Source organism: Hydrogeniiclostridium mannosilyticum, from assembly GCF_003268275.1.
GTDB classification, from domain to species: Bacteria; Bacillota; Clostridia; order Oscillospirales; family Acutalibacteraceae; genus Hydrogeniiclostridium; species Hydrogeniiclostridium mannosilyticum.
Genome location: NZ_QLYR01000002.1, coordinates 1 through 57671, shown reverse-complemented (window position 1 = coordinate 57671; position 57671 = coordinate 1). Strand labels below are relative to the sequence as shown.

Here is a 57671-nt window from a genome sequence, read left to right as displayed (position 1 = left end):
AACCCAGGGCGTCGTCAAGGTAGGCGGCATCGATGTGCGCAGCTATGGGCTGGAGGCACTGCGCGACCAAGTCTCTATGGTGCTGCAAAAAAACGTGCTGTTCTCCGGCAGCATTTATGAAAATATCCGCTGGGGCGACGAAAACGCCAGCGACGAGGAGGTCCAACGGGTCTGCCGCCTGGCACAGGCCGACGGATTTATCCGGGAGTTCCCGAACGGGTACGACACCATGATTGTCCAGGGCGGCAACAACGTATCCGGCGGGCAGAAGCAGCGCCTTTGCATTGCCCGGGCACTGCTGAAAAAGCCGAAAATCCTGATTCTGGACGACTCCACCAGCGCGGTGGACACCAAAACCGACGCCATGATCCGCAAGGCGTTCCGAGAGGAAATTCCAGACACCACCAAGCTTATCATCGCGCAGCGCGTCTCCTCCATTGAGGACGCCGACCAAATCATCGTTATGGAAAACGGCGAGATCAACGGCATCGGCACTTCCGCCGAGCTGCTGAAAACCAACGCAATTTACCGTGAGGTCTATGAATCCCAAGTGAAAGGAGGCGGCGACGATGAATAAAAAAGGGAACAAACGCATCAATAAGCAGACCCTGCAAACCGGCAGGCGCCTGCTCCGGTATGTGACCGGTACTTATAAGGCGCAGTTTATCGCCGTGTTTATCTGCATTCTCATCAGCTCCGTTGCCTCTGTTTCGGTTTCGCTCTCCCTGAAGTTTTTGCTCGACGACTTCATTGTCCCGCTCATTGGCAACACGGATCCCAATTTCTCCGAGCTGTACGCGGCGCTGGCTGTTTTGGGGACCATCTTCCTGGCGGGCGTGCTGGCCTCGTTTATCTACACCCGTCTGATGGTCAAAATCGGCCAGGGCGTGCTCAAGCGTGTGCGCGATGAAATGTTTGAGCACATGCAGACCCTGCCCATCCGCTATTTTGACCAAAACACCAACGGCTCTATTATGAGCCTCTACACCAATGACACCGACACCCTGCGCCAGATGATCAACCAATCCATCCCGCAGGTGCTCATGTCGCTTCTCACCATTATTGTCACCTTTATTTCTATGCTGGCGCTCAGCCCGCTGCTTACCATCCTCGCGGTGGTCATGATCGGCGTGCTCCTGCTGGTCACCAAAAAAATCGGCGGCAACAGCGGCAAATACTTCGTGCGCCAGCAGCTCGATATTGCCGACGTGACGGGCTTTGTTGAAGAGCGCATGAACGGGCAGCGGGTCATTAAAATCTTTAATCACGAGCGCGTCTCCGAGCAGGAGTTCGACGCGCTCAACGACCGCCTTTATGAAAGCGCTACAAAGGCCAACACCTTCGCCAACATGATGGGCCCCATCATCGGCAACCTGGGCAACCTGCAATTTGTGCTGACGGCTGTTCTGGGCGGCTTTCTCTCTGTAGCGAATATCGGCGGCATCACCCTGGGCGTCATGGCCGCTTACCTGCAATTTACCAAGAGCTTCACCCAGCCCTTCATGCAGGTGGCCCAGCAGTTCAACTCCATTGTCATGGCCCTGGCAGGCGCTGAGCGGATTTTCCGGATGATCGACGAAAAGCCAGAGGTGGACGACGGCTATGTCACCCTGGTCAATGCGAAAAAGAAGGCGGACGGCTCCCTGGAGGAATGCGCGGAGAGAACCGGCCTTTGGGCCTGGAAGCACCCGCATCAGGACGGCAGCGTCACCTACACGGAGCTCAAGGGCGACGTGCAGTTCTACGACATGACCTTTGGTTATACGGATGAAAAGATAATCCTGCACGATATTTCACTGTATGCGAAGCCGGGCCAAAAGCTCGCCTTTGTGGGCTCAACCGGCGCGGGCAAGACCACCATCACCAATCTGATCAACCGTTTTTACGATGTCCAAGACGGCAAAATCCGCTATGACGGCATCAATATCAACAAAATTAAGAAGGCTGACCTGCGCCGTTCCCTGGGCATCGTATTGCAGGACACCCACCTGTTTACCGGAACCATTATGGAAAACATCCGCTATGGGCGCATCGATGCCACAGACGAGGAAATCCACGAGGCCGCTCGCCTCTCCCACGCCGATCAGTTCATCAACATGCTGCCCAACGGCTACCAGACCATGATCAGCGGCGACGGCGAAGAGCTCTCACAAGGCCAGCGCCAGCTGCTCTCCATTGCCCGGGCCGCGGTGGCAAACCCGCCCGTGCTGATTTTGGACGAGGCCACCTCCAGCATCGACACCCGTACTGAGCGTATTGTGCAAAAGGGTATGGATAACCTGATGAAGGGCCGTACCGTATTTGTCATTGCGCACCGCCTCTCCACCATCCGCAACAGCGATGCCATCATCGTATTGGATCATGGACGCATCATCGAACGCGGCAGCCATGAGGAACTCATCGTCAAAAAGGGCACCTATTACCAGCTTTACACCGGCAAGCTGGAGCTTTCATAAAGCGGCTTTCCAGTAAAGCAATAAATCCCGGCATTCCTGAAAAAGTTTTTCAGGAGTGCCGGTTTTGCTTTGCCTTTTCCGCTTAAAATGATATAATAGTAAAATAACAAAAAACAAAAACCAATGGCCACAATACAAAACGGCGGTATCCGCCGGCGGAGGTGAGCGCATGCCGGCCAACGAGGAACAAATCACGGCACTGTATGCCGGCGGAATCGAGGAGGGACGGGCGGACCGCTCCCGGTCGGGCGGCACAGAGTTTTATTACACGGAAAAGATCCTGCGTCCCTATATCCGTCAGGACACCCGTATTCTCGAAACCGGCTGCGGCACCGGCTATTATGGGCTGTTATTTGCCGACAGCTGCGCATCCTACACCGGGGTGGATCTCAGCCCGGATAATATCGCGGTTTTCAGCCAAAAAATCCGGGTTCAAGGCAAAAAGAACCTCACGGCGCTGGCCGGCGACGCCACGCGGTTGACGGGCCTCGCGGAAAAGAGCTTTGATTTGGTGCTATGCCTTGGGCCGATGTACCACCTGCCGCCGGAGGAACGCCGGCAGGTGTTCCGGGAATGCTGGCGGGTTGGAACAGACAAAGCCGTCTTTGCCTTCGCCTATATCAACCGGCTGGGCGTATATGCTGGCGCCTGCGTAAATGAATCCCTGCGGGCATTTTACCCCAACGCCCAGGCAAACGAAGCGGTGCTAAAAAACAGCACGGACGACCTCCGCCCCGGCGTCTTTTACTATACCTCCCCGGAGGAGATGGAAGCCGGCGCCATAGAGCATGGCTTTGCCGTCTGCCAAAACTGCGGGCTGGATTTCTTCTTTGCCGCCGATGCGATTGACCGCATGGATGACGAGCAGTTTCGCTGCTATCGTGAGCTCGCAGACCGGATGAGCGCCAGCCGTTCCTGTACCGGTCTGGCTAATCATGCCTTGATGGTCTGTACCAAGGCATAGCCGCCACCCGGGCCGCCTATCGGCCCGTTTTACCCGCGTATTCCCCCCACACAGGCAATGTGGGGTTCTTTTGCGTGCCGGCGGGCAGCCCCCGCCGTCCCCCGACTCTGTTCCGGCACTGTGCCGGAGAAAGGATTACCGCCATGAATATTCGCAGCCTTTTTCAAAAAAAAACCGCCGGACCCGCTGCGGGACCGGTAGAATACATCGTCGCCGGGCTGGGCAATCCCGGCTCCAAATATGAAAACACACGCCACAACTGCGGCTTTATGGCCATTGACCGCATCGCGGAGCAGGCGGGCGCCACCATTGACCGCCTGAAGTTCAAGGGGCTGACCGCCACCGTGCAAATTGCGGGAAAAAACGTGCTGCTGCTTAAGCCCTCCACGTTTATGAACCTCTCCGGCCAAAGCGTTCAGGAGGCCATGGCCTTCTATAAAATCCCACCGCAGCACGTCATCGTGCTCTTCGACGACATTTCCCTGGAACCCGGGCGCATCCGCATCCGCACCAAGGGCAGCGACGGCGGGCATAACGGCATGAAAAATATCATCTATTTAGCGGGAAGCCAAGACTTTCCCCGGGTAAAAATCGGCGTGGGGGCCAAGCCCGACCCCCGCTGGGACCTGGCGGACTGGGTGCTTTCGCGCTTCAGCAGCCAGGAGCAAAAAAAGCTGGACGAGGCGCTGGAGCACGCGGCGGGCGCTGTAACCCTGCTGCTTCAGGGCAATGCCGCTGAAGCCATGAACCGTTACAACGGTTAGGGCCGCCATGGAGGATTTTATTTACAGCCTTAACGCCACCATGCCAATTTTTCTGGTCATGGCCGCAGGCTATTTTCTGCGGCGAATCGGCCTGCTCAATGAAAATTTTGTCACGGTCGCCAACCGGTTTAATTTCAAGGTCACGCTGCCGATCCTGCTGTTCATGCAGATTTCAGCCATGGATTTGCAGGCCGATTTTGACCCGCTCTACTTTTTCTTCTGCATCGGTGCCACGCTCGCCAGTATTTTGGCCATCTGGCTGCTCAGCGCGCGCCTGGTTAAGGACCGTACGCAGGTGGGCAGTTTTATTCAGGGCGCCTACCGGGGAAGCGCCGCCGTGCTGGGTGTGGCCTTTATTCAGAACATCTACGGCAACGCCGGCCTGGCCCCGCTGATGATCGTCGCCGCCGTGCCGCTGTACAACATTTTCGCCGTCATCATCCTCACCATTTATGGGGAGCACCCGGCGGGCCCGCAAAATTCCCGCGGCAGCATAAAGCGCACGCTGCTCAATATTGTCAGGAACCCCATCATCATCGGCATTGCCGCGGGCGTTCCCTTTTCCCTGCTCCACCTGCGGCTTCCGGCTATGCTGGATAAGACCCTCGCCAGCTTCGCGGACATGTCCACCCCTATCGCACTGGTGGCCATCGGCGCTGGCTTTGAGGGCGGCAAGGCGCTGGCCCGCCTGAAGCCCACCCTGGCCGCCGCACTGATTAAGCTGGCCGTCCAGCCGGCGGTGTTTCTCCCCATCGCCATTGCGCTCGGGTTCCGCGGGCAGGAGCTGGTTGCCCTGCTCATTATGCTTGGCGCGCCGACCACTGTCAGCTCCTACATCATGGCAAAGAACATGGGCAATGACGGCGTGCTGGCCTCCAGCATCATTGTGGCGACAACCGTGCTCTCCAGCATCACCGTCACGGCCTGGATATTCCTGCTGCGCAGCGCCGGGGTGCTGTAACGCGCCCGGGGAAAGGCCGCCAACCCCGGCAGCGGAAGCTTAGATGCTTCCAAAAGGCGGCGCACCTGGAAACGTACCTATTTTTGAAAATGGAACGACAGACGGAGACAGATTATGAAATTTTTATGGAATGCCCTTGCCAGATTGCCGGAATATCAAACCCTGGAGGACGCCGTTTCCACCGGGGCGCTGCCTGCTGCCGCCACCGGGCTTTCCGGCATCCACAAAGCAGCGGTTTCCGGCGCCCTGTGCGCACGCCAGGGCCGTAAGGCCCTGTTCCTTGCGGCGGATGAAGCCGAGGCGCAGCGCATTGCTGGCGACCTTGCCGCGCTTGGGCTGCGCCCGCTGGTCTACCCGGCCCGGGACTTCAACCTGCAGGACGTGGAGAGCGCCTCCCGCGAATATGAACACCAGCGCCTGCAAGTATTGGCACGCATGCTCAAAGCCGCGGGCAGCGCGCCGGATAAAGAGCCGGACGCCGCGGAGGGCTGGGATGCCGTCGTTGCCTGCATCGATGCCGCCCTGCAATATACCCTGCCGCCGGAGGAGCTGGAAAAGCGCACCGTTGTACTCCGGGCAGGGCAGCAGGTCAGCCCGGAGCACATCATCAAGGCCCTGCTGGCCTGCGGCTACCAGCGCGCCGTTCAGATCGACGGCGCCGGACAGTTTTCGCTGCGCGGGGGCATTCTCGACATCTTTACCCCCGGCGCGCCCAACCCCGTCCGCCTGGAATTTTGGGGCGACGAGATCGACACGCTCTCCTTTTTCGACCTTGAGACCCAGCGACGCACCGATCCGGTTGAGAAAATTATTCTGGCGCCTGCCATGGAGGCGCTGGCCACCAACCCCGGCGCGCTGGCGGAACGGCTGCGCAGCCTGGCAAACACGCTGCGCGGCAAGCATGCCGCACCCGCAAAGGACACGCTGCGCAAGCACGCCGGCAAGCTGGAGGACGGCCTTGCCCTCAGCTGTGCCGACAAATACATCACCCTGCTTTACAGCCGTGTGGCCACGCTGTTTGATTACCTGCCCGGCAATGCGCTGATCTTTTGCAGCGAGCCGCTGAAAAACAAGGAGCGCATGCGCTCCGTTCTCTGGCAATGGGGCGAGGATGTCAAGGGCTATCTGGAGGAGGGCGTGCTCTGCCGCGGCCTGACCGAATTTAGCGAAACCTGGGCCTACGCCCTGCAACAATTCGAGCTGCGCGGAACTGTACTGATGGATTCGTTCGCACGCGGCAGCTATGATCTCCCGCTGAAAAACCTGGTTCATTTCTCCGTGCGCCAGCTCTCCCCCTGGGGCGGCAGCATCCAGCTGCTCACCGAGGACCTGCAGAATATGCTGGCCAACAAATGGGCCTGCGTTGTCCTGGCGGGCAACGAGCGCAGCGCGCGCACAACTGCCGCCGACCTGCAGGCCCAGGGTCTGCCGGCCTCCTACCTGGAAAGCGCGGAGGTCGTTCAGCGCGGCACCATTGTGGTGGCCAGCGGCGCGCTTTCCGCCGGCCTTGAGCTGCCCGGCGCCTTTTTCGGCCTGCTTTCCCACGGGCGGCTGGCGGCGGCCCCCGCCAAAAAGAAAAAGCGGCCTAAAAACAGCCAGGAAATTTACAGCCTGGCGGACCTCACCCCCGGCGATTACGTGGTGCACAGCGCGCACGGTATCGGCATCTTCGACGGCATCCACAAGCTCGATATGCACGGTGTCGTCAAGGATTATATTAAGCTGCGCTACGCAAAGAGCGACACGCTTTATGTACCCGTCACGCAGCTGGACATGGTAAGCAAGTATATCGGCCCGCGGGAGGATTCCGGCGTTAAGCTCAACCGCCTGGGCGGCAGTGAGTGGCAGAAGGCCAAAAGCCGCGTCCGCGCCGCGGTGCGCGACATGGCTAAAGAGCTGATTAAGCTCTACGCGGAGCGCATGCAGGCCAAGGGGCACGCCTTTTCAGCCGACAACGAGTGGCAGCACGACTTTGAGAGCCATTTTGAATATGACGAAACCGAGGACCAGCTCCGCTGCGTGGAGGAGATTAAATCCGATATGGAGCGAGAGGCCCCCATGGACCGCCTGCTGTGCGGCGACGTGGGCTTCGGTAAGACCGAGGTCGCCCTGCGCGCGGCCTTTAAATGCGTCTGCGACAGCAAGCAGTGCGCCCTTCTGGTTCCCACCACCATCCTGGCCTGGCAGCACTTTCAGACCATCTGCAAGCGCATGGAGGGCTTCCCCGTACGCATCGAGCTGCTCTCCCGTTTTCGCACGCCCAAGCAGCAGGAGGACATCCTCCGCCGCCTCAAGCGCGGGGAAATCGATATTGTCGCCGGCACGCACCGTCTGGTGAGCAAGGATGTTAAATTCCGCGACCTGGGCCTTGTCATCATCGACGAGGAACAGCGCTTCGGCGTCGCCCAAAAGGAGCGCCTGAAGGACCTGTGCAAAAACGTGGACGTGCTCACGCTGTCGGCCACCCCCATTCCCCGGACGCTGAACATGGCGCTCTCGGGCATTCGGGACATGAGCGTAATTGAGGAGGCCCCGCACGACCGCCACCCCGTTCAGACCTATGTGCTGGAGCACGACGACGGCATCCTGTTTGACGCCATCCGCCGGGAGCTGCGGCGTGGGGGGCAGGTTTATTACCTGCACAACGATGTCGCCAGCATTGAGCGTGTCGCCGCCCGGATCCAGTCCCATATCCCCGAAGCGCGCATCGGCATTGGCCACGGGAAAATGAACGAGCAGGAGCTCTCCGAGGTCTGGCGCAGGCTCATCGACCATGAAATCGACGTCCTGGTCTGTACCACCATCATCGAAACCGGTGTCGACGTCCCCAACGCCAACACGCTTATCATCGACAACGCCGACCGCATGGGCCTCTCGCAGCTGCACCAAATTCGCGGCCGCGTGGGGCGCTCCAACCGCCGCGCTTATGCCTACCTAACCTTTACCCGCAACAAGGTTCTTTCAGATATCGCCCAAAAGCGCCTCTCCGCCATCCGCGAATTTACCGAGTTTGGCTCCGGCTTTAAAATCGCTATGCGCGACCTGGAGATCCGCGGGGCGGGCAACATCCTCGGCGGCGAGCAGCATGGACACATGGAGGCCGTCGGCTACGACATGTACCTGAAAATCCTTGGCGAGGCCATCAAGCGGGAAAAGGGCGAGGAGGTCCCCGATTACGACGGCGAGTGCCTGGTGGATGTTCAGCTTCAGGCCCATATTCCGGAAAAATACATCGGCGACCTCAACCAGCGCCTGGAAATTTACCGCCGGATCGCGGATATCCGCACCCAGGAGGATGCGCTCGATGTCACCGACGAGCTCATTGACCGGTTCGGCGAGCCGCCGGAGAGCGTCAACGGGCTCATCAGCATCGCGCTGCTGCGCAACCAGGCTTCCCGCTTGGGCATTCATGAAGTCAAGCAGCAAAACGACACCCTGCTGTTTTATAAGCAGAAGGTGGACCCCAGGCAGGTCGCCCTGCTGGTTTCCACCTTTAAAAAGCGCGTGATGATCAATGCGGGCGCGCGCCCCTATATCAGCGTAAAGCTCAGCGGCTCCCCGCTGGACACGCTGAGCGAGGTGCTCGCGCTGCTTTCCGGAGCTGAGAACCAGCCGCCCGAAAAACAGTAAGGACTGCTTCCCGTTTCCTAATATCAAGGTTCCCCTAAAAACAAACAGATCCCCCGCAACAGCAGCCGCTGCCACGGGGGACCTGTTTGTTTTTAAACGCCGTTCAGCACGCCGCCCAAATCACTGGCGGCCCGCCCAAATCACCGGCGGCGCATCCGCCTGCCCTTATGCCAGGCAGACATTGACCGCGCGCACCTTGTTGCGGTTCTTCGGGTCAATCTCGGAATCAAACGTCACATGCTGGCCCTCCTCCAGGGACTTAAAGCCCTCAGAGATAATCGCGGAAAAATGGACGAACAGGTCCTCACCGCCGTTGTCATTCTTGATAAAACCATAGCCCTTGTCCGCATTAAACCATTTTACTGTACCTTTATTCATCAAAGATACCTCCTAAAAAATATTATCCGCCTGCAAATAAAAAACTCACAATTTGTAAATCATCAAAAAAATCAATGACTTACAAACTGTGAGTTAATTGATACATTAAGATTATGTATTTATAATAGCATATCTTTATATATTTGTCAAGGGCTTTCGACGTCCTGCATAAATCTTGGCAGAAAACCTGACCAGGCCCTTGACCTGCGAGGCGATTGGGCGTATAATAAGCATCAAGTTGTTCTATATAAAACCATTCAATTTAGAACTAATTAAAATTGGAGACACGTTATGAACCAAATAACCGGCCTGCTGCTGTGCATTCGAAAAACTGTCAAGCTCTACGAGAGTATGCTCAAACCAGTTTGTGACCATTACCGGCTGACGCTGATTGAAGCAGACATCATCAGCTTTTTACAAAACAATCCCGGTAAGGACACGGCGGGCGATATTGTCGGGCTGCGCATGCTCTCTAAGGGCAACGTCTCACAGGCTGTAGAAAGCCTGATTCAGAAATCGCTGCTACAGCGGCAGCAGGATCGCAGTGACCGGAGGAAAATCCATCTGTCGCTGACTCCGGCGGCCCAGCCTGTCACCGCAGAGATTGACGAAATCCGCGAACGCTATCTCAAAAAGATTTTTGCAGGCTTCTCCCCTGAGGAGCGCGAACTCTTTGCGGAGCTCAACAGCCGGATTATTGAAAATGCCAAAAACGCCATGGGAAAGGTGGACTAAGCATGAATGGCGATAAGGACTTTTTAGGCAAGGAGCCGGTGGGCAAGCTGCTGCTCAAGCTGGCGCTGCCCACCGTAGCGGCACAGATCATCAATATGCTTTACAATATTGTGGACCGCATTTACATCGGCCATATTCCGGACATCGGAACCCTGGCCTTGACGGGCGTAGGCGTCTGTATGCCGCTGATTATGATTGTGACGGCCTTTTCCGCCTTCACCGGCTACGGCGGCGCGCCGCGCGCCTCCATCTTCATGGGTAAGGGCGACCAGGAATCCGCTGAAAGGACGCTGGGCAATGGCTTTGTACTGCAAATCATCATCTCGGTAGTGCTGACCGCGGTGCTTCTGCTTTGGAACCGCGACTTTCTGCTGGCCTTTGGCGCCAGTCCAAACACCATTGAATACGGCGTCAGCTACATGAATATCTACGCCATCGGAACAATTTTTGTCCAGATGACGCTGGGGATGAATGCCTTCATCACCGCTCAGGGCTTCGCCAGAACTGGGATGCTCTCTGTGCTCATCGGCGCGGTTGCCAATATCATCCTCGACCCTATTTTCATCTACGGCCTCAATATGGGCGTGCGCGGCGCCGCCTTGGCAACCATCCTCTCGCAGGCCCTGTCCTGCGCCTGGGTACTGATTTTCTTATTTGGCAAAAAGACCTATTTGAAAATTCACCGCCGCCACCTCGCCCTGAAGGCTAAAACCGTCCTTCCCATGCTGGCGCTGGGCCTTTCGGTATTCATTATGCAGGCCAGCGAAAGCGTAATTTCCATCTGTTTCAACTCCTCCCTGCTGCGCTACGGCGGCGACATCGCCGTAGGCGCCATGACTATTCTCACCAGCGTCATGCAATTTGCCATGCTCCCGCTGCAGGGCCTGGGACAGGGCGCGCAGCCCATTATCAGCTACAACTACGGCGCTAAAAACACCGGCCGGGTAAAATTGGCGTTTAAGCTGCTGCTTGTGTCCAGCCTCTGCTACTCGGTTCTTTTATGGCTTGCCATCATGCTCTTCCCACAGGCCTTTGCCGCCCTGTTTACCGGCGATGCGGTATTGCTAGAGTTCACCCGGAGCGCCCTGCGGGTTTACACCGCCTGCCTGCTGTTGTTTGGCATCCAAATGGCCTGCCAAATGACGTTTACCTCGCTCGGCAATGCCAAGGCCTCCATTCTGGTGGCAGTCATGCGCAAATTCATTCTGCTCATTCCGTTAATCTACATCATGCCGGTGATCTTTCCCGGCGACCAGGCAACAGCAGTCTATATGGCCGAGCCGGTTGCAGATTTTTTCGCCGTCTCCTTTAAGCGCGGTGAGATAAGAAAACAAGTAAAAACCCTTATATCATCACGTTTTAAGGACAGCGGGCAAACAGGTTACAAGTGAATAACCGAGCAAAAGGGACGTTATCGAGAGATAGCGTCCCTTTCTGCATACCACGCCACAGCTTGAAATAAGTTGTGGCTTTTTTATGCCCGCAGGAAAGGAGGGGCAGCCGGAATGTTTTTCACAGACGACGAGGGGCGGGCTTTTGAACTGCTCATGCAGCAGAAGCCGGGATTTGACCGCTATCAATCCGGCTGTGCCGGAAGTGATGAAGATTGCGGCACTTGCCGTTTCTACCGTCCAAAATGGAAATATGAGTTTTGTGTTTTCAAAGAGTGTCCCTACTGCCCCGGCAAAAGGACGCGGAAAACGCCCGCCAGCATGGACAAATAGACAGGTAAAACGCCTTGTGTCATGCGGTTTTTCAGACGCAAAAACGGCAAAGACGTATTGCAATATCAAAACCGCACAAAACAGCTTTCTAATAGTCCACGCATACCAAGAAAGGAAGTGATGAAAAATGCCGGTTTTCCGAGTGGAACGCAATACGGGCTATACCGTTATGAGCAACCACCATTTACGCAACAAGGAATTGACCCTAAAAGCAAAAGGCTTGCTTTCGCAAATGCTATCCTTGCCGGAGGATTGGGACTATACCCTAAAAGGCTTATCCCATATCAACCGGGAGAAAATCGACGCAATCCGCGAAGCGGTAAAGGAACTTGAAAAAGCCGGATATATCGTCCGCAGCCGGGAGCGCGACGAAAAGGGACGCTTGCGGGGTGCGGATTATATCATCTACGAGCAGCCGCAGCCGCCTACATTGGATTTACCTACATTGGAAAATCCAACATTGGATAATCCAACGTTGGAAAAACCTATGCAGGAAAAGCCTACGTTGGAAAATCCAACGCAATTAAATAAAGATATATCAAGTAAAGAAAAAATAATTACTGATGTATCAAATAACGATCAATCAATCTATCCGGCAGAGCCGGAGGACGCGCCGCCATTCGGCGGGATTGATAGGATTGACGGAAATACCGCAGTAGAGATTTACAGGGAGATTGTCAAAGACAATATCGAATACGATCACCTTATCCGCAACACCAAAATAGATAAGGAACGTTTAGATGAAGTTGTCGAGTTAATTCTTGAAACCCTATGCAGTACCGCCCAATATATCAAAGTTGGCGGTGAAAAGTTCCCCGCCGAGTTGGTAAAGAGCCGCCTTTTGAAAATAGACACGTCCCATATTGAATATGTGTTTGACCGTATCGACCAAAACACGACCAAAGTTTATAACATACGGGCATACCTTTTGAAAACGCTGTTTTCCGCGCCCTCTACAATGGGGCATTTCTACACAGCAGAAGTCAATCACGACCTTTACGGCGGCGAATGAGCATAGCCGCATTTTACAGGGAAAGGAGTTGATACCTTGCAGGAAGAAGTAACCCAAAAAGTGATTGCGCTATCTATCAAAACCGCGAAATTAGACGCGGCGGTGCTTCAAAAGGCGTTGAAATTAGCTTTACGGCAGATCGAGAAGCAGCGTGGCAAGCCAAAACGCGGCAAACAGACCTTGCGCCAGCTAAAAAAATCCGGCGAACAGATAACAAATATCAAAATTACTGACGACAATATCAAAGCATTTGACCCTATCGCAAAGGAATACGAACTTGACTACCATGTGAAGAAAATCGAGGGCGGCGAAATCCCCCGTTATCTCGTTTTTTTCAAAGGCAAGGACATTGACAGTATGACCGAAGCGTTTAGGGAGTTTTCCGCAAAGAAGCTGAACAAGAATAAAAAGCCCTCTATCCGCAAAGCCCTTGCCGCTGCAAAGGACAAGGCGAAGCAGCTTAACGCCGCCCGCGACAAGGTTAAAAAAATAGACAGGGGACGTGAAATATGAAGCAGATTAACTACAAAAAGCTGATAATCCCAAATATTCCCTATGTGTTCTTTGTCTATCTCTTTGATAAAGTCGGACAGGCGGTGCGCCTTGCCCCCGGCGCGGATTTTTCCGCAAAGGTGCTGCATATTGCACAGGGCTTTTCCGCAGCGTTTGAAAATGCCTTGCCGAGCGTCCACCCGCTTGATTTGCTTATTGGCATTGTCGGCGCGGTGGTTATCCGTTTGATAGTCTATGTCAAAGGGAAAAACGCGAAGAAATACCGAAAGGGCGCGGAGTACGGCAGCGCACGTTGGGGCGGCACCGAAGATATAAAGCCCTACATAGACCCCGATTTTCAAAATAACATCATTTTGACGCAGACGGAACGGCTTACCATGAACAGCCGCCCAAAGCAGCCGAAGTACGCGAGAAATAAAAACGTCGTCGTGATCGGCGGCAGCGGCAGCGGAAAAACAAGGTTTTTTGTCAAGCCTAATTTAATGCAGCTTCATTCTTCTTACGTCTTGACAGACCCGAAAGGGACGGTGTTAATCGAGTGCGGAAAGCTATTGCAGCGCGGCGGGTACAAGATAAAAGTGCTGAATACGATAAACTTCAAAAAATCCATGCACTACAACCCTTTTGTGTATATCCGCAGCGAAAAGGATATTTTGAAGCTGGTAAACACGCTGATAGCGAATACCAAAGGCGAGGGCGAAAAAAGCGCGGAGGATTTTTGGGTGAAAGCCGAAAGATTGCTGTATTGCGCTTTTGTCGGCTATATCTGGTACGAAGCCCCCAAAGAGGAAATGAACTTTACAACGCTGCTTGAACTTATCAACGCCAGCGAAGCCCGCGAGGACGACGAGGAATACCAAAGTCCCGTTGATCTGCTCTTTGCCGAGTTGGAGGAACGCGACCCCGACCATTTCGCGGTGAAGCAGTACCGAAAATATAAATTAGCGGCGGGCAAGACCGCGAAAAGCATTTTGATTTCATGCGGTGCGCGACTTGCCCCCTTTGACATTAAGGAACTCCGCGAACTCATGTCCTATGACGATTTGGAACTTGACACGTTAGGCGACAGAAAGAGCGCGCTTTTCCTCATTATGAGCGATACGGACAGCACTTTTAATTTTGTAATCGCTATGCTGCAATCGCAGCTTTTCAATTTGCTTTGCGATAAAGCGGACGACGAGTACGGCGGCAAGCTGCCCGTCCATGTGCGGTGTCTGCTGGACGAGTTTGCGAACATCGGTCAAATCCCACAGTTTGAAAAGCTGATTGCTACAATCCGCAGCCGGGAAATCTCGGCTTCTATCATTCTGCAATCGCAGAGCCAGCTAAAAGCCATTTACAAGGACGCGGCAGAAATCATACTTGATAATGCCGACAGCACCTTGTTTTTGGGAGGGCGCGGGAAAAATGCAAAGGATATTTCGGAGAACTTGGGACGGGAAACAATAGACAGTTTCAACACTTCCGAAAATCGCGGCACGCAGGTTTCTCATGGCCTCAATTATCAAAAATTAGGAAAGGAGTTGATGACACAGGACGAAATAGCAGTTATGGACGGTGGAAAGTGTATTTTACAGTTGCGCGGTGTGCGTCCCTTTTTCAGCGACAAATACGATATTACTAAACACCCAAACTACAAATATCTTTCCGACTTCGACAAGAAAAACGCTTTTGACGTTGAACGGTATATGTCCACTCGTCCGGCAATCGTAAAGCCGGACGAAGCCTTTGACATATACGAAATAGATTTGTCCGACGAGGACGCAGCCGCCGAAAAGTAACGGCGGCATTTTTATTTCCAACAACATTTTTTAAGCCGTAAAACGGCAGAAAGCGAGGTAATTTATGGAGTTTTTTAATTCCGCAGTTGACGTATTGCAGACTTTGGTAATCGCGCTTGGCGCAGGACTTGGCATTTGGGGCGGCATTAACTTAATGGAGGGGTACGGCAACGACAACCCCGGCGCGAAAAGCCAGGGCATGAAACAGCTTATGGCAGGCGGCGGTGTTGCCCTCATTGGTCTTACCCTTGTCCCGCTGCTCTCCGGCCTGTTTGGATAATGCCACAGTTTAATACTACCCGCCGCGCTCTCCCGCTTTATGCGGGAGGGCGCGGGAAAGGAGGGATTAACTTTTGATATGGCAGATGATTGAAGATTGGTTTAGGGGCATACTGACAGACGGGATTTTATCTAACCTCTCCGGCCTGTTCGACAGTGTAAATACAGAGGTTGGCAATATCGCTACCGAAGTCGGCACAACCCCCGCTGGGTGGAACGCGGGCATATTCAACATGATACGCAGCCTATCGGAAAATGTCATTATACCGATTGCAGGGGTCATCATTACCTTTGTCATGTGCTACGAACTAATCCAGCTTGTAATCGAAAAAAACAATCTGCACGATCTCGACACATGGATTTTCTTTAAGTGGATTTTCAAAACCTTTGTGGCGGTACTGCTGGTAACAAATACATGGAATATCGTTATGGGTGTGTTCGACGTAACGCAAAGCGTCGTCAATGACAGCGCGGGGGTTATCATATCGGATACAAGCATAGACATTTCAACCGTTATCACCGATATAGAAACAAAACTTGAAGCTATGAGCGTCGGCGGGCTGTTGGGGTTATGGTTTCAATCGCTTTTTGTTGGCCTTACCATGAACGCCCTATCAATCTGCATTATGCTTGTGGTGTATGGGCGTATGATTGAAATATACCTTGTAACGAGTATCGCCCCTATCCCTATCGCAACAATGGCAAACCGCGAATGGGGCGGCATGGGACAGAACTATCTAAAATCCTTGCTTGCGCTTGGTTTTCAAGCGTTTTTGATTTTGGTGTGCGTTGGTATTTATGCGGTTTTGATACAGACAATCGCCACAACCGACGACATATCCGGCGCGATTTGGTCTTGTATGGGTTATACCGTCCTCTTGTGCTTTACCCTGTTTAAGACGGGAAGCCTTGCAAAATCCCTGTTCAGCGCACATTAAGGGGGAATAAGTGAAGAAATATAAAATCATCTATGCCGATCCCCCTTGGGGCTATGTGCAAAAGAAAGTACGCGGCGGAGCAGCAAGGCATTACCCAACTATGAAGATAGATGATATTTGCGCTTTGCCGATACCGCAGATTGCCGATAGCGATTGTGTCCTATTTTTATGGACGACTTTCCCGCAGATTGCGGAAGCGTTAAAGCTAATCAAAGCATGGGGATTTTTATATAAAACCGTTGCTTTTGTTTGGCTAAAGCAAAACCGAAAATCTCTCACTTGGTTTTACGGTTTGGGCTTTTGGACGCGGGGAAACGCGGAAATCTGTTTGCTTGCTACCAAAGGACACCCGCAGCGAAAATCAAACAAGGTACACCAATTCATTATTTCCCCTGTTGAACAACACAGCAAAAAGCCCGATGAAGCGCGGAAAAAGATTGTAGACCTTATGGGCGACCTACCGCGCATTGAACTTTTTGCAAGGCAGCATACGCCCGGTTGGGACGTATGGGGGAACGAAGTTGCAAGCGATATACAGCTTGAAAGAAAGGAGGTTTGAAATGGCGTATGTAACCGTCCCAAAGGATTTAACAAAAATCAAAAGCAAGGTTATGTTTAACCTTACAAAACGACAGTTAATTTGTTTCGGCGCAGCGGTAGCAATCGGACTACCGCTTTTCTTTTTGACAAAGGACAGCGCGGGAACGACAACGGCGGCTTTGTGCATGGTGCTTGCCATGCTTCCCATGTTCTTATTCGCTATGTATGAAAAGAACGGGCAGCCCCTTGAAATTGTAATACGGCAATTTGTGGAAGTGAAGTTTCTTCGCCCCAAAGAGCGACCTTATCAGACCAACAATTTTTATGCCGCCCTTGTGCGGCAGCAGCAATTAGATAAGGAGGTACGGGCGATTGTCAAAAGAAAAGGTGAACACCCAAAACGAAAAGCGTAAACTTACGCGGCAGGAGAAAAAGCAGATCGCCGCGATTATCCGGCAGGCGAAAGGCGACGGAAAGCCCCATACGGCGCAGGACAGCATACCGTTTGAGCGAATGTATAAGGACGGAGTATGCCGCCTTGCAAACGGGCGGTATTCCAAGTGCATAGAGTTTGAGGACATCAACTATCAGCTTGCACAGCCGGACGATAAAACCGCCATTTTTGAGGCTCTTTGCGATATGTATAACTCTTTCGACGCTTCAATCAGTGTGCAGCTCTCTTTGATTAGCCGTTATGCAAACAAGGAGGATTTCAAAAACAGTATCACGATTGCGCCGCAGAATGACGATTTTGACAGTATCAGAACAGAATACACCGAAATGCTCAAAGCGCAGCTTGAACGGGGAAACAACGGGCTTATCAAGACAAAGTTTCTCACTTTTACAGTGGAAGCAAAGGACATAAAAACAGCGCGGGCGCGGCTTGCCCGTATTGAAACGGACACTCTCAATCATTTTAAGGTGATCGGCGCGGCGGCGCGGACGCTGGACGGAAAACAGCGGCTTGCCTTGCTTCATGGTCTGTTTCACCCCGACGGGGAACGCTTCAATTTTGAATGGGAATGGCTACCCGCAAGCGGCCTATCCGTCAAGGATTTTATCGCCCCGTCCTCTTTCCGTTTTGGCGACGGGCGAATGTTTCAAATGGGCGGCAAGTATGGTGCAGTTTCATTTTTGCAGATTGTCGCGCCGGAACTGTCTGACCGTATGCTTGCCGACTTCATGGAAGCAGAAAACGGGATTGTCGTTAATCTGCATATTCAGAGTATCGACCACAACGAAGCGATTAAGACGATCAAAAGGAAAATTACCGATTTAGACCGTATGAAAATCGAAGAACAGAAAAAGGCAATCCGTAGCGGGTACGATATGGATATAATACCGTCCGACCTTGCCACCTACGGCGGCGAAGCAAAAAATCTGCTTCACGATTTGCAGAGCCGCAACGAAAGAATGTTTTTGCTTACGTTGCTTGTCCTCAATCTTGCCGACACAAAGCAGAAATTGGATAACGACGTATTTAGTGCGGCGGGGATTGCACAGAAATATAACTGTATTTTAACCCGCCTTGATTATCGGCAGGAGCAGGGGCTTATGTCCTCTATCCCATTGGGGGAAAACTTAATCAAAATCCAGCGGGGCTTGACGACGAGCAGCACCGCTATTTTTGTACCCTTTACTGTTCAAGAGTTATTCCAAAACGGCGAAGCGTTATACTACGGCCTAAACGCGCTATCTAACAACATGATTTTGTGCGACAGAAAACGGCTGAAAAATCCAAACGGCCTTATTCTCGGCACACCCGGCAGCGGCAAGAGTTTTTCGGCAAAGCGCGAGATTACAAACGCTTTTCTCATTACGGCAGATGATATTATCATTTGCGACCCCGAAGCCGAATATTACCCCCTTGTGGGGCGGCTGAAAGGACAGGTTATCAAGGTTTCGCAGAACAGCACGCAGTACATCAACCCTATGGATATTAACCTCAATTACAGCGAGGGCGACACGCCGATTGCGCTCAAAAGTGATTTTATTCTTTCCTTTTGCGAGTTAATCATGGGCGGCAAAAACGGGCTGGAAGCGGTTGAAAAGACCTTGATTGACCGCGCTGTTATCAGCGTGTACCGCAGCTACCTTGCCGACCCAAAGCCGGAGAATATGCCGATTTTGGGCGATCTCTACAACGAAATCAAGAAGCAGCCGGAAAAGGAAGCGCAGCGTATCGCGGCGGCATTGGAACTCTATGTAAACGGCAGTTTGAATGTGTTTAATCACAGGACGAATGTTGATATTCACAACCGCCTTGTCTGCTTTGATATTAAGGAACTCGGCACACAGCTAAAAAAACTTGGTATGCTCATTGTGCAAGATCAGGTATGGAACAGAGTTACCATAAACCGCAGCGAGGGCAAGGCGACACGGTACTATATTGACGAGTTTCATTTGCTGCTCAAAGAGGAACAGACCGCAGCGTACAGTGTCGAGATTTGGAAGCGTTTTAGAAAGTGGGGCGGTATTCCGACAGGTATCACACAGAATGTCAAAGATTTGCTTGCGTCCCGCGAAGTGGCAAACATTTTTGAAAACAGCGATTTTGTGTATATGCTCAATCAAGCGCAGGGCGACAGGGAAATCCTTGCAAAGCAGCTTAACATTTCACAGCAGCAAATGACCTATGTGACCCATTCCGAAGCGGGCGAGGGGCTTATTTTCTATGGCAACGTCATTTTGCCGTTTATTGACCGTTTCCCGAAAGATACGGAACTTTACCGCGTAATGACAACCAAACCCGGCGAGGTGTCAGCATGAGGATAGAAGCAAATAAAATCTATTGCGGCGACAGCTTGCAGGTACTTCAAACCCTGCCGGAAAACAGCGTCGATTGTTGCGTAACGTCCCCACCCTACTATGCTTTGCGGGACTACGGCGCAGACGGGCAGATCGGACAGGAAGCAACGCCGGAAGAATATGTTTCCCGTCTTATAACGGTATTCCATGAGGTAAAGCGGGTGCTTGTGCCGGAGGGGACTTGTTGGCTGAATATCGCGGACACTTATTGCGGTACAGGCAGCAAGGCCGATTACCACGACCCAATATATCCGAAAGGCAGAAACGGGCAGCAGGTGGCGATAAATCGCCGCGCCCCCGGCTGCAAGCCGAAAGATTTAATCGGTATTCCCTGGCTTGTCGCCCTTGCTTTGCGGGGTGACGGTTGGTATTTGCGTAGCTCTATCATTTGGTACAAAGCAAACCCCATGCCGGAAAGCTGCAAAGACCGTCCGACACGCTGCTATGAGTATGTATTTCTGCTCACAAAATCAAAGAAATATTACTACGATTGGCAAGCAGTAGCCGAGCCAATAGCGGCAGCTAATACGGGTTTACCTACTCGAAACCGCCGCGACGTTTGGCAGATCAACACCGCACCATATCGCGGCGGGCATTTCGCAGCGTTCCCGCCGAAGTTGGCAGAAACTTGTATTTTGGCGGGGTGTCCTATCGGCGGGATTGTCCTTGACCCTTTTCTTGGCAGCGGTACAACGGGCATGGTGGCAAGGCAGCTTAACCGCCGCTATATCGGCATTGAACTAAACCCCGACTATTGCGAACTTGCAAAACAGCGGATTGGAGGTGATGAAGATTGAGCAAGGAACTGAAAGCCCCGGACAAGATAACACAGAAAATGACCCGCGACGGGGCGGTTGCGGAAAATCTCACAACGGGCGAAACGGCGAGTATCAGCGATAGGCCGCAGGAGGAAAACTATTCAGCCCCCGCAGGGGTAGCAACAGAAAAGGTTGTGCAGCATATCGGCGCAGAGATTGAGCGACACGCAACAAAAGGCGCAGAGAAAAAAGCCCTTGACGCGGCACAGCCTAAAACCCATTCTTCACGTTTGCAGTTTTCCGAAGCAGAACGGGCAACGCCGGAACTTCAAAAAGCTATCAAAAAATCCGACAAGGCGGCAGATCGTTTAGACGCAGCGCGGGCGGCTATCCCCAAAAAGACTACAATTAAAAAAGAACGCGTTTTTGACGAAACCAAAGGAAAATCAAAAACGCGCCTTTCTTTTGAAAAGACGGATAAGCCACCAAACGGCAAATTGCGTCATAACCCCTTATCCCGTCCGGCGCAGGAGTTGAACAGTACCGTACATGGAAAAATCTACGAGGTAGAAAAAGAAAACGTCGGTGTGGAAAGCGGGCATAAGGTAGAACTTGCAGGAGAAAAAGCGGGCGGCATGACAACGCGGGCAGTTAAGGGCGGCATACGCCGCCATAAGCTGAAACCCTACCGGGCAGCGGCAAAAGCGGAAAAAAAGGCAGTAAAGGCAAACGCAGATTTTTACTATCAAAAAGCGTTGCACGACAACCCCGCCCTTGCACATTCTAATCCCATTTCCCGTTTTTGGCAGAAACAGCGGATTAAAAAGCAATACGCAAAAACGCTGAAAGCGAGCGGCAAGGCGAAAAAGGCCGCCGAAGCCACCGCAAAGGCGGCGAAGAAAACCGCACAGGAAACAAAACGGGCGACATTCTTTGTCGTCCGGCATTGGAAAGGCTGTTTGATTGTGGGCGGGATTGCCTTTGTCGTATTACTACTTTTCGGCGGCTTGTCCTCTTGTTCCCTTTTGGGCGGTAATGGCGGCAGCGGTTTAATTGCGTCGTCCTATCTTTCCGAGGACGCGGATATTTTAGGCGCAGAAGCCGCCTACTCCGACATGGAAGCTGAATTACAGGATATGCTTGACAATATCGAAAGCGAATACCCCGGCTATGACGAATACAGAGTAAACGCTGACGAGATCGAGCATGACCCCTATGTGCTGATTTCTATTCTCTCCGCGCTGCATGAGGGCATTTTTACTCTTGATGAAGCGCAAAGCACCCTTGAAATGCTCTTTGAGAAACAGTATATCCTGACCGTTGAGGAAGAAGTACAGGTACGCTACCGCACAGAAATGAGGACGGACAGCGAGGGCAACGAATACGAAGTTGAAGTACCCTATAACTATTATATTCTTCATGTGGATTTGGAAAACTTTGACCTATCCCATGTCCCCGTTTACATCATGGGAGAAGATCAATTATCCCTTTATTCGCTGTATATGTCCTCTCTTGGCAACCGCCCCGACCTGTTCCCGCAATCCGGCTATGTGTCTAAATACTATGAAAACCCGCCCGCCGATTACGAAGTACCCGACGCGCTGCTCAATTCCGATGAACAGTTTGCGCGGCTGATTGCCGAAGCGGAAAAATACGTCGGTTTTCCCTATGTGTGGGGCGGCAGCAGCCCGGAAACCTCTTTTGATTGCAGCGGTTTTGTGAGTTATGTTTTGACAAACTCTGGCCTATACAATACGGGCAGACTTGGGGCGCAGGGGCTATATAACATTTCAACCCGCGTTTCCACCCCGAAACCGGGCGACCTTGTATTTTTTACAGGCACATACGATACCCCCGGCGTTTCCCATGTGGGGATTTATGTCGGTGAGGACGCGGCGGGAAACCCCGTCATGCTGCATTGTGGCGACCCTATTCAATATTCAAAACTCAATACAAGCTATTGGCAATCCCACTTTTACGCCTACGGGCGGCTCAATTACAATTAAGATTGGAGGGCGATATTATCAATATTGTTTCTTTTGGCGGCGGTACGAATAGTGCCGCCTTACTTATTGGCCTATACAAGCATAAAATCCCGGTTGACCTTATCACCTTTGCCGATACGGGAGCAGAACACCCGCATACCTATCAATTTATCAAAGTGATGAATAAATGGCTATCCGAACATGGTATGCCGGAAATTACAGTTGTAAAGACGGTTGACCGATACGGAAACCGTCTTACCCTTGAAACCGAGTGCTTGCGCTCTCACACTCTCCCGTCGATTGCCTACGGATATAAGCGGTGTTCACAGAAACACAAAATCACTCCGCAAGAGAAGTTTTGCAACCGTTACCCACCTTGCCGCGAGATTTGGCAGCGGGGCGAGAAAGTCAACCGTTTTATCGGCTATGACGCGGGCGAAATGAAACGCTATGAACATTCCCGCAAGCATAACGAAGCCGACAAAAAATATCATAACCGCTACCCCCTTATTGAAATGTGGGGCTGGGACAGGGACGATTGCATACGGGAAATTAGGGCGGCAGGCTTGCCGCTACCCGGCAAATCGTCCTGTTTCTTTTGTCCGAGCATGAAACGGCAGGAGATTTTGTATCTTAAAAAGCATTATCCCGATTTGTTTAAGCGGGCGGTTGCTTTAGAGGAAAACGCTATGCCCTATCTCAAAACAGTAAAGGGATTGGGGCGTAACTATTCATGGAAAGACCGTTTTGGAAAGGAGTAAATCATTTATGGCAAACACGAAACTTGACCGTATCGAAAGAGATATTTCAAAGACGAGGGCGAAAATCGTTGAATATCAAAATAAGCTGAAAGCCCTTGAAGCGCAGAAAACCGAGGAAGAAAACGCGCAGATCGTTCAAATGGTAAAGGCGGTACACATTGACGGGGCGCAGCTTGCCGCGTTCCTCTCCGCATACGCCAGCGGCGAAATCGTCTTGCCGCAGCAGGAAACCCCATACAGCACTGAACAGGAGGACAGAGAAGATGAAGAATAAAAAGCTATTCAGAAAAATTACTGTTCTGCTTGCCGCACTCGTTGTCATGTGCGGCTTTTCTGTTACTGCCTATGCGGGTGGAGGGCCGGAGGTAGAAGAAGCCCCGGAAACTGTTACCGAGCCGGAGGAAACGACAGGCGGCTATGAGCCACAGCCCCTAACGCCGGAGGGCAATATGAGCCTTGTGGACGACATAACGGGCGAAGCGTCCGGCGATAAACAGTTTATCACCGTCGTTACCAAAAACGGCAACTATTTTTACATCATCATTGACCGCGCCGATGACGGAGAAAACACCGTACATTTCCTTAACCAAGTGGACGAAGCCGATTTAACCGCACTTATGGAGGACGGACAGACCGAAGCCCCCGTTTGTAGCTGCACTGAAAAATGTGTTGCCGGAAGCGTCAACACCGCTTGCCCTGTTTGCAGCGTCAACATGAGCGAGTGCGCGGGCGTGGAAGCCGAGCCGGAGCCGGAAGAAACCGAGCAGCCGCAGGAAGAAGAAAAAAGCGGCGGTATGGGTATTCTACTTGTCGTGTTGCTTGTTGCCGCAGCGGGCGGCGGCGCGTTCTACTACTTTAAGATTTTGAAGCCCAAAAAGGACGCAGCAAAAGGCAGTAGCAATCTTGACGATCTCGACTTTGACGAGGACGACGAGGAAACGGAAGAATTAGAAATCGAACAGGAGGACGAAAACTTGTAATAAATAATTGTTTCCTTTTTTGTAATATGGTATAGTGCAAATGTGAATATATGGTAGGAGGTGGCACAATGACTGCCAAAGAAAAAGCATATATAGCAAGCCGTTACAACGACTATACCAAATGCAAACCCGAACACCGCCAGCCCGAAAAAGGTGAAGCGATTAAGCAGCTTATGGATTATTTCGGAATTGAGGAAATGGGGCAATTTACGGAATACTTTGACGACTAAAATGTAAAGAATACCTTAAAGCGGTAAATCCAAAGAAAAGGATTTACCGCTTTTCTTTTTCACAGGAGGATTAAAAACATGAAACTTGTAATTGCAGAAAAACCGAGCGTTGGGGCGGCGATTGCCGCCGTTTTGGGCGCGAATGAAAAACACAGCGGATATTTTGAGGGCGGCGGCTACATTGTGTCGTGGTGTGTCGGACATTTGATTAGTCTTGCGGACGCGGCGACCTACAATGAGCAGTACCGAAAATGGAAATACGACGATCTCCCTATTGTCCCGCAGGAGTGGCAATTTGTTGTTGCCAGCGGCAAGGAGCAGCAGTTTTCTGTCCTCAAAGACCTTATGCACCGTAACGACGTTACCGAGATTGTCAACGCTTGCGACGCGGGGCGCGAGGGGGAACTCATTTTCCGTTTTGTCTATGAACAGGCAAATTGTAACAAGCCCTTTTCCCGCCTATGGATTAGCAGCATGGAGGAAAGCGCAATCCGCGAGGGCTTTTCAAACCTCAAAGACGGGCGCGGCTATGATAATCTCTATCAATCCGCACTTTGCAGGGCAAAGGCCGATTGGCTGATCGGCATTAACGCAACCCGCCTTTTCTCTATCCTGTACCATAAGACGCTGAATGTTGGCAGAGTGCAGACCCCCACTCTTGCTATGGTTGTCAACCGCGACTATACCATTAACAGTTTCAAAAAAGAAAAGTATCATGTTGTCCAGCTGGACACGGGCGGTATTTTAGCTTTGTCCGATAAGCTACACGACGAAGCGGCGGCGCGGCAGATGAAAGCGGCTTGCGAGAAATCGCAGGTCGTTTGTACTTCTCTTGTAAAAGAAAAGAAAACCGCAGCCCCGCCGAAACTGTTTGACCTTACTTCCTTGCAGCGGGAAGCAAACCGCCTGTATGGATTTACGGCGAAACAGACCCTTGACTATGCGCAAGCCCTCTATGAAAAGCGGCTTTTGACCTATCCCCGCACCGACAGCAAGCACATTACTTCCGATATGCAGGACAGCACAAGGGAACTCATTACCGGGCTTTGCGCTGCTCTCCCCTTTATGCAGGGGGTGAAGCTGCAAGCCGATCTTTCGCGGATTATCAACAATAGCAAAGTAACCGACCACCACGCTATTTTGCCGACAGCGGAGTTTTTGAAAAACGGCTTTTCTTCCCTTGCCGAAAGCGAGAAAAAACTAATGACCCTTGTATGCGCGAAATTGCTTTGCGCTGTTGCCGCGCCCTATACCTATGAAGCGGTTACGGCGGTTTTCACTTGCGGCGGCTATACCTTTACCGCAAAGGGCAGGACGACGCTTTGCGAGGGTTGGCGCGAGATTGAAAGACTATCCCGCGCCGTAGCTGAAGAACAGGACGAGGAAGCCGAGCCGGAAGCGGTTTTGCCCCCTCTTTCCGAGGGGCAGACATTTGATAACGTAGCGGCAGAGATTACCGAGCGTTTCACGCAGCCCCCGAAAGCCTTTACCGAAGATACCCTTTTGTCTGCTATGGAGAACGCGGGCAAGGAGGACACGCCGGAAGAAGCCGAGCGCAAGGGGTTAGGCACGACAGCAACGCGGGCGGGTATCATCGAAAAGTTAATTTCGGCGGGCTTTGCCGAGCGTAAAGGTAAAAAGCTAATCCCCACAAAGGACGGATATAACCTTGTCGCTATTTTGCCCGAAGCCCTTACTTCCCCGCAGCTTACGGCAGAATGGGAAACGCGCCTTGTAGGGATTGCCAAAGGCAGCGACACTCCCGCCGACTTCATGCGCGGGATTGAAAAAATGGCGGCAGATCTCGTCAAGACCTATTCCGCAATTTCCGAGGATAAAGCGAAGCTGTTTACCCCGCAGCGGGAAGCAATCGGCACTTGCCCCCGTTGCGGCGCGGCGGTTTACGAGGGAAAGAAAAACTTTTACTGCTCCGACAGGGCTTGCGGCTTTGTCATGTGGAAGAACGACCGATTTTTTGAACAGCGAAAAAAGACTTTCACAAAGGCGATTGCCGCCGCCCTTTTGAAAGACGGAAAGGTGAAAATCAAGGGTATGCACTCGACGAAAACGGGAAAGACCTTTGACGGGGTTGTGCTGCTTGCCGACACAGGCGGCAAGTATGTAAACTTCCGCGTTGAGCAAAACCGAAAATGATTAGGCTTGATGAAAAGTCATACCGAGCCGTAAAGAAAATGACCCGCGCCGCTTGTGCAAACAACGATTGCGGAAACTGTCTGCTTTTAGATGACGGGGAAACTTGCGTTTGTGTGCAGAGTATCAGCTATTCCCTTATTTGCCGATATTTCCGCGAAGCGGTATTACCCGCCGACAGGCAGCTTTGCGAACAGATCACCCGCAGCGGGGAAACCGATTTGAAGCGTTGCGCGGTATGCGGCAGCACGTTTGCGGCGGGCAGCAACCGGGCGAAATACTGTCCCGATTGCGCGGCAAAGATACGCCGCAGACAGAAAGCGGAAAGCGAGAGAAACCGCCGTTTGCGGTTAAGAACAACTACATAGCAAGCACAGCAAACGAGTACCCGTTTGCGATAAATCCCCGCACTTCTCTTTGAGATTTGCGGGGATTTTGCTTGTTGGGATAGTCCCAAACCCTTAAAAATTGAGAAAGGAGCGTGTAAAACAATATGCCGTATTCCTCATACGACCATGACAAATTAGAAGCCGCCGAAACCATGCGGATAGAACGCCGGATATATTTTGAAGCAAAGGACGGAGATATTTCCCCTTATGTTTCTTTGCCGCTGGAACAGCTACACGCCATGCGCAAGGAAAGCGCGGCAGCGGAACAGGCGATATTTAACGACCTTGCAAAGCGCGCCGCTGCATGGGAAGAACAGGCGGGAAAAACCCTTTTGCTCGACAAAGCGATTGAATACACAAGGACAACCGTTGTGCAGCACACCTCTAACCAGTGGCAGGAAAACGAATATAACCGCCACACCCGCAGCAACCGGGTATATCAGATGAATTACTACATTTACGAGAATACCCGGTATGACAGGGAAAAACAGCAATCTATCCCGTATTCATACTCTCTCACATGGGGCGTTTACACCAACAGCCCGAACAGAAACGGGCAAGCGAAGATTGCCGGACAGGACAGAAAAACTTTTGCAGATAGGGCGGCTATGGAAAAGTATCTGAATGGGCGTATCAAAGCATACGACCGCCTGTTTACCGAAATCTCCCCGCCTATCCCGCCGGAATACGCCGACCATTTCAAAGTAAACGGTATGCTTTTGCCGGGGTACACCATAGAGGGCGAAGAACGGACGCAGCCGGAGCAGGCCGAAGCAAAGGAAACCCCGACAGAACGGGCGGCAGCTATCCCCGAAAATACCGGGCAGCAAAAGGAGCGTGAACACATGAGCGAACAGTTTTCTATTATGATTGGCAACCGCAGCCGCTTTGAAGCGGGCGACGCAGGCGGTTATTGGCTGGATATGCCCGCCACAAAGGAGCAGCTTCACGAAGCTATGCAGGGCGTCGGCATTACCGCCGACAACCCGCAGGATTTTTTTATTAACGGCTATTCGTCCCCACAGGACAAACCTGTTAATATGCCGCTTTCCCTTATCCAAACGGCGAGTATGGACGAACTCAATTTTCTTGCGGCGCGTTTTGAACAGCTTGACCCCGCCGAGGTTGGCAAGCTGAACGCAGCCTTGCAGCAGAAAAACGGTTTTGAGAATATCGGACAGGTTATCGACTTCACCTATAACGCGGATTATTTCGTACATATCCCCGAAGTACATACCTACCGCGATTTGGGCGACTATTACTTAAATCAATCCGGCATGGTGCAAATGCCCGAAGAATGGAAAAGCGGCATTGACCTTGCCGCCTTTGGCAAGAACGCCGCCGAGCAGGAAAAGGGAGCGTTTACCGAATACGGGTATATCATGGAAAGCGGCGACGAGTGGGAACGGCAGTTTGAGGGACGCGAAGTGCCGGAGGAATACCGCATTATGAGTTACCCACAGCCGGAGCGCGGCGAACAGGACAAGACTTTTATGGACGCAGCCGAAGCGCAGCAGACAGGCGCACAGACCACCGAGCAGCAACCCCGCCCCGTCGTCCCGATTATACTTTCTTCTGAAAAGCCCGCCGACAAGGTAAAGGAAATCACCGCCCGTTTGGAACAGGGCGTACAGGCGATTTTTGACAGTGATCGCTACAAAGAGTTTCTAACGGCTATGTCAAAGTTTCACGATTACAGCCTAAACAATACCATTTTGATTGCCATGCAAGGCGGTAATTTGGTAATGGGTTTCCGTCAATGGGAAAAAGAGTTTGACCGCCATGTAAAAAAGGGCGAGAAAGGTATAAAAATCTTTGCCCCCGCGCCATACAAGGTGAAAAAGCTGGTAGATAAAATCGACCCCGAAACGAGAAAACCCATGCTTGACCGCGAGGGAAAAGCGATAAAGGAAGAAAAAGAAATCAGCGTACCCGCCTTTAAGGTTATAACTGTCTTTGATATTTCACAGACCGAGGGCAAGGAGTTTCCCGACCTTTCCGTTAAGCCCTTGCTTGCCGACGTGGAACAGTACGAGGATTTTTTTGAAGCGATTAAGAGAACGTCTCCCGTCCCGATTGCTTTTGAAAATATCCAAACCAGCGCAAACGGGTATTACAGCAACGCAGATAAGCGTATTGCAATCAAAGAGGGCGTAAGCGAATTACAGGCGGTAAAAACCGCCATTCACGAAATCGCCCATGCAAAGCGGCATGATGTGGATTTGAACGCCCCGCCGGAGCAGCAAAACCGCGTTGACCGCCATACCCGCGAGGTGGAAGCGGAAAGTATCGCCTATATCGTTTGCCAGCACTTTGGGCTTGATACGTCAGATTACTCTTTCGGCTATGTAGCAGGTTGGAGCAGCGGCAAGGAAATGACCGAGTTAAAAGCGTCCCTTGAAGCGATACAGGCCACCGCAAAGGAACTCATTACCGAGATTGAGGGGCATTTTACCGAGTTGCAGCAGCAGCGGGAAGCAGATAAGTACATACAATCCAGCCTTGATCCCGCTATTCAACCCGTCGTTACGGTACTTTGGAGTGAAAGCAGCCAGCTAAAAGACGGTGAAAAGATGTCCCTTGCCGCAGCGAATAGAGTTTTTCAATCGTTAGACGCGAAGAAATACGTAGAGCATGGAGGCCATTTATACGATAAGACAGCGTTTCAAATTGACTATACGATGAACGGTGAAAAAGGAACATATGAGGGTCAGCAAGATTTAGGCGACGGGGACGGTTCCCTTATTGAACACATTGAAAAACACCATAACAATTTGGCACAAGATGAAGATTGGAAAAATTATGTGCTTCATAATGAGGGAAAAGACGCTTTGGAACAGGAGATTGCCGGACGGGATATGCTTTTGCATGAGTTTATCCCATATCTCAAATTACATAGCAACCTGTCCGAAATGGAGCAAGCAGCCCAAACAGCCATGAAAGAAGCCGACAACCTTACCCCGCCGGAAACAGCCTATTTCCATGCCGTACAGAAATACGTTGATGATTGCCGGGGTATGCTGAACAGAGGTGAGTATGATTTGCCCGAAGCCCCGCAGTTTTTAGATTTTGACCCGGATTTGCAGGAATACAAGCAGCACGTTATGGACGAAATCGCACAGGAAGCCGCAAGCGCAAGAATGACGGTTGAAGAATATGCAGCAAACAACTATGAGCCGCCGATTTCCACGCAGGAAACCCCCGTATTTGATAAGCTACCGCCAGAACAGCAGCAAGCCCTATCCGATACCGTCAAAGATACTTTGCAAATGCTGGTGGACGCAGATAAGCGTGTTTATGGCGACGTTACAGGCAGTACCCTTGAAGCAATCGCGGCGCAAGGGTATTCCTATAAAGACGGGCAGCTTGAAAAGCAGCAGCCGGAAGCGACCCCCGAAAGCCTTATGACGGGCGAAACCGTCAGAACGCCGAGGGGTAATTTTTATATCACCGATATGAGCCGGGAGCAGATCGAAGCGGCGGGCTTTGGTTTTCACCATGCGTCGGAGGACGGGAAGTATCTCATTATGGGTAACGGCATACAGGCTTACGCCATAGCCGCCGAGCAACCGCAGCGGGATAATCCCTTAAAGCACGTCGAGGACACCATAGAACAGAACGACAACAATTTTGACGGGATTATCAATAACACGCCGCAAACGCCTACCGTTGCGGATTTGGAGCAACGGGCAAAGGCGGGCGAAGCAATTTCCATTACCGACCTTGCAAAAGCGGTAAAATCCGAGAAACGGGAGCAGCCGCAAAAGAAACCGTCCATTCTGAAAAAGCTGGACGAGTACAAGAAACAGGCGGCACAGCAGCCGAAAGATAAGCAGAAAGAGCAAAAAAGAGATTTGGAGGTTTGATACTATGAATATCCATTTTACCATAGAAGAAGAAAACATTATTGCGATTTACGCGGAGGACAGCCGCGAAACAACGGTTGATAATATCGTTGCAGCCATGCCCTATATGGACGGGGATATACAGCAGATTGCAGAAACAGCAGTAAAGAAGCTGCAAGCCATGACAGACAGCGAGTTTTCCGAAAAGGAGTTTATATTGACCGACGAGGAATGACTTACACGCAGCAGGGGCGCGGTTGCCGATTTCCGGCACCGCGCCCCTGTTCTTTTTTTGCCTTTTGCGTGGAACATTAGAAAGCTGTTTTTTGAGGTTTGAGTATAAAGTATCGTCTATGCTGTTTTCACGCGCTGGAAGCCGCAGAAACACAGGCGTTTTCAGCCCCTAACATTCCACTTGTAGCCCCTTTATTCGTCTGTTTCGTCTTTCTTCTTTTCCGCGTCCACAACGCCCTCAATCATACCCGTTACAACAGTGTTTAATTGCGCCGCGTTTTGGGAAGTGATAACGGGTTTCCCGGTGCGCTGCTCCAATGCTTGCCGAGCAATTCCGGCGACCTCGCCGCCTTGCCGCGCCACCTGTACGTTTTCTTCAAAGTTTTGCGGTTTGGTTTCTTTGGAAATATCCGTTGTAGAGGTTTCCGCAAGCATATTCAAAACGATTTCCGTTGTTGTCATGTTGTCCCGCAGGTTTTCTTTTTTCAGCCCTTTCAGTTTTTTGTATTGCCGCGTCGTCATACCCGACCATGCGCGGGTGATTTCGTCAGTAAGTATTGCAAACTCTACGCCCCTTTGTACGCCTCTGTCCTGCCATTCGTCGGTTAGTTCTTTTCGGACTTGGATTGCCTGTAACCGCTGGTTAATCCATTCGCGGGTATATCCTTTTTTCAGATAAGTTTCAAGGGCGCGATCAATCGCCTGTTCCGGGTCTATGGTTTCTTCTATACGTTCTTTGCCTACTTCTGCAAGCCATAGCTTAAACGGCTCTGCTTTTGGTGAGGGAACAGATTGAATGATACGCAAAAGCTGTTCGGTTGTCGCAACATCGGTCAAATAACGTTTCCCGTCCGCTGATTTCAATTTCAGTTGACTACAATTTGTAGTCAACTCGCTTCCCTCTTTTTTAAGGCGTGTTTTTAAGACACTCCAATATTTCGCAGCATGGCGTGTATCTGGCTGCTCGGTCAAAACCGCAACAACATCAACAATGGAAAAGTACCATTCCTCTTTTTCCTCGTCCCATGCTGTTCTTATGCGTTTATCTTCAAAAATCTGTATATTGTCGTTTGTACCCATAGAGATTTACTCCTTTCTCTTTTTTATTTTACCATGTTACGCTGATTTTCGCTATAAGGTTTTACCGTTCCTGTTCTTTCGCCTTGCTTTGGGACGGGTAAAGAATACTGTCAACATTCTTTTTGACAACGCCGTATTCCTGCATTTGCTTTTTAGCTTTTCGATAATCTTCATATAACGCGGCTTTTCTGTCTGTCCAGCTGTCATACTCTTTACGTAGCGCGGCGAGATCAGGCAGCTTCTTAATCTGCATTTCTCGGAGTGCCCGCGCCGCAGCTTCAAACAGGATAATTTCACTCTCATGCCCGCGCAGATACTTTTCCTTGTCCGACGATTTTTTGTACTGCTCATAGATTGGTTTTAACTGTTTGTATGTGGTTGTGTGCTTCATCAGCAAGGACAGATCAAACATTCGCCGTTCTACTTCCTTAACCGCTTTTGCCGCCGCGTCGTGGGCGGTCATAATATCCGCAATTTTGCTTTCAAGATCGCTGTAATATTCAATCTTGTTTTCGGTTAAGAAGTTCATACTTTTTGCGGCCTGTTTCAGATTGTGGATTTTCGCCCACCGTTCATAGCCCGCCGATTGTTGGGCTTTGATACTGTTTTCAATATCTACCACAAGCCGGATTTTCTTATCTTCCCGCAGCGTTTTTTCTTTGGCAACATATACGCCCTTGATACGTTCTTTTATCGCTTCTTCCGTATAGGCCGCACCGAGCGTCTTTGCGCGTGTAAACCGTTCCTGTCCAGCAGCGCGGAAAGAAATATATTTGCCCTGTTTGATTTCATATCCCATTTCCTGTAAACGGCGCAGCAGTTCGTCAAAATCTTTGACTTGGGGAATGAGGGTATCTATCGCCGTTTTCAGTTTGGCTTTGTAGCTTATCCCTTGCTTTTCGGCGGTGTATTCCGCATAGCTTTTTCCCTTGTTCTGCCCTGGCACGACGACGGATAGCCCATGCTCTTTACATATCCTGTCGCTGGTGCGCCGGATAAAGTGATAGCTTTGCTTGTTGGAATGGTATTTTTTGTAGTCAACGAAGCTGACAGCGTTAAAAATCAGGTGATTGTGCAAATGGCCTTTGTCAACGTGGGTTGTCAATACAAACTCATACTTGCCGCCTAACACCGCTTGCGCAAGTTCCATGCCGATTTTGTGCGCTTCTTCCGGCGTGGTTTCGCCCACCGCAAAGGATTGTATCAAGTGCCGCCCTAAATGGGTGCCGCGATCTCCCGCAGCTTCCCGCGTCCATGCAAACTCTATATCGGCGGTTTCCAGACCGCAGCCGAAAGAGGACGCAAGCAGTTTTCCGTCTGTCTTTTCCGGGTTTAGGATATAGTCTATCGCGGCCTTTAAGGTTGATTTAATAGGGTGCGTCTTTGTAATTGCCATATCTCGCCCACCGCCTTTTTTATATCCTCTATATCCTGCTTGTAAATTATCCCCGTCGCGTTGGCGCGCTTGGCAATTTGATTGATATTCCGGCTCACCGCTTGCAGTTCCCGGATATACGCTTTTGTATCGCTTCGGTCAACGACAAGGATATATCCGTCTATCGCCATTTTGCGGAGGTATGCGCCGTATTGCCGTATTGGTAGCTGCTTCATCTTCTCGTCGATCAGCCGCTTTTCTTCTTCTGTAACGTAAAACTTCATCTGAATATTTCGTTTTCGGTTTTCCATTTTCACGCCGCCTTTCTTTCTATAAGGGTTTGGGACTATCCCAACAAGCATTTTTCGCAAACGGGTACTCGTTTGCTGTGCTTGCTATCTACTCCCTATCCCGTTTCAAAGGTGGCTTTTGTTGTACTGTTTTTTCATTTTTACACAAAAAAAGATTGCAGCCGCCATGCGCTGCAATCCTGCATTTCCCGTATGAAAGAGGTTAGCCCTCTGCCTTTTCAACTTCCGTTATTTCCTTTGCCGTTGCGGTTATAATCCGTAGGCCGTTCTCGCTCATACTGTCCAGCAGCGCGTCAAGCTGTCGCCGCCCGGTGGATTTCTCCGCGTCGCTGTTTGGAAAGAAAAATTGATCTACCGAAATATGATACCGGGTTACAAGGTCATAGAATACCTGTAAACTCGGCTGTTGCCCCTTGTTCTCGATATTCGCAAGGTAACGCGGGGAAATATATAACTCGTCGCTTACCTTTTTCCGGCTCTCTCCATATTCTTTTCTCGCGGCTTTTATGGCTGCCCCGAAAGCCTTAAAATCGTACAACGGTACAGGTCGTTTTGCCATTTTTAATTCACCCTATTACATTCTACTGTTCACCTTTCTTTTTGGATATGTCTATACATTTCATAGCATTAGCTTAAATAATTCCTATTATTCTTGCAGATTTCTTTCCAACAAATTATGTGAATGTCGATTGTAAACTTTTGCAAAGCCGATTGTGAATTTTTTTGAAAAGTATTGCTATCTCCCAAATCATGTGTTATACTGTTATGCAGAACAATATAACAGTAAGAACAGAGAGAGGGTGATGACAATTAAACTAATAATATCTAATATGTCAGGTGTACCCATCTATGAACAAATTAAACAACAAGTGAAAGCTGCAATTTTGTCGGGAGAACTTCAAGCAGAGGAAACGCTACCTTCCCTAAGAACATTGGCAAAGGATTTGAAAATCAGCGTATTAACGGTTACAAAGGCATATACCGAACTGGAACAAGAGGGATTTGTCAAGAATGTTCAAGGTAAGGGCTGCTTTGTGCTGGGAAGTGGTTCCGAACTAATGAAAGAGCAACTAATTTGTAAAGTAGAAAATAGTTTGACAGAAGCTATAAAAGCAGCGAAAATTGCTAACCTATCTAACAAAGAACTACATCATCTTTTAGATGTTTTATTGGAGGCGAATGCAGATGACTAATTATTTAGAGGTAAAAAACTTATCGAAATCCTTTGACAGCTTTCAGCTTCACAACATTACTTTTACTCTACCAAAAGGCTACATTATGGGATTGATCGGACCGAACGGCTCCGGTAAAACAACCACTATCAAACTCATTTTGAATATGCTCAAACGCAATAGCGGCGAAATTAAAATCCTGGGTCTTGACAATATCATTGACGAGCAAAAAGCAAAGGCAGAACTTGGCGTTGTGTTTGATACCAACTATTTCAGCGACGATTGGAAAATAACGCAGGTCGAAAAGTCTATTTCTGTTTTCTACCCGAACTGGAATACGGAGCGATTTGCTGAAATGCTACGGAAGTTCCATATCGCTACAAATAAGAAAGTCAAAGAACTTTCAAAAGGTATGCAGATGAAGTTAATGCTTGCTTGTGCATTCTCTTACGACGCAAAGCTATTGATTTTAGATGAACCTACCAGCGGCCTTGACCCTGTTTCCAGAGATGAACTGCTGCAAATCCTTTCGGAATATATCGAGGACGGAGAACACAGTGTTTTATTCTCTACGCATATAACAGGAGATTTGGAACGTGCTGCCGACTATATAACTTATATCAGTTATGGCGAACTGTTCTTTAGCGGGAGCAAAGATGACTTTGTAGATATGTTCCGCATTGTCAAGGGGGGAACGAATGAACTATCTGCCGATCTTAAAGGAAAGGCGATTGGTGTCCGCACATTTCCAACAGGTTTTGAGGCTCTGGTTAAAACTGAAGATGTTGCAGCATTTTCGACTTTGGATATAGAGCCAGCAACCATTGACGAAATTGTTGTATTTACAAGCAAGAGAGGTGAAGATTATGAGTAATATGTTGAAAGCCACAAAACTGGATTTTTCCCTTGTAAGGCCGTATTTCAAAGTGCTTGGTTTTACTATGCTTCTTCCTATCGCTTTTGCGGCAATCAATCGCTCTATATTGACGGGTGTTTCTTTCGCCATGTGTTTTATTGCCATGACAACGGGCTACACATTTTCTATCACAGAAAAGAATAGCATGGAGCGTCTATATGGTATTTTACCCGTTAAAAAAAGTGAAATGGTGATTGGTCGTTATCTTTTTGTTCTTGCGCTGGGGGCGCTTGCTCTTGTTGTTTCACTTATTACTCAACCTATTGTATTACGTGTAATAGGTGAAACCGTTGAAAAGACCGATATTATCAGCGCAGCTATTGGCGGTTTATTCCTATTTGCACTTTATACAGTGTTTCAAATCCCCGGATATTATAAGTTCGGCTCTATCAAAGGCCGCGTGTTTATGTATATCCCGGTGGCGGGGTTTTTAGCGACGTTGTTTCTGCTCCCTAAAATACCTATGGAAAACTCAATTATCACTACGATTAGTAACTCTCCTGTGCTGCTTATTGTACTCGTGATTGTGCTTGTCGTCGTTATGTATGCGGTATCAATCTTGTTTTCTATTCGGATTATGAAGAACAAAGAAATGTGAGGTGAACGGTATGGATTTTACAATTTTAGCCGTTGTTTTGCTTATTGGTGTTGGTATTCCCGTTAGAAATAAAATCATTCGGAAATATCGAGAGGAAAAAAAGAAAAAAGATAATGACCGGAATGTGAAGTGATAGGCATGGAAAAAACAGATTTTATCCGTTGCCCTATTTGTGGTAATAAAACACGCGACAAAATCCGAGAAGATACCATTCTCAAAAACTTTCCTCTTTTTTGTCCAAAATGTAAGAGCGAATGTTTGATTGATGTTGAACAGTTCCATATAACCGTTATCAAAGCGCCAGACGCACAGCCGCAGAGCCGATAACACACAAGGTGGATTTCCTTGTTGGTTATCGGCTTTATTATAGAGTTGTTGTAAAGGGGCGATTAAAGGAGGTCAATTATTCATTGAAAGAGATTTTGAAGTTAGAGCGTATTCAAAAGTTCTATGGTAATGGCAACAACATTACAAAGGCAATCCGAGATATTAGTTTTACCGTCAATGAAAGTGAATTTGTCGGGATTATGGGGCCTTCCGGCTCCGGCAAGACTACTTTGCTTAATTGCATTTCCACGATAGATACAGTGAGCGCGGGGCATATTTATTTGGGCGGCACAGATGTAACGGAAATCAAGGAAAAAGAAATTGCCCGCTTTCGGCGGGAAAATCTTGGCTTTATTTTTCAAGACTTCAATTTACTCGACACCTTGACTATTTCTGAAAATATTGCCTTGGCATTGACGATCAATCATATTCCAGTCGGACAGGTGGACGGACTTGTGCAGGAAATGGCCGCAAAATTGAATATCACAGATATTTTAGAGAAATATCCTTATCAAGTTTCCGGCGGGCAAAAACAGCGGTGTGCCTGCGCCAGAGCCATTATCAATAAGCCTAAATTGATATTGGCTGATGAACCAACCGGAGCATTGGACAGCCATTCATCTCAAATGCTGCTTTCGACAATCCAAAGCATAAATAAAGAACTGGGCGCGACAATTTTAATGGTTACTCATGACGCATTTTCCGCAAGTTATGCCAGCCGTATTCTTTTTCTAAAAGACGGGGAAATCTTTACCGAAATCTTCTTGGGAAATGATACTCGGCAAGTGTTCTTTGAAAAAATACTGAATGTCCTCACCATGATGGGAGGGGGTGTCAGTGATGTACGCTAAATTGGCCTTTCGGAATATTTGCAGGAGTTTGCGCGATTATATCATTTATTTTATTACGATTACGCTTACGATTGCATTGATGTATTCCTTTTTGGCACTTGGATTTTCCGACGATATTATTGCCATGTCGGAAAATATGTCTATGCTAACTTCCGGCATTCTCATATTATCTTTTTTGATTGCTTTTATGGCTTCATTTGTTGTCAAATATGCTATTCGGTTTATGTTAGGACAACGAAAAAAAGAATTTGCACTCTATGAACTTATGGGAATGGAAGTCAAAACAATAAGCAACCTTTTCTTGATCGAAAATACAATTATCGGGTGTGGCGCGCTTCTGTTTGGCTCTATCGTCGGAACGCTTTTATCCGGCGTATTAAATCAAGTCGTTAAAAATATCTTTGAAACCCCTCATACCTATCATATTTCCTTTTCCTTTCAGGCGTGGGGAATTACGGTGGTACTTTTCATTCTGATGTATGGGTTTGGAATATTTCATGCGGCAAAAGTTATCCGTCGTCGTAAAGTAGTTGAACTACTTTACGATAACAGAAAAAACGAAGAATATCGTTTTAAGACAATTAAAAAGAGTATTCTTGTGGTGCTAATTTCAACCGCTGCTATGATATTAGGCGTTGTGTTACTTGCACAAGGACTTCAAATTCAGACAAATGCGGCTATACTTTATATAGGTGGAAGCTGCCTATTTCTACTTATTGGGGTTTATGAACTTCATCGGCAACTACCAGCTTTACTATATCAATTTGCAAAGCGTGCCCCTCATAAAAAGTATAAGGCAGAGAACTTGTTTTTCTTAGGGCAGATTGGACGGCGCATTCAATCTGCTGGCAGAACAATGGCAATAGTAGCAATCCTTTTGACAATATCACTTGTGACTATGTTCATAGGGCTTTCAATGGGTGCCAGCTATAAGGCTAACATGGAAGTTTATTATCCTTACGATGTCGGCGTAGCCATTGACGCGCCATTAACCAAGTCCAGCATGGACGACGTTATTGCTTTTGTAGATCAACGCTGCGAGGTTGAGGACAGTGTAACATATTATCTGTATGATGTTCCAAATGAAGCCATAGAAGCGTTATCCTTGTCTGATTACAACCATTTACGGCAGATGTTGGGATTTTCACCTGTTTCTATGGGCAGCAATCAATACTTAATTCATTGTGATACATGGAATTATCTTGACGATATAGAACAGGCATTAGAACAACAATCGGAAATCATTGTAAATGATCGAACATTGACACCGATTAAAACGCCTATTTTAACGGAACCTATGGAGCAATATCAAATGGCAGGAACAAACGGTTATGTACTTGTCCTGCCAGATGAAACAGCACAACAGTTATCAGGAAATAAAATACGGCTGGCTATGAAATTGAATGGTGAGAGCTATTCTGAATTAAAGGGAGAAATCCAAAGATTTCTCAACAGCGATGATTGGCTTCCGGATATTCAAGCGGGATATGAACCAACAGAACGGATAACACTCGGGGTTACTGTAAAGGCATGGGGTGTTGCAAACTCCCTTACAGGGTTTACTGCTATTTCTTTTTGTGGCCTTTATTTGAGTATTATCTTTATCATTCTTTCTTGTGCGGTGCTGGCCTTTGAACAGCTTTCGGCGATAGATAAAAATCGAAAAAATTATGAGATTATAGGTCTGCTTGGTGTATCAAAAGAAAAACAGGCTTCTTTAATTCGCAAGGAAATATCAACGATGTTCTTTATTCCGCTTTTATTTCCGCTTTTCCTTACGGTTTTATTGATTGCCAGCACACAGGTTTTATTTGGAGAAGTCATTTTGCAGAAAGGATTGATATTATTGTATGGTTTTGTAACAATCCTACTTTTCTGCGCGATTTATCTAACCTACTTTGGTGCTACGATGTTCCTGTTCAAAAAGGTTATTCTACGATCTGATATAAGATAAAAAGGTAGCATATTGAAGTTATCCTGCCCCGCCCGACGGGGAAAGAAAAAAACCGTTGCGGGGCAGGTGCTTTCGTGTGCTTATTTTACATATATTTCTATTGTCTGGCGGCGGTTTTGAGTTTATCAAGCCGCCGTTTCTTTGTTTTCCTTACAAAAGAATGACGACTTATTGAGATTACGGCGGTATCTTGGAGGTATCGTCGTGTTTCTTCTTTTACGACACAAATCGACATATTTTAGCTTATCAAAAAAAGCCCTTGCGCTGCAATGGGATATTCCGGCTATGAATATGAACTGTCAATACATTTAGTTACCGTTTACATTTCCTTTGCGCCCGTCCGCGTCTTGCGGATGGGCGCATTTTATTTTTTCAAAAACTTTTTTGAACAGTCCGACAAAGCACCTGCTTCCCAGCGGATACGGAGTGAAAGGGGGCGAGAGGACAAGCCCATAACTTCTGTCCTCTACTCCACGCGGGAAGGAGGTGATCTCATGGAGCTATCTTCTTCCGAAATGAAAACGATACAACATCAGTATGACGCATTAGCCAAGAAAACCCTAAAAGGGGAAATGAAAAGCTGTTACCGCGATTTTGCCAAACGCGCAGCCCGCGAAATCTTCTTTTCAGAAATGAGCGAAATTGAACTTGCGCAGCTTTTCATATTGGACGAATACGAAAGCGAGTTTTTCCGTTTTCAAGTGTCCGGCTTTGATGTGTTTATCAGAGATGAATTGCTTGCCGCTGCTCTCAACGCTCTTACGGAAAGAAAACGCAGCATTGTTCTTTTATCTTACTTCTTGGATATGAGCGACGCGGAGATAGGCAGACAGCTAAATGTTGTGCGAAGCACGATTTCCAAACAAAGGAAAATCGCGCTTGCAAGGATTAAACAGTACATGGAGGGAAAAGCAGATGAAAAATACCGTTAGAAAAACTGAAAATCTGTTGCCGTTCCCTGTCATTTCCGCAGCAGTCAACGGCGACACCAACGCCATGTGTGCGATCTTGAAGCATTACGAGGGCTACATAGCAAAACTTTGTACCCGCACGCTGAAAGACGACGCGGGCAATACCTATTCCTTTGTTGATGAAGAAATGAGGAACAGGCTGCAAGTGCGTCTTATTACCCGCACACTTGCATTTCGTATCAGATAATTTTTAAGCCCATACGGGAAGTGTGTCCCCCTTTCCACGCTTCCCCCTATGGGCTATTTGTCGTTCCGTAACAGCATATCGGAAACGGTATGCTGTTACAGGCCGACAAAGCCTATTTATTGTACCTTGACAAAGAAAGCCCGCCAGCGGCGCGCAGCATAACAGGCAAACGGGTACATTCCGTCTGTACCGAGCCATACGGCGGGTACGCCATGACGCTTTTCCCCATAGGGGAAAAGCCGAGCGAGAACTACCACGCCGAAAAACAGGTTTAGCAGCTTGTGGGCGACGACGTGCAAGGCGGCACAATGATACTCCCGCGTTGAACGCCCCCAAAGCATTGCGCGGCGCACCCATCAGCATGGGACGGAGTGAAACTCTCGTGAGGTTGCTGCTAACAACCGCCCGTTTCAGCCTTTTCAGTTTATATTCTCTTTCTATCCCACGAAAGGGGGATTTCTCTCTATGGAACAAACAAATAAGCAAGAAGCAAAATCCCCGATTGTACGCGAATACAAGATCGGGGATATAACCTATATCGTCAAAGCCGTTGTAAAAGACGGTGTAAGAGAGGACGCCGCGACAAAGGTACGCCGCTTAATTCACAATGACTTAAAACAGGAAAAAAGCCCGGTATAATGCCGAAAATGTAATCCTATTGCAGACGGGCGGCGGGTTATGTGGTATAATATATATAACCTGTTTGTCCGGCTGTCGGAATAGGAGGTAACATGAAACAGCCGGATAAATTGACCGCATATTATTTTCGTGCGGCACTAAAAACAGATACTTTGTACCTTGACAATCAAATGCAAAAACTTCTTTACCACGCAAGCCAAAACGGAGTTGCCGCCTTTGCGCTGTATGCGGACAACGGTTATAGCGGTTTGAACTTTGACCGCCCCGCTTTTTCCCTCATGCAGCAGGATATGAAAAACGGGCGGCTGGAAAAAATTATTGTGGTGAGCCTTGACCGTATTTCCCGTAATAGTTTAGATGTAATCGCTTTTGCAGATTGCGCCGCTGGTATGGGTGTTTCCCTTGAAGCAATCAACGGCGATCACGCCGCGCTGGATTGGAGCAGACAGTTTTACGCTGCACTTGCCGCGAAAGGCGGTGAGCGCAGATGAAAAATACTATTTCTTTTCAGCAGATTGCAGCCCCCAAAGTGTTAAGCGCGGAAGTCCGCGAAGCCATTTCAAACAATGTCCTGCAATTCTATGTGCGCGATCAGCAGCAGAATACGCAGGACGAGGGCATAACAGCTTTGTATGAAAGACTTTCGCAAGAGGACAAATTAGAGGGCGAGAGCAACAGTATTGCCAACCAAAAGAAGATTTTGGAACGCTATTGCCGGGAGCATGGGATTACTGCCTATCGGCATTATGACGAGGACGACGGATATTCTGGGACGAACTTCAACCGCCCCGGCTTTCAGCGTATGTTAGCCGATATAAAGGCGGGGAAAATCAAGCGCGTTATCGTCAAGGATATGTCCCGTTTTGGGCGAGATTATTTGCAAGTCGGTTTCTATACCGATATGCTATTTCCCGATTTTGGCGTGCATTTTATCGCTGTCAATGACGGGGTGGACAGTACGCGGGGAGAGAACGAGTTTACCGCAATCCGCAACGTGTTCAATGAGATGTACGCCCGCGACACTTCAAAGAAGATACGCGCTACTTGGCAATCAAAGGGAAAATCCGGCGAACATCTTACCACAATCCCGCCTTATGGCTACATGAAAAACCCTGACAACAAAAAGAAATGGATTATCGACGAGGAAGCCGCAGCCGTTGTGCAGCAGATTTTCGCATTGTGTGTTTCCGGCATGGGGCCGACACAAATTGCAAAATGGTTAGAGAAAAGCGAAATCCTCAATCCTACTTTCTATTGGCTGTCAAAGGGTATGAAAGTTGGCAACAAACCGAAGCCGGGGGCAAACCCGTATAAATGGACGAATGAAACGGTTTCCCGTATGCTTGAAAAAATCGAGTATTTAGGGCATACGGTGAACTTCAAGACCCGCAAGCAATCCTATAAGAGCAAAAAGAAGTTGTGGAATGACCCGTCCGAATGGGTGATTTTTGAGAACACACAGCCGCCGATTGTAGAAGAAAGCGTATTTCTCATAGTGCAGAACATACGCAGATCACGCCGCCGCCCTACCAAAATGGGCGATATGGGTATTTTCTCCGGGCTGCTCTATTGTGCAGAGTGTGGCGGCAAGATGTATCAATGCCGCGCAACCAACTTTACCGAGGAACAGAAATATTTTATATGCTCCACCTATCGGAAAGGCAAAGATTTGTGTACGACCCATTCCATTAGAAATGTTGTTCTGCATGAAATTGTTTTGCGGAACTTGCGGGAAGCAATCGAGTATGTAACGCAGTACGAAGCCGAGTTTGTAAAGGAAGCAGCGGACAGCCGTTTACGGGAACGCGACGCGGAGTTTTCCCGCAAGCGCGAAGCACTTTCCAAAGCCGAAAGCCGGATTGCTGAATTGGATAACCTGTTCAAGCATTTATATGAGGACAATGTAACCGGGAAATTATCAGATGAACGGTTTATCAAAATGTCCCGCGATTATGAGTTGGAGCAGGAAAACTTAAAATCAATGGCAGAAGTGTTGCGGGAAGAAATCAAGCAGCAGGAAAAGCAAAAGACCAATGTTAAAGCGTTTATCAGCGTCGTAAAGAAGTACACCGATATGCAGGAACTTGACGCTTCTATTTTGCGGGAGTTTATAGACCGTATAGAGGTTTCCCATATCGACAAGAAATCCAAGACAAGGGAAATCACGATTGTTTATAACTTCATCGGTGCATTTGATTTTGACCGGGCGAAAGAAAAAGCCCAAAATACAACTCAAAAACAGCAAAGAACGGCATAGCCGCTTGGCTATACCGTCCCTTGCTTCAATGTTTTCTTAATTCACCGCCCTATTACCGCGGTTCTTTTTACCTTCCAGTTTAAAAAATCACTGGCGCAGATGTCGCGGCCTGTGCAAAAAAACAGTGACGGCCTGTAGGCCACGCCCTCTCTTATGAACATAGACCATCCTTGTGATTGCCAGGCCGCCGGGCCCACCGTCCTCCGAATTGCAGGATAGGCTGCATAAATATGGCCCCGCCCCGAGACACTACCCTATAACACAGGCCTTTTCGCCCGGGCGCTCCGAAACAGCTTATAAAGGCCGGAGGTTCCCGCATACGACTATACTATCATTTAAAATGAGGTGCTTTTATGATGCAAGAAAAAACATTCGGCAACCTGGTCAACGGCGAGTGGCGGATTTCCCGTGAGAACCCGCCGCTTGAGGTTTTGTCTCCGGTTGACGGTTCCCTTGTGGGCAGGCTCTCCTCCATGTCCCACACCGAGCTTGACGAGGCCATTTCCGCCGCTAAGGCCGCGCAGAAGGCCTGGGCCGCCTACCCGGTGTACCGCAAGGCGCAGCTGATGTACCGGGCCGCCGACCTGCTGGAACAAATGGCGGAGGAAATCTCCGAATGCCTGGTGATGGAAATCGCCAAGGATAAAAAATCAGCTGTGTCCGAGGTCAAGCGCTCCGCGGATCTGCTGCGCTACACCGCCGACGTCGGCAAAAGCCTGCACGGCGAGGCAATATTTGGCGACAGCTTCCCCGGCGGATCTCGGGACAAAATGTCCTGCGTCACCCGGGTGCCGGTCGGCACAGTGCTGGCCATCTCCCCCTTCAACTACCCGGTCAACCTGGCCATCTCCAAAATCGGCCCGGCGCTGATGGGCGGCAACACCGTACTGCTCAAGCCCGCCACACAGGGAGCCGTCAGCGCGCTGATGATGGTCAAGGCCATGCAGGATGCCGGCCTGCCCGCCGGTGTGCTGAACACCGCGACCGGCCTTGGCAGCGTTATCGGTGATTACATCGTCACACACAAGGATATTCAATTCATCAATTTCACCGGAAGCACGGAGGTTGGGCAGCACATCTCCGCCCTGACCAGCATGACTCCGGTTATCATGGAGCTGGGCGGCAAGGATGCCGCCATCGTCCTAGAGGATGCGGACCTGGACTTCGCCGCGGACAATATTGTCGACGGCGCCTATTCCTATTCCGGCCAGCGCTGCACGGCAGTAAAACGCATTTTAGCGCTTGATACCATCGCGGACGAGCTGGTGGAGAAGCTGAAGGCTCGGGTCGAGCGGCTGAAAACCGGCGACCCGCGGGAACCGGGCGTAACCGTTACCCCGCTGGTTTCAACAAAGTCCGCCGATTTTGTTGAAAGCCTGATGCGCGGCGCCATCCAGCAGGGCGCAAGGCTGGTTACCGGCGGCCAGCGCACGGGCAACCTGATTCAGCCCACGCTTCTCGACCGGGTCACCACGGAAATGGACGTCGCCTGGGTCGAGCCCTTCGGCCCGGTCCTGCCCATCATCCGGGTCGCCTCCGCCGGCGAGGCCGTTGAAATTGCCAACCGCTCCGAGTATGGCCTGCAATCCTCCGTCTTCACCAATAATCTCAACAAGGCTTACTCCATCGCCGCACAGCTGGAGGTCGGCACGGTGCAGATCAACAACAAGCCCGAGCGCGGCCCGGATAATTTCCCCTTCCTCGGCGTCAAGAGCTCCGGCATGGGCACGCAGGGCGTGCGTTATTCCATTGAGTCCATGACCCGCCCCAAGGCGGTCACCATCAACCTTACCGGGGATGAATAAATCGAATAAAAAATGAATGAACATCCGGCGCTTTTTATAATAGCGCCGGATGTTCTTGTTTTTCCCGGCAGCTTTTCGCCGCCGGGGCTCATAGGATTGCGGCGGCGACGATATATATAATAGCAACAGCCGGGAAGCGTTCAGGCAATATGTAGAAAAAGTATTTTATTTTTTTAAAATAAGTATTGAAAAACTAAGAGGCTTGCAATATACTAAGGGCAACTGACAAACACCCCTCAGCGCCGCCCCGGACAGCCGCTCTCCCCGGCGGTAAACCATAACGCCACAGCAACGCGTGCCAATACTCAAACTGTACAGCTGCGGACCACCGGGACAAATAAAAATACTTTCCCGGGAAATTAATTAAAAACAGGCAAGCCGCCTGAACCGGCTCCTATTATTATCGAAGCTGCCCGGCCAGCCGGGTTATTCATAACTGCCAACCAATTTTAGAAAGAGGTGTGATCCATGCCATTTCCTATTACCTTTTGGTGCGGCGTACCATCCGACTTTATGTGCGAGCAGCGCCTCGCCGAGATTCGCGAGTCCGGCTGTAACCTCATCACCGGGGACTACGGCGTCGAGGGCAACCAGCGCGTGCTTAAGCTCTGTGAAAAATACGGCCTACGCATGACCGTAGAGGACCCCCGCCTGGGCGAATGCGTCCGGCAGCCGGAGCTCATTGACACGCTTCTGCCGGCGGTTGCCGCCGACTACCGGGCGTACCCGGCGCTTTTTTCCTACCATATTAAAGATGAGCCCTCCGCCGCTGATTTTCCGGTTTTGAGCCGGATTGTCGCCAGGCTCAAGGAGCTGGACCCGGAGCATGAGGCCTACATCAATCTTTTCCCCAACTATGCGACGCCGGAGATGCTCGGCGCCGCCACCTACCAGGAACATGTAGCGCGCTTTCTGGATGAGGTGAAGCCTGAAATTCTCAGCTATGACCACTATCATTTTCTCAAGGCAGCCCCGGTACAGCAGCGAGATGATTTTGCCGACGACCGGGAGCGGCAGATCTACCTTGCCGCACAGGCCAAAAGCGAACGCGGCGGCTTCTTCGACAACCTGGAGGTCATCCGGGCGCAGGCATTAGCCCACCGGGTGCCGTTTATGCTGATTGTCCTGGTGGCGGAACATGGCCCTTACCGTTACCTGACCGAGGCCGAGATCCGCTACGAGGCCTTCCAGGCGCTCGCCTACGGCGCCGCGCGCATGTCGTATTTCACCTATTGGACGCCGGACTACGAGGAGGTATGGAAATATCAAAATGGCATGATCTCCCAAAACGGCCACCGCACACAGCATTTTTACGATGTTCAGCACGTCAATCTCGATTTAGCCAAAATCGGGCGCAAAACCGCGGCGACCTCTTCGGTAAAGGTCATGCATGCCGGCGCGGAAAGCGAGTCCGTCACCCCATTTTCCGCCTTCGGCGGCATTACGGAGATCACCGGCGGGCGCTGCACGGTCGGTTTCTTTAAAAACGGCCTGATTTTACTCGCGAACAAGGATTGGGAGCAGGCCGCCACCCTTTGCTGCAAGGCAGAAAGCGCCCCACGGTGCTATAACCCCCAGGATGAAGCCTGGAGTGAAATCCCCTTTGATGAGGAGGAACAGGCTTACCTCATCCCTCTTCAGGCAGGCGGCGGGTGCCTGATACGCTTTTAGCCCCACCTGTTTTGACGCCCGCGGTTGGGCCGCCCTTTTCTGGCGGCTTATTTCGCCCGGCGCCTACAGCAGCCAAAACAGCAACCATGAAATAAAGCGGCGGCTCAGGATTGCCCGTGAGCCGCCGCCTTTTATTCCTGTTGCCGCTAAAGGGCAGAAAAATACGCCTCAGGCGGCCGAAAGGTACCGCCCAAAGCGCATTTTTCAAGGAAGGATGTTTTCGTAGCAATGTACAGCTCTATATCAAGAGTCTTGTTAACAATAAAGAAAGGATCGGATTAGGCCGCGATGCCGGGGCTTCAGAGGGCACGCCGGCACCGGCGTTTTCGGCCTTCCTCCAAGAAATACGGAACATCAGAAAGGATCAATCTGCTATTCAAATATGACACGGGCCGGCAGGCCGTATGTCCGGGAAAGCCCGCCCTACCTCCGCACCGGCCCCGGTATAATCAGGCGGACAGCTGCTTGCCAAGCTCCCTGCAATTTTCCAGCGCCCCGGCGTCCGGCTCGTAGTTGGCGATTACGCCCTCACCGCCGGTCAAATAGGCCCCGGCGCTTTCCACACGCTCCTGCCAGTCGCGCATCCACTGCCCATCGCCCCAGCCATAGGAGCCGAACAGCGCCACACGCTTGCCGGAAAGCTTGCCTTCAAGCTCTGTGAAAAAGGGTTCAAATTCAGTTTCTTCCAGCACCTCCGCACCCATTGCCGGGCAGCCGAGCGCCAGACGGTCACAAGATTCCAGCGCGGCAGCGGAGGTCTCGGAAACCTGGAGTAAGTCCACTTCCGCGCCCGCGTCCTTCGCCCCTTGCGCAACCGCTTCGGCCATGGCCTGTGTATTTCCGGTACCGGACCAATAAACAACTGTAACTTTCATATAAGTACCTCCTTTAATTTGCCGTGCATATCCTCATTGGATACCTACGCGGCATAACGGTGCTTTTCAATAAACTGCAGGATGCCTTCTCCTCGGCTCAAGGCGCCGCAAAGCGCCTCACGGCAGCGGTCAAAGCGCATAAAGCAGGCCCTTGCGCTCTGCTCGTCGCCATAAACCTTCCAGTAGCCGCACAGCTTGTAATGCTCGCCTCTGTTGGCCTGAAAGCCGTCCACATCCGCAAGCGGGTACCCCAAAAATAAGCCGATTTCATGCGGAAAGCCCTCCACATTTTGCAGGCGCGTTTTTAGGTACGCCAGCTGACGGCTGAGGCTCTGGCGCACAGGGTAGCCTTCCCGGCAAAGAGCACGCCGCACCTCCGGCTCGGACAAGCTTGCGCGGAGCAACCCGCGCCGGTAAACCAACAGCAGCTCCCGGCGGTTACAGCTGCACAAAACCTCCAGGGATATGCCCAGGCGCTTTAGGTAGGACGCATACCGTCTGAGCAGGCTCGGAAAATCGGGAAACCTCTTCAGGCTTACGGAAACAAGCCCCGCCGGTTTTATGCCCAGCAGCACTGGAGCGCAGTGGTAAGCCAACAGCTGTTCAAAAGCCTGCTCCTGGTCGATATGAATCGCCTCCAATTAGTTTAAACTAACCTAATGCTCCTTTAACCCCACTAGGCAAGAGCAAAACCCTTAATAGTTTGGTTAGCTTTGACTAACCAAACTATACCATACTTTTCGCCCTCTGTCAAGCCTGTAATTTAAAAAAATTTTAATCTTCCTTTTGCAGTGTTTTACTGGTCCCCATCCGCACAAAAATGAGGACCGCCGGGCCCTGTTTTCTGAAAAAGCCCGCGGGCCGTCAGCAGCCGCACGCTCTCCCTCATTTCCATATCCGTTCAATCTCTGAGAAGGAATGGATGCAAATATCTGCAAGCGCTTGAATCTCGCTCCATTTTTTGCGCTCCCAATAATCGTATACGCCCGCTACATAAAACCCGGCCCGCTTCGCTGTCCGTACGGCATAGAGGGCATCCTCAAAAACCACCGTTTCGCTTATAGCGGCGCCCAGGTGCTCCTGCGCACGGCAATAGATGTCGGGCCGGTCTTTTCCTGCCCCCACACCTGTGCAGGTGAAAACAGCCGAAAAATAGGGCAGCAGGCCGGTACGCTTCAGGGCCGCCTCCACCAGCGGCAGATCCGTTGCCGTGGCGACACACATCCTTACGCCTTGCCCTGCCAGGCGTTCCAGCGCCTCGGGGACGCCCTCCTTTGCCAGCACGACATGAAGATATTGGTTTTCCACCATCCGGTTTAAATCGTCAATAATTTGCTGCTCCGAGTCCCGGAGCCCATATTCTGCGCGGAAATAACCTGCCATCTGCGCCATGCTCATATACTGCGTCGCCTCGTTTGCCCCCGCGTGCGGTTCCAGGCCGCGGCTGCGCAGGTAGTCCTCCCCCTTCGTCCGCCAAACATGCATGGAATCCAGCAATGTACCGTCCATGTCAAAAATTGCGCCTTTCATTTTGTTCATGCCGATCTCCGTCCTTTCACCAGTCTATCCGTTTTTTATTTCTGCTCTTACAAGGCGCCCGGTTGCGCACAAACGGCGGCCGTGCCCTGCAAGGCTACCGCATGCACGCGCCAGTCTCTCAGTGCTCCCGCCGCCATGACAACCCCACCGCTGAGGATATGGCGCCCTTTGCCACAGGAACACGGGAAGGTAAAGGGTTTTTGTTGTTATAATCAATGTAAAATCCCGCAATAAAAGCAGGCGAGAGCTATATCATAGCGCCAACCTGCTTTTTGAAAGGCTCCGTCTATTTTTTTTGCCCGTAATAGGCATTGGGGCCATGCTTTCTCAAATAATGCTTATCCAGCAGCTCCTGCTGCATGGCGGGCAGCTCCGGGTTCAGCGCCAGGGCATGCCAGGCCATAAAGGCAACCTCCTCCGTGACAACCGCATTGTGCACGGCGTTCATCGCATCCGTCCCCCAGACAAAGGGGCCATGGCTGTGAACCAGCACCGCCGGAATATCGTCCGCGGACCGCTCCGCAAACGTTTCTACTATTACCTTGCCGGTTTCAAGCTCATATTCTCCTGCAATTTCCGCCGGTGTCATGCGGCGGGTGCAAGGGATCTCACCATAAAAATAATCACCGTGCGTGGTACCCAGGGCAGGAATCCCGCGCCCACACTGGGCAAAGGTGGTAGCCCAGCGGGAATGGGTGTGAACCACGCCGCCGGTATTGGGGAAGCAGCGGTAGAGCTCCAGATGCGTCGGCGTATCGCTGGAGGGGTTCAGCGCCCCCTCCACCCGCGCGCCGCTCTCCAGGTCCACCACCACCATGTCCTCCGGCTTGAGCTGCTCATACTCCACGCCGGAGGGTTTGATGACCATTAGGCCCTTGTTCCGGTCCACGGCGCTGACGTTCCCCCAGGTGAAGGTAACCAGCCCATGCTTTGGCAGCAGCATATTGGCCTTATAGACCTCTTCCTTCAAGTGCTTCAGCATTGATTTTTTCCTCCTTTACCGGCCCTGTCCGCTCTGCCGGAGCTTCAGGGCCTTCAGCCGTTTCATCACATCATTTTCACCGCAGCCGAAATAATCGTGCAGCCGCTTATATTCCTGATAAAGCTGGCCGTATACGGCGGCATTTTCAGCCGAAGGCTGGTAGACCTCATCCTTGACCTTGCCCATGGACCGGGCGGCGTCAAACACACTGTCATAGCCGCCTGCCTTGCCGCCCGCAGCCACCGCGCCGAAAATCGCCGATCCCAGCGCAGGCCCCTGCAGGGTACCGGCAATCTTAATCGGCATATTCAGTACGTCGGCATAAATCTGCATAGCCATCGGGTCCTTAAAGGCAATCCCGCCGGAGGCGTAAAATTCCTCCACCGGCAGGCCGTGGGCCCGGTAATTCTCAACCAGTACGCGGGTGCCGTAAGCGGTGGCCTCAATCAGCGCGCGGTAAATATCCTCCGGTTTGGTTTGCAGGGTCATTCCCAGCAGCATACCCGTGAGGTCCACGTCCACCAGAATCGATCGGTTTCCGTTCCACCAATCCAGCGCCAACAGGCCGTGCTCGCCCGGCTTTTGCTTTTCCGCCTTTGCGCGCAGGTAGGCATGAATATTCATCCCCAAGCTCCGGGCCTCCTCCCAGTAAGAGGCCGGCACACAGGTGTCAATAACCCAAGCAAAATGGTCGCCCACACACGACTGCCCCGCCTCGTAGCCAAAGAAGCCCGGCATAATGCCGTCCTCAACCACGCCGCACATTCCCGGCACCTGCAGCTCCTCGCGGCCCATCATCATGTGGCAGGTCGAAGTGCCGATAATCGCCAGCATCTTTCCGGGCCCGTCGATGCCTACCGCCGGCACACAGACATGCGCGTCCACGTTGCCCACCGCTACCGGCGTCCCCACCGGCAGGCCCAGCTTGGCCGCCATGGCAGGGCAAAGCCCGCCGGCACGGCTGCCGAGCGGCGTAATCACCGTGCCGAGCTTTTCCTCCACCACATGCTCCATGCGAGGGTCCAGCGCCTTAAAAAAGTCCGGCGCGGGATAGCCCGCACGCTTGTTCCAAAGCTCCTTGTAACCGGCAGTGCAGGAATTGCGGCTCTCCTGCCCGGTCAACTGCCACACAATCCAATCCGCCGCCTCAATCCAGCGGTCCATGGCCTGATAAACCTCCGGCGCCTCCTCTAAAACCTGCCACAGCTTCGGGATAGCCCACTCGGAGGAAATTTTGCCGCCGTAGTTGCCAAGCCAGGGCTCCCCGCGCGCGGCGGCAATTTCATTGAGGCGGTTGGCCTGCGGCTGCGCGGCATGGTGCTTCCAGAGCTTAACCCAGGCATGGGGGTTTTCCTCAAACTCCGGCAAAAGGCACAGGGGTGTGCCATCCGCCTTGACAGGCACCATTGTGCAGGCGGTAAAATCCGTGCCGATACCAACCACATCCGCCGGGTCGGCCCCACTCTCACGCAGCACCGCGGGAATGGTATGCTCCAGGACCTCCACATAGTCGCGCGGGTGCTGTAGCGCCCAGTCATGCCCCAGCTTCTTGCCGCAGGGCAGGGCTTCGTCCAGAACCCCGTGCGGATATTCGTAAACGGCAGAGGCCAGCTCTCTGCCTGTCGCCACCTCCACCAGCAGTGCACGCCCGGAAAGGGTGCCGAAATCAACGCCAATCGAATATTTTTTCATTGAACTCCTCCCAATTGCTGTTCTTGCCGTTTTCCCGGCCTCTCTGCCTCATTCGCCAAACCGGAGCGCGCGCCCGGCTGGGATGCTCCCGTATTGCGGGCCTTTTAGCTGTAGCCATTGTACCATATGCGCCGCCGGATTACCAGAAGGCCGGACAAAATTTTCGTGTAACCACAGCGCGCTTCCCGCACGCAGCACGGATGCGGAAAAAGCAGAGCCCTCCACACAAAAAGCCCCGGCTGCCGCGCTTGCGCGCCGCCGGGGCTTCATCAGCTGTTTTCGTCAGCCGCCCAGATACGCCTTGCGCACCTTTTCATCGTTCGCAAGCTCCGCCGCGGCGCCAGACATGGCAATGCTGCCGGTCTCCAGCACATAAGCGCGGTCGGCAATTTCCAGCGCCTTCTTTGCGTTCTGCTCCACCAGCAGCACGGTTACGCCGGAACGGTTGACATCCTCAATAATGCGGAAGATTTCCTCCACTAAAAGCGGAGAAAGGCCCATGGAGGGTTCATCCAGCAGCAGCATTCTCGGGTTGCCCATCAGCGCACGGCCAATGGCAAGCATCTGCTGCTCGCCGCCCGAGAGCGTACCCGCAAGCTGCTTGCGGCGCTCTGCCAGACGCGGCAGGCGCTCAAGCACCCGCTGAAAGTCCTTTTCTACCTGATCCTTGTCTCGGCGGATGTAGGCCCCCATCTCCAGGTTCTCCTGAACGGTCATTTTGGCAAAAACGCGGCGGCCTTCCGGCACCTGCGCCAGGCCAAGCCCCAGGATTTTATACGGCGCAATGGCGCGCAGATCCGTACCGCAAAAATGGATCCCGCCATCCGCCGCCTTCACCAGGCCGCAGACGGCATGCAGCGTAGTCGTTTTCCCGGCGCCGTTTGCGCCGATGAGGGTAACGATCTCACCCTCGTTTACCTCAAAGCTGATATTCTTAATCGCGTGGATGGAGCCGTAATAGACCTCCAGCCCCTCTACTGTAAGCATGGCTGCCAAATCATTCACCTCCCAGGTACGCGGCAATAACCTTGGGATTCCTGCGGATTTCATCCGCCGGCCCCTCCGCGATGATTCTTCCATAATCCAGCACAATAATATGCTCACACAAGCCCATAACAAAACTCATATCGTGTTCAATCAACAAAACAGAGACCTGGAACCGCTCGCGTATCAGGCGCACCGCCTCCAGCAGGCTTTGCGTCTCGGTTGGGTTCATGCCCGCGGCGGGTTCGTCCAGCAGCAGCACCTTAGGGCTTGACGCCAGCGCCCGGGCAATTTCCAGCTCGCGCTGTTTGCCGTAAGGCAGGTTGCGCGCCAGATCCCCGGCCTGGCCCGACAGGCCGAAAACATCGAGCAGCTCCATCGCCCGCGCCGTCACCTGGTCCTCCTCCTTCCGGTAGGAGGGCAAACGGAATATACCGGAAAACGCCGAATATTTCATCTGGCTGTTCATTGCCGTTTTCACATTGTCGATGACCGTCATATCCTTAAACAAGCGGATATTCTGGAAGGTACGGGCAAGGCCGCTGCGGGTAATCTGATAGGTTTTCTTTTTCAGGATGGATTCGCCGTTGAGCCTGATTGTTCCCTCTGTCGGCGTGTACACACCGGTCAACAGGTTGAATACGGTGGTCTTGCCGGCACCGTTCGGGCCAATCAGCCCGACTATGCTGCCCTCTTCCACCTTAAAGTGCACATCCTCCAGCGCCCGCAGGCCGCCGAAGGCAATGCCCAGCTTATCTACTTCAAGTACCGCCATGCGTTACGCCTCCTTTTTGCCTTTGCGGGCCAGTCTGCGGAAGAAGCCCCTCACCCTTTGCGGGAAGTGGGGAACCGCACGAATGAATTTCTTCATGGAAAACTCGCTGCGCCCCAGCAGGCCGGTGGGCCGGAACAGCATGACGCAAATCAGCACCGCTGCATAAACCACCATCCGGTAGGCATCGAAGCCCCGCAGCAGCTCCGGCAAAATCGTCAGCGCCACCGCCGAAATGACGGAGCCCGTAATGGATCCCATGCCGCCCAGCACCACCATGACCAGGATTTCCACCGAGCGGTTAAAATCGAAGCCGGAGGGGTCGATCAGGCTGGTGTGGTGCGCATAAAGGCCGCCGGCAACCCCGGCAAAAAAGGCTGCCAGGATAAAGGCAAACAGCTTGTAGTAGGTGGTGTGAATACCCGAGGCCTCCGCGGCAATTTCATCTTCACGAATGGCGATGACCGCGCGGCCATGGCGGGAGGTGCCGAAGGTATAGCTGACAAAAATCACCAGCACGGCAATAAAGAACGCATAGCCCAGCACCACCATGGGGTTGCTCCGGGTATTGGGGCTGGGGATGCCGCCCAGGCCCTGCGCGCCGTTGGTAAACGGTACGTTATTGGCAATAACGCGGATGATCTCGCCAAAGCCCAGAGTAATGATGGCCAGATAATCCCCCCGCAGGCGCAGCGCCGGCACACCGATGATCACGCCGAAAACCGCAGCGGTGATGCCGCCCAGCAGCAGGCCGAGGGGGAAGCTGACGGCAATGTCCAGCCCGCTGTTAATGGTGAACAGGGCGGCCGCATACGCGCCCACCAGCATAAAGCCCGCGTGGCCCAGAACCAGCTGGCCCAAAAAACCGGTGACAATGTTCAGGCTGACCGCCAGGGCCACATTGATGCAGACATTTGTCAAAATATAGGAATAATAGGCATTTACCACACCGGTGCGCACGAAAATAAACAAAAGCAGGAATAATGCCAGCACCAGGCCGGCGTTCAGCAGACAAAAACCAAGCTTTTTTTCTTTTTTCAGTGGAGTATCCTGCATCGTATCACACCTTCTCCCTTACATTTTTACCCAGCAAGCCGGCGGGCTTGAACAGGAGAACCAAAATCAATATGCCAAACACAACGGCATCCGTGAGGTTGCTGCTGATAAACGAGGTGGTCAGGCCCTCTGCGGCGCCCAGTATGTAACCGCCCAGCATGGCGCCCGGAATGCTGCCGATGCCGCCCAGCACCGCCGCGACAAACGCCTTCAGGCCCAGCATGCTGCCCATAATCGGCTTGATTTGCTGGTAGGTGTTGCAGTAGAGCACCGCGCCTACGCCTGCCAGGGCGGAGCCGATGGCAAAGGTCAAGGCAATGATGTGGTTGGTGTTAATGCCCATCAGCTTTGCCGCGCCCGCATCCTCGGAGGTGGCACGCATGGCCTTGCCCATCCTAGTCCTGCCGACCAGCAGCTGCAGGCAGATCATCATAATAACCGACGTCACGATGTTCAGAATGGTTGTGGAGGTGATGGACACACCGAACACGGAGAGCGCAGGAAGGTCAAAAAACTTCTGCATCGGCTTGGCGTCGGAACCAAAAATCAACTGGAAAAGGTTTTGCAGAAAAATGCTGACGCCAATGGCGGTAATCAGCAGCGATATTCTAGGCACATTTCGCACCAGCAGGCGGCGGTAGGCCACCCGCTCAATCAGCATGCCGACCAGCGCGGACAAAACCACACACAGCAAAATCGCCGCCCACAGCGGCAGGCCCATCATCATCATGGAAATAAAGATGATGTACGCCGCAACCATGATGATGTCGCCGTGCGCAAAGTTGATGAGCTGCACGATGCCGTACACCATGCTGTAGCCCAAGGCCACCAGGGCATAAATGCTGCCCATTCCCAGGCCATTGACGACCTGTACAATAAAATCCATGAACTTGTGCCCTCCCTTTGTGTTGCATATTATTCCCTATAACCGAAAAAGAGGGGATCCTCCTCCCCTCTTCCGGCGCCCGCGGCAGTGCCTTGCGGGGCAGCAGAGCCGTCTCCCGGCCTGCGAAATTTGCGCGGCGTTATAGGCCCTGTGCAAATAAAATTACTTTTTATAGGTTTCAACAACCTTGTACTTGCCGTCTTCCACGGTGGTAATGATCGCCTCGCGCACCGGGTTGTTGCTGCTGTCAAAGGTTGTAGTTCCGGTCAGGCCCTTGTACTCTATGCTCTTGAGCGCTTCGATAATGGCATCCGGGTCTGTGGAGCCGGCCTTGTCAATAGCCGCGGCCATCATGTTCATAGCGTCATAGCCCAAAACGGAGAACATGCTCGGCTCGCTGTCATAGGTCTCCCTATATTCCTCCAGAAAGGCCTGCAGGTCGGGGTCGTCGCTCTCGGCGGAGTACTGGCTGCAGAAATAGCAGCCGGCAACGGCATCGACATTGGAGGCATCCAGCTTATCCAGCACGCCGTCCCAGCCGTCGCCGCCGAGGAGCTTTGCCGTGATGCCGATTTCCTTGGCCTGCGCGGCAATCAGCGCAACATCCTCATAATAGCAGGGAATCAGCAGCACATCCGGGTTTTCACCCTTAATCTGAGTGAGCTGCGCGCGGAAATCCACGCTCTTGGAGGCATAGCCCAGCTTCGTCACCGCCATGCCCTGCTCCTTGGCAACCTTCTCGAAGGCATCCGCGATGCCGGAGGAGTAAGAGTCGCCGTTGTCGTAAAGAATAGCTGCGGACTTAGCGCCCAGCTTATCCGCGGCATAGGAGGCCATCAGCTCCCCCTGGTACGGGTCGATGAAGCAAGCGCGGAACACGTTGGGCTTGCCCTCCGTAATTTCCGCGGTCGTGCCGGTAGCGGTAATCATCGGCAGGTTATATTCCACCGACTTCTGCGCGACAGCCTTGGTCGGGTTGGACGTTACATCGCCGATCAGGGCGACGACCTGGTCGTTCTGAACCAGCTTGTTAAAAGCGGTGAGCGCCTCATTGGGGTCGCCTTTTTCGTCATAATAAATATAGTCGATTTTCTTGCCGCCGAGGATTCCGCCGTTGTCATTGATCTTTTTAACCGCAAGCTGAATCCCGTTGTTGGTGGCAATGCCGTAGTTTGCAACCTTGCCCGTCAGCGGCGCCAGGCCGCCGATTTTAACGGTATCGCCGGAGGCTTCTCCCCCCTGCTGGCAGCCAGCCAAGGAGGTACCCACCAGCAATGCAGCGAGTACTGCCGCGAGAAAACGCTTTTTCATCTCAAATTACCTCCTAAACTCTTGACATTTCATAACAAACTGTTTTGTATTTCCTGGCGCGCTTCCCATGCTTAAGAGCACACAGAGCAGCCATGGTGTCAAGCATTTCATTATTTTTCATAATTATACTACGGGAATGGCTGTTTTGCAATGTTGTTCTTCCAATTTATGCAAAAATAATGCAAGAAAATCACCCCGTATCAGCCCGTTTTTTTGTCAGGGCAGCAGGCCGCTGCACGATGCGCCGTTCCCTGCACACGCTCTGTACGGCGAAAAAGGCCCGCTTTCACCCCCCGGGGCCGTCCGCGCGGCCTGTGCGCCGCATTTTTCCCTGTCCTGCAAGTTTATCTCATGGAATATGCATAAAAAAGGCGCTGCCAGCAGCCCCCAAAGCGCTAAAATGACAATTTTTTATGGCGCATTCCAGCGCTGCGGCGTGAATATATCCATACAGAAAAAATTTTTTTATTCCCGCAACGCCTATCCGGACGCCCGCCGCCGGGTTTTGAACAGCCGCCTCCGCCGCCAAGCATTCAAAATACGGTTTTTTCATAAAGCCCGGCTCAACCGTTGTGTTCCTTTGCCCGCTAAGCCTTTATGAAAATGTAAAGCCCGGGCAGCGCGTTTGATGTGCTGCCCGGGCT

General features: G+C 51.4%; 57 protein-coding genes (1 of these 57 running past the window's edge). 41 read left to right on the top strand and 16 right to left on the bottom strand.

What is annotated here, in order from left to right; genetic code table 11:
* From DPQ25_RS05045 to mfd, 6 genes are all read left to right on the top strand, one after another.
* Positions 1-577 carry the end of an ABC transporter ATP-binding protein gene (locus tag DPQ25_RS05045; RefSeq protein WP_112332102.1) on the top strand. Its footprint begins 1157 nt before the window's first position, so 577 of the gene's 1734 nt are visible here — the last part of the coding sequence; its start codon lies beyond the left edge, outside the window; it ends in the stop codon at positions 575-577.
* Positions 570-2456 (top strand): ABC transporter ATP-binding protein, encoded by a 1887-nt coding sequence (locus tag DPQ25_RS05040; protein ID WP_112332101.1) that lies wholly within the window; start codon positions 570-572, stop codon positions 2454-2456. Before DPQ25_RS05045 ends, DPQ25_RS05040 begins: the two co-directional genes overlap by 8 nt.
* A 169-nt stretch (positions 2457-2625) precedes the next feature.
* A complete protein-coding gene (locus tag DPQ25_RS05035) occupies positions 2626-3420 on the top strand; it encodes a class I SAM-dependent methyltransferase (protein WP_112332100.1) in 795 nt (264 codons plus the stop codon).
* Positions 3421-3563: 143 nt separating this feature from the next.
* Entirely contained in the window at positions 3564-4184 is a 621-nt protein-coding gene (gene pth, locus DPQ25_RS05030; RefSeq protein ID WP_112332099.1) for an aminoacyl-tRNA hydrolase, read from the top strand.
* Positions 4185-4191: 7 nt separating this feature from the next.
* Positions 4192-5145, top strand: coding sequence for an AEC family transporter (locus tag DPQ25_RS05025; RefSeq protein WP_112332098.1), 954 nt, complete (start codon positions 4192-4194; stop codon positions 5143-5145).
* Between the two features lie 114 nt (positions 5146-5259).
* Entirely contained in the window at positions 5260-8775 is a 3516-nt protein-coding gene (gene mfd / locus DPQ25_RS05020) for a transcription-repair coupling factor (RefSeq protein WP_112332097.1), read from the top strand.
* Positions 8776-8940: 165 nt separating this feature from the next.
* On the opposite strand, the gene DPQ25_RS05015 is transcribed toward mfd, so the two are convergent.
* Positions 8941-9153, bottom strand: coding sequence for a cold-shock protein (locus DPQ25_RS05015; RefSeq protein ID WP_112332096.1), 213 nt, complete (start codon positions 9151-9153; stop codon positions 8941-8943).
* A gap of 291 nt (positions 9154-9444) precedes the next feature.
* Between DPQ25_RS05015 and DPQ25_RS05010 the strand changes: the two genes are divergently transcribed.
* The 21 genes from DPQ25_RS05010 to DPQ25_RS04915 all read left to right on the top strand — a co-directional run bounded on the left by DPQ25_RS05010 (position 9445) and on the right by DPQ25_RS04915 (position 30817).
* Complete coding sequence (locus DPQ25_RS05010; protein WP_112332095.1) at positions 9445-9888, top strand: MarR family winged helix-turn-helix transcriptional regulator; 444 nt, start codon at positions 9445-9447, stop codon at positions 9886-9888.
* 2 nt (positions 9889-9890) lie between these two features.
* Positions 9891-11279, top strand: a complete 1389-nt coding sequence (locus DPQ25_RS05005; protein WP_112332094.1) for an MATE family efflux transporter — start codon at positions 9891-9893, stop codon at positions 11277-11279.
* A 114-nt stretch (positions 11280-11393) separates the two neighbouring features.
* Positions 11394-11612 carry a hypothetical protein gene (locus tag DPQ25_RS05000; protein WP_112332093.1) on the top strand — a complete coding sequence of 73 codons (219 nt, stop codon included), beginning with the start codon at positions 11394-11396 and terminating at the stop codon, positions 11610-11612.
* A gap of 127 nt (positions 11613-11739) precedes the next feature.
* Positions 11740-12624, top strand: a complete 885-nt coding sequence (locus tag DPQ25_RS04995; protein ID WP_112332092.1) for a DUF6017 domain-containing protein — start codon at positions 11740-11742, stop codon at positions 12622-12624.
* Positions 12625-12660: 36 nt separating this feature from the next.
* On the top strand, positions 12661-13137 hold the full coding sequence (locus DPQ25_RS04990) for a PcfB family protein (protein WP_112332091.1): 477 nt from the start codon (positions 12661-12663) through the stop codon (positions 13135-13137).
* Positions 13134-14918 carry a VirD4-like conjugal transfer protein, CD1115 family gene (locus tag DPQ25_RS04985; RefSeq protein ID WP_112332090.1) on the top strand — a complete coding sequence of 595 codons (1785 nt, stop codon included), beginning with the start codon at positions 13134-13136 and terminating at the stop codon, positions 14916-14918. The genes DPQ25_RS04990 and DPQ25_RS04985 overlap by 4 nt, the downstream gene beginning before the upstream one ends.
* A gap of 64 nt (positions 14919-14982) precedes the next feature.
* Positions 14983-15198, top strand: coding sequence for a Maff2 family mobile element protein (locus tag DPQ25_RS04980; protein WP_021740453.1), 216 nt, complete (start codon positions 14983-14985; stop codon positions 15196-15198).
* A gap of 85 nt (positions 15199-15283) precedes the next feature.
* Positions 15284-16135: a VirB6/TrbL-like conjugal transfer protein, CD1112 family gene (locus DPQ25_RS04975; RefSeq protein WP_112332337.1), complete on the top strand. Its 852-nt coding sequence runs from the start codon at positions 15284-15286 to the stop codon at positions 16133-16135.
* A 10-nt stretch (positions 16136-16145) separates the two neighbouring features.
* A complete protein-coding gene (locus DPQ25_RS04970) occupies positions 16146-16694 on the top strand; it encodes an MT-A70 family methyltransferase (RefSeq protein WP_112332089.1) in 549 nt (182 codons plus the stop codon).
* A 1-nt stretch (position 16695) separates the two neighbouring features.
* Positions 16696-17088 carry a PrgI family protein gene (locus DPQ25_RS04965; RefSeq protein WP_112332088.1) on the top strand — a complete coding sequence of 131 codons (393 nt, stop codon included), beginning with the start codon at positions 16696-16698 and terminating at the stop codon, positions 17086-17088.
* On the top strand, positions 17048-19444 hold the full coding sequence (locus DPQ25_RS04960) for a VirB4-like conjugal transfer ATPase, CD1110 family (RefSeq protein WP_112332087.1): 2397 nt from the start codon (positions 17048-17050) through the stop codon (positions 19442-19444). The genes DPQ25_RS04965 and DPQ25_RS04960 overlap by 41 nt, the downstream gene beginning before the upstream one ends.
* The gene (locus DPQ25_RS04955) at positions 19441-20280 is read left to right on the top strand and encodes a DNA-methyltransferase (RefSeq protein ID WP_112332086.1); all 840 of its coding nucleotides are present in this window, start codon (positions 19441-19443) and stop codon (positions 20278-20280) included. The genes DPQ25_RS04960 and DPQ25_RS04955 overlap by 4 nt, the downstream gene beginning before the upstream one ends.
* Before the next feature lie 38 nt (positions 20281-20318).
* Positions 20319-22247 carry a C40 family peptidase gene (locus DPQ25_RS04950; RefSeq protein ID WP_456237273.1) on the top strand — a complete coding sequence of 643 codons (1929 nt, stop codon included), beginning with the start codon at positions 20319-20321 and terminating at the stop codon, positions 22245-22247.
* Between the two features lie 2 nt (positions 22248-22249).
* Complete coding sequence (locus DPQ25_RS04945) at positions 22250-22987, top strand: phosphoadenosine phosphosulfate reductase domain-containing protein (RefSeq protein ID WP_456237272.1); 738 nt, start codon at positions 22250-22252, stop codon at positions 22985-22987.
* Positions 22988-22994: 7 nt separating this feature from the next.
* Positions 22995-23261 (top strand): DUF4315 family protein, encoded by a 267-nt coding sequence (locus DPQ25_RS04940; protein WP_112332084.1) that lies wholly within the window; start codon positions 22995-22997, stop codon positions 23259-23261.
* Positions 23251-23967: a DUF4366 domain-containing protein gene (locus tag DPQ25_RS04935; RefSeq protein ID WP_112332083.1), complete on the top strand. Its 717-nt coding sequence runs from the start codon at positions 23251-23253 to the stop codon at positions 23965-23967. The genes DPQ25_RS04940 and DPQ25_RS04935 overlap by 11 nt, the downstream gene beginning before the upstream one ends.
* 68 nt (positions 23968-24035) lie before the next feature.
* Positions 24036-24197 (top strand): hypothetical protein, encoded by a 162-nt coding sequence (locus tag DPQ25_RS14615; protein ID WP_177576850.1) that lies wholly within the window; start codon positions 24036-24038, stop codon positions 24195-24197.
* Positions 24198-24275: 78 nt separating this feature from the next.
* Positions 24276-26351, top strand: coding sequence for a type IA DNA topoisomerase (locus tag DPQ25_RS04930; RefSeq protein WP_112332082.1), 2076 nt, complete (start codon positions 24276-24278; stop codon positions 26349-26351).
* Entirely contained in the window at positions 26348-26716 is a 369-nt protein-coding gene (locus tag DPQ25_RS04925; protein WP_112332081.1) for a cysteine-rich VLP domain-containing protein, read from the top strand. Before DPQ25_RS04930 ends, DPQ25_RS04925 begins: the two co-directional genes overlap by 4 nt.
* Before the next feature lie 125 nt (positions 26717-26841).
* Positions 26842-30603 (top strand): LPD25 domain-containing protein, encoded by a 3762-nt coding sequence (locus DPQ25_RS04920; RefSeq protein ID WP_112332080.1) that lies wholly within the window; start codon positions 26842-26844, stop codon positions 30601-30603.
* A gap of 4 nt (positions 30604-30607) precedes the next feature.
* Entirely contained in the window at positions 30608-30817 is a 210-nt protein-coding gene (locus DPQ25_RS04915; protein WP_112332079.1) for a transposon-transfer assisting family protein, read from the top strand.
* Positions 30818-31008: 191 nt separating this feature from the next.
* Here DPQ25_RS04915 and DPQ25_RS04910 read toward each other — a convergent pair whose 3' ends face one another.
* The 4 genes from DPQ25_RS04910 to DPQ25_RS04895 form a co-directional block, all read right to left on the bottom strand.
* The gene (locus tag DPQ25_RS04910; RefSeq protein WP_112332078.1) at positions 31009-31896 is read right to left on the bottom strand and encodes a BRO family protein; all 888 of its coding nucleotides are present in this window, start codon (positions 31894-31896) and stop codon (positions 31009-31011) included.
* Positions 31897-31957: 61 nt separating this feature from the next.
* A complete protein-coding gene (locus DPQ25_RS04905) occupies positions 31958-33292 on the bottom strand; it encodes a relaxase/mobilization nuclease domain-containing protein (RefSeq protein WP_112332077.1) in 1335 nt (444 codons plus the stop codon).
* Positions 33253-33582, bottom strand: a complete 330-nt coding sequence (locus tag DPQ25_RS04900) for a plasmid mobilization protein (RefSeq protein ID WP_112332076.1) — start codon at positions 33580-33582, stop codon at positions 33253-33255. Before DPQ25_RS04900 ends, DPQ25_RS04905 begins: the two co-directional genes overlap by 40 nt.
* 202 nt (positions 33583-33784) lie before the next feature.
* Positions 33785-34141 carry a helix-turn-helix transcriptional regulator gene (locus DPQ25_RS04895; protein ID WP_112332075.1) on the bottom strand — a complete coding sequence of 119 codons (357 nt, stop codon included), beginning with the start codon at positions 34139-34141 and terminating at the stop codon, positions 33785-33787.
* 250 nt (positions 34142-34391) lie between these two features.
* Here DPQ25_RS04895 and DPQ25_RS04890 point away from each other — a divergent pair, with 250 nt between their 5' ends.
* The 9 genes from DPQ25_RS04890 (at position 34392) to DPQ25_RS04855 (ending at position 40558) form a co-directional block, all read left to right on the top strand.
* Positions 34392-34775, top strand: a complete 384-nt coding sequence (locus tag DPQ25_RS04890) for a GntR family transcriptional regulator (RefSeq protein ID WP_112332335.1) — start codon at positions 34392-34394, stop codon at positions 34773-34775.
* Complete coding sequence (locus tag DPQ25_RS04885; RefSeq protein WP_112332074.1) at positions 34768-35628, top strand: ABC transporter ATP-binding protein; 861 nt, start codon at positions 34768-34770, stop codon at positions 35626-35628. Before DPQ25_RS04890 ends, DPQ25_RS04885 begins: the two co-directional genes overlap by 8 nt.
* On the top strand, positions 35621-36268 hold the full coding sequence (locus DPQ25_RS04880; RefSeq protein ID WP_112332073.1) for an ABC-2 transporter permease: 648 nt from the start codon (positions 35621-35623) through the stop codon (positions 36266-36268). Before DPQ25_RS04885 ends, DPQ25_RS04880 begins: the two co-directional genes overlap by 8 nt.
* 10 nt (positions 36269-36278) lie before the next feature.
* Positions 36279-36401, top strand: a complete 123-nt coding sequence (locus DPQ25_RS15215; protein WP_262510509.1) for a hypothetical protein — start codon at positions 36279-36281, stop codon at positions 36399-36401.
* A gap of 5 nt (positions 36402-36406) precedes the next feature.
* Positions 36407-36595 carry a cysteine-rich KTR domain-containing protein gene (locus tag DPQ25_RS04875; RefSeq protein ID WP_112332072.1) on the top strand — a complete coding sequence of 63 codons (189 nt, stop codon included), beginning with the start codon at positions 36407-36409 and terminating at the stop codon, positions 36593-36595.
* 83 nt (positions 36596-36678) lie between these two features.
* Positions 36679-37446: an ABC transporter ATP-binding protein gene (locus DPQ25_RS04870; protein ID WP_112332071.1), complete on the top strand. Its 768-nt coding sequence runs from the start codon at positions 36679-36681 to the stop codon at positions 37444-37446.
* Positions 37436-39400, top strand: a complete 1965-nt coding sequence (locus DPQ25_RS04865) for an ABC transporter permease (protein ID WP_177576880.1) — start codon at positions 37436-37438, stop codon at positions 39398-39400. Before DPQ25_RS04870 ends, DPQ25_RS04865 begins: the two co-directional genes overlap by 11 nt.
* A 494-nt stretch (positions 39401-39894) precedes the next feature.
* Positions 39895-40332 (top strand): sigma-70 family RNA polymerase sigma factor, encoded by a 438-nt coding sequence (locus DPQ25_RS04860; protein ID WP_112332069.1) that lies wholly within the window; start codon positions 39895-39897, stop codon positions 40330-40332.
* The gene (locus DPQ25_RS04855) at positions 40316-40558 is read left to right on the top strand and encodes a helix-turn-helix domain-containing protein (RefSeq protein WP_112332068.1); all 243 of its coding nucleotides are present in this window, start codon (positions 40316-40318) and stop codon (positions 40556-40558) included. The genes DPQ25_RS04860 and DPQ25_RS04855 overlap by 17 nt, the downstream gene beginning before the upstream one ends.
* A gap of 116 nt (positions 40559-40674) precedes the next feature.
* Here the strand turns inward: DPQ25_RS04855 and DPQ25_RS14610 are convergent, their stop codons facing one another.
* Positions 40675-40899 carry a hypothetical protein gene (locus tag DPQ25_RS14610; RefSeq protein ID WP_177576849.1) on the bottom strand — a complete coding sequence of 75 codons (225 nt, stop codon included), beginning with the start codon at positions 40897-40899 and terminating at the stop codon, positions 40675-40677.
* A gap of 124 nt (positions 40900-41023) precedes the next feature.
* Here DPQ25_RS14610 and DPQ25_RS04845 point away from each other — a divergent pair, with 124 nt between their 5' ends.
* The 5 genes from DPQ25_RS04845 (at position 41024) to DPQ25_RS04825 (ending at position 46930) form a co-directional block, all read left to right on the top strand.
* Entirely contained in the window at positions 41024-41197 is a 174-nt protein-coding gene (locus DPQ25_RS04845; RefSeq protein WP_021639554.1) for a transposon-encoded TnpW family protein, read from the top strand.
* Between the two features lie 92 nt (positions 41198-41289).
* Positions 41290-41688 (top strand): recombinase family protein, encoded by a 399-nt coding sequence (locus DPQ25_RS04840; RefSeq protein WP_112332067.1) that lies wholly within the window; start codon positions 41290-41292, stop codon positions 41686-41688.
* Complete coding sequence (locus DPQ25_RS04835) at positions 41685-43454, top strand: recombinase family protein (protein WP_112332066.1); 1770 nt, start codon at positions 41685-41687, stop codon at positions 43452-43454. Before DPQ25_RS04840 ends, DPQ25_RS04835 begins: the two co-directional genes overlap by 4 nt.
* Positions 43455-43807: 353 nt before the next feature.
* A complete protein-coding gene (locus DPQ25_RS04830) occupies positions 43808-45259 on the top strand; it encodes an NADP-dependent glyceraldehyde-3-phosphate dehydrogenase (RefSeq protein ID WP_112332065.1) in 1452 nt (483 codons plus the stop codon).
* 468 nt (positions 45260-45727) lie between these two features.
* Positions 45728-46930 carry a hypothetical protein gene (locus DPQ25_RS04825; protein ID WP_112332064.1) on the top strand — a complete coding sequence of 401 codons (1203 nt, stop codon included), beginning with the start codon at positions 45728-45730 and terminating at the stop codon, positions 46928-46930.
* A gap of 449 nt (positions 46931-47379) precedes the next feature.
* Here the strand turns inward: DPQ25_RS04825 and DPQ25_RS04815 are convergent, their stop codons facing one another.
* The 10 genes from DPQ25_RS04815 to DPQ25_RS04765 all read right to left on the bottom strand — a co-directional run bounded on the left by DPQ25_RS04815 (position 47380) and on the right by DPQ25_RS04765 (position 57027).
* Complete coding sequence (locus tag DPQ25_RS04815) at positions 47380-47805, bottom strand: flavodoxin (protein ID WP_112332062.1); 426 nt, start codon at positions 47803-47805, stop codon at positions 47380-47382.
* Positions 47806-47849: 44 nt separating this feature from the next.
* Positions 47850-48446: a DUF3793 family protein gene (locus DPQ25_RS04810; protein ID WP_112332061.1), complete on the bottom strand. Its 597-nt coding sequence runs from the start codon at positions 48444-48446 to the stop codon at positions 47850-47852.
* 244 nt (positions 48447-48690) lie between these two features.
* Positions 48691-49344 (bottom strand): HAD family hydrolase, encoded by a 654-nt coding sequence (locus DPQ25_RS04805; RefSeq protein WP_112332060.1) that lies wholly within the window; start codon positions 49342-49344, stop codon positions 48691-48693.
* Positions 49345-49630: 286 nt separating this feature from the next.
* Positions 49631-50326: an L-ribulose-5-phosphate 4-epimerase gene (araD, locus tag DPQ25_RS04800; protein WP_112332059.1), complete on the bottom strand. Its 696-nt coding sequence runs from the start codon at positions 50324-50326 to the stop codon at positions 49631-49633.
* A gap of 15 nt (positions 50327-50341) precedes the next feature.
* Positions 50342-52018 carry a ribulokinase gene (araB, locus tag DPQ25_RS04795; protein WP_112332058.1) on the bottom strand — a complete coding sequence of 559 codons (1677 nt, stop codon included), beginning with the start codon at positions 52016-52018 and terminating at the stop codon, positions 50342-50344.
* Positions 52019-52300: 282 nt separating this feature from the next.
* A complete protein-coding gene (locus tag DPQ25_RS04785; RefSeq protein ID WP_112332334.1) occupies positions 52301-53005 on the bottom strand; it encodes an ABC transporter ATP-binding protein in 705 nt (234 codons plus the stop codon).
* Between the two features lie 10 nt (positions 53006-53015).
* A complete protein-coding gene (locus tag DPQ25_RS04780; protein WP_112332056.1) occupies positions 53016-53777 on the bottom strand; it encodes an ABC transporter ATP-binding protein in 762 nt (253 codons plus the stop codon).
* Between the two features lie 3 nt (positions 53778-53780).
* Positions 53781-54830 (bottom strand): branched-chain amino acid ABC transporter permease, encoded by a 1050-nt coding sequence (locus tag DPQ25_RS04775; protein WP_112332055.1) that lies wholly within the window; start codon positions 54828-54830, stop codon positions 53781-53783.
* Positions 54831-54834: 4 nt separating this feature from the next.
* Positions 54835-55716 (bottom strand): branched-chain amino acid ABC transporter permease, encoded by an 882-nt coding sequence (locus DPQ25_RS04770; protein ID WP_112332054.1) that lies wholly within the window; start codon positions 55714-55716, stop codon positions 54835-54837.
* A gap of 162 nt (positions 55717-55878) precedes the next feature.
* Positions 55879-57027 (bottom strand): ABC transporter substrate-binding protein, encoded by a 1149-nt coding sequence (locus DPQ25_RS04765; RefSeq protein WP_112332053.1) that lies wholly within the window; start codon positions 57025-57027, stop codon positions 55879-55881.
* Between the last annotated feature and the right edge of the window lie 644 nt (positions 57028-57671).

What these genes read in the sequence shown, in the direction of transcription:
- DPQ25_RS04930 (WP_112332082.1), top strand. Translation starts at nt 24,276, where the DNA reads ATGAAACTTGTAATTGCAGAAAAACCGAGCGTTGGGGCGGCGATTGCC.
- DPQ25_RS04955 (WP_112332086.1), top strand. Translation starts at nt 19,441, where the DNA reads ATGAGGATAGAAGCAAATAAAATCTATTGCGGCGACAGCTTGCAGGTA.
- DPQ25_RS04815 (WP_112332062.1), bottom strand. Translation starts at nt 47,805, where the DNA reads ATGAAAGTTACAGTTGTTTATTGGTCCGGTACCGGAAATACACAGGCC.
- DPQ25_RS05035 (WP_112332100.1), top strand. Translation starts at nt 2,626, where the DNA reads ATGCCGGCCAACGAGGAACAAATCACGGCACTGTATGCCGGCGGAATC.
- DPQ25_RS05040 (WP_112332101.1), top strand. Translation starts at nt 570, where the DNA reads ATGAATAAAAAAGGGAACAAACGCATCAATAAGCAGACCCTGCAAACC.
- DPQ25_RS04805 (WP_112332060.1), bottom strand. Translation starts at nt 49,344, where the DNA reads ATGAACAAAATGAAAGGCGCAATTTTTGACATGGACGGTACATTGCTG.
- DPQ25_RS14615 (WP_177576850.1), top strand. Translation starts at nt 24,036, where the DNA reads ATGACTGCCAAAGAAAAAGCATATATAGCAAGCCGTTACAACGACTAT.
- DPQ25_RS04980 (WP_021740453.1), top strand. Translation starts at nt 14,983, where the DNA reads ATGGAGTTTTTTAATTCCGCAGTTGACGTATTGCAGACTTTGGTAATC.
- DPQ25_RS14610 (WP_177576849.1), bottom strand. Translation starts at nt 40,899, where the DNA reads ATGCTTTGGGGGCGTTCAACGCGGGAGTATCATTGTGCCGCCTTGCAC.
- DPQ25_RS05005 (WP_112332094.1), top strand. Translation starts at nt 9,891, where the DNA reads ATGAATGGCGATAAGGACTTTTTAGGCAAGGAGCCGGTGGGCAAGCTG.
- araD (WP_112332059.1), bottom strand. Translation starts at nt 50,326, where the DNA reads ATGCTGAAGCACTTGAAGGAAGAGGTCTATAAGGCCAATATGCTGCTG.
- DPQ25_RS04975 (WP_112332337.1), top strand. Translation starts at nt 15,284, where the DNA reads ATGATTGAAGATTGGTTTAGGGGCATACTGACAGACGGGATTTTATCT.
- DPQ25_RS04860 (WP_112332069.1), top strand. Translation starts at nt 39,895, where the DNA reads ATGGAGCTATCTTCTTCCGAAATGAAAACGATACAACATCAGTATGAC.
- DPQ25_RS04935 (WP_112332083.1), top strand. Translation starts at nt 23,251, where the DNA reads ATGAAGAATAAAAAGCTATTCAGAAAAATTACTGTTCTGCTTGCCGCA.
- DPQ25_RS04880 (WP_112332073.1), top strand. Translation starts at nt 35,621, where the DNA reads ATGAGTAATATGTTGAAAGCCACAAAACTGGATTTTTCCCTTGTAAGG.
- DPQ25_RS04920 (WP_112332080.1), top strand. Translation starts at nt 26,842, where the DNA reads ATGCCGTATTCCTCATACGACCATGACAAATTAGAAGCCGCCGAAACC.
- pth (WP_112332099.1), top strand. Translation starts at nt 3,564, where the DNA reads ATGAATATTCGCAGCCTTTTTCAAAAAAAAACCGCCGGACCCGCTGCG.
- DPQ25_RS04885 (WP_112332074.1), top strand. Translation starts at nt 34,768, where the DNA reads ATGACTAATTATTTAGAGGTAAAAAACTTATCGAAATCCTTTGACAGC.
- DPQ25_RS04985 (WP_112332090.1), top strand. Translation starts at nt 13,134, where the DNA reads ATGAAGCAGATTAACTACAAAAAGCTGATAATCCCAAATATTCCCTAT.
- DPQ25_RS04840 (WP_112332067.1), top strand. Translation starts at nt 41,290, where the DNA reads ATGAAACAGCCGGATAAATTGACCGCATATTATTTTCGTGCGGCACTA.
- DPQ25_RS04895 (WP_112332075.1), bottom strand. Translation starts at nt 34,141, where the DNA reads ATGGCAAAACGACCTGTACCGTTGTACGATTTTAAGGCTTTCGGGGCA.
- DPQ25_RS04910 (WP_112332078.1), bottom strand. Translation starts at nt 31,896, where the DNA reads ATGGGTACAAACGACAATATACAGATTTTTGAAGATAAACGCATAAGA.
- DPQ25_RS04765 (WP_112332053.1), bottom strand. Translation starts at nt 57,027, where the DNA reads ATGAAAAAGCGTTTTCTCGCGGCAGTACTCGCTGCATTGCTGGTGGGT.
- DPQ25_RS04770 (WP_112332054.1), bottom strand. Translation starts at nt 55,716, where the DNA reads ATGGATTTTATTGTACAGGTCGTCAATGGCCTGGGAATGGGCAGCATT.
- DPQ25_RS04865 (WP_177576880.1), top strand. Translation starts at nt 37,436, where the DNA reads ATGTACGCTAAATTGGCCTTTCGGAATATTTGCAGGAGTTTGCGCGAT.
- mfd (WP_112332097.1), top strand. Translation starts at nt 5,260, where the DNA reads ATGAAATTTTTATGGAATGCCCTTGCCAGATTGCCGGAATATCAAACC.
- DPQ25_RS05000 (WP_112332093.1), top strand. Translation starts at nt 11,394, where the DNA reads ATGTTTTTCACAGACGACGAGGGGCGGGCTTTTGAACTGCTCATGCAG.
- DPQ25_RS04905 (WP_112332077.1), bottom strand. Translation starts at nt 33,292, where the DNA reads ATGGCAATTACAAAGACGCACCCTATTAAATCAACCTTAAAGGCCGCG.
- DPQ25_RS04835 (WP_112332066.1), top strand. Translation starts at nt 41,685, where the DNA reads ATGAAAAATACTATTTCTTTTCAGCAGATTGCAGCCCCCAAAGTGTTA.
- DPQ25_RS04995 (WP_112332092.1), top strand. Translation starts at nt 11,740, where the DNA reads ATGCCGGTTTTCCGAGTGGAACGCAATACGGGCTATACCGTTATGAGC.
- DPQ25_RS04845 (WP_021639554.1), top strand. Translation starts at nt 41,024, where the DNA reads ATGGAACAAACAAATAAGCAAGAAGCAAAATCCCCGATTGTACGCGAA.
- araB (WP_112332058.1), bottom strand. Translation starts at nt 52,018, where the DNA reads ATGAAAAAATATTCGATTGGCGTTGATTTCGGCACCCTTTCCGGGCGT.
- DPQ25_RS04775 (WP_112332055.1), bottom strand. Translation starts at nt 54,830, where the DNA reads ATGCAGGATACTCCACTGAAAAAAGAAAAAAAGCTTGGTTTTTGTCTG.
- DPQ25_RS04965 (WP_112332088.1), top strand. Translation starts at nt 16,696, where the DNA reads ATGGCGTATGTAACCGTCCCAAAGGATTTAACAAAAATCAAAAGCAAG.
- DPQ25_RS04785 (WP_112332334.1), bottom strand. Translation starts at nt 53,005, where the DNA reads ATGCTTACAGTAGAGGGGCTGGAGGTCTATTACGGCTCCATCCACGCG.
- DPQ25_RS04950 (WP_456237273.1), top strand. Translation starts at nt 20,319, where the DNA reads ATGACCCGCGACGGGGCGGTTGCGGAAAATCTCACAACGGGCGAAACG.
- DPQ25_RS04925 (WP_112332081.1), top strand. Translation starts at nt 26,348, where the DNA reads ATGATTAGGCTTGATGAAAAGTCATACCGAGCCGTAAAGAAAATGACC.
- DPQ25_RS04940 (WP_112332084.1), top strand. Translation starts at nt 22,995, where the DNA reads ATGGCAAACACGAAACTTGACCGTATCGAAAGAGATATTTCAAAGACG.
- DPQ25_RS04830 (WP_112332065.1), top strand. Translation starts at nt 43,808, where the DNA reads ATGATGCAAGAAAAAACATTCGGCAACCTGGTCAACGGCGAGTGGCGG.
- DPQ25_RS04855 (WP_112332068.1), top strand. Translation starts at nt 40,316, where the DNA reads ATGAAAAATACCGTTAGAAAAACTGAAAATCTGTTGCCGTTCCCTGTC.
- DPQ25_RS04780 (WP_112332056.1), bottom strand. Translation starts at nt 53,777, where the DNA reads ATGGCGGTACTTGAAGTAGATAAGCTGGGCATTGCCTTCGGCGGCCTG.
- DPQ25_RS05015 (WP_112332096.1), bottom strand. Translation starts at nt 9,153, where the DNA reads ATGAATAAAGGTACAGTAAAATGGTTTAATGCGGACAAGGGCTATGGT.
- DPQ25_RS04900 (WP_112332076.1), bottom strand. Translation starts at nt 33,582, where the DNA reads ATGGAAAACCGAAAACGAAATATTCAGATGAAGTTTTACGTTACAGAA.
- DPQ25_RS05025 (WP_112332098.1), top strand. Translation starts at nt 4,192, where the DNA reads ATGGAGGATTTTATTTACAGCCTTAACGCCACCATGCCAATTTTTCTG.
- DPQ25_RS04825 (WP_112332064.1), top strand. Translation starts at nt 45,728, where the DNA reads ATGCCATTTCCTATTACCTTTTGGTGCGGCGTACCATCCGACTTTATG.
- DPQ25_RS15215 (WP_262510509.1), top strand. Translation starts at nt 36,279, where the DNA reads ATGGATTTTACAATTTTAGCCGTTGTTTTGCTTATTGGTGTTGGTATT.
- DPQ25_RS04915 (WP_112332079.1), top strand. Translation starts at nt 30,608, where the DNA reads ATGAATATCCATTTTACCATAGAAGAAGAAAACATTATTGCGATTTAC.
- DPQ25_RS05010 (WP_112332095.1), top strand. Translation starts at nt 9,445, where the DNA reads ATGAACCAAATAACCGGCCTGCTGCTGTGCATTCGAAAAACTGTCAAG.
- DPQ25_RS04875 (WP_112332072.1), top strand. Translation starts at nt 36,407, where the DNA reads ATGGAAAAAACAGATTTTATCCGTTGCCCTATTTGTGGTAATAAAACA.